49 protein-coding genes (2 of these 49 running past the window's edge) are annotated in these 57,671 nt (G+C 73.2%); 27 read left to right on the forward strand and 22 right to left on the reverse strand.

The genetic code is table 11. The features are described 5' to 3' along the window. Positions 1 to 920 carry the 3' portion of a TauD/TfdA family dioxygenase gene (locus AB0G50_RS09650; RefSeq protein ID WP_360104434.1) on the forward strand. 4 nt of this gene lie to the left of the window's left edge, so the window shows 920 of its 924 coding nt (coding positions 5-924); its start codon lies off the left edge, out of view; it ends in the stop codon at positions 918 to 920. A 550-nt stretch (positions 921 to 1,470) separates the two neighbouring features. On the opposite strand, the gene AB0G50_RS09655 is transcribed toward AB0G50_RS09650, so the two are convergent. Beyond that, entirely contained in the window at positions 1,471 to 3,210 is a 1,740-nt protein-coding gene (locus tag AB0G50_RS09655; RefSeq protein ID WP_360104437.1) for an ABC transporter ATP-binding protein, read from the reverse strand. After that, positions 3,207 to 4,895 carry an ABC transporter ATP-binding protein gene (locus AB0G50_RS09660; protein ID WP_360104440.1) on the reverse strand — a complete coding sequence of 563 codons (1,689 nt, stop codon included), beginning with the start codon at positions 4,893 to 4,895 and terminating at the stop codon, positions 3,207 to 3,209. The genes AB0G50_RS09655 and AB0G50_RS09660 overlap by 4 nt, the downstream gene beginning before the upstream one ends. Positions 4,896 to 4,987: 92 nt before the next feature. Here AB0G50_RS09660 and AB0G50_RS09665 point away from each other — a divergent pair, with 92 nt between their 5' ends. The 4 genes from AB0G50_RS09665 (at position 4,988) to AB0G50_RS09680 (ending at position 8,983) form a co-directional block, all read left to right on the forward strand. After that, positions 4,988 to 6,013, forward strand: a complete 1,026-nt coding sequence (locus AB0G50_RS09665) for an iron chelate uptake ABC transporter family permease subunit (RefSeq protein ID WP_360104443.1) — start codon at positions 4,988 to 4,990, stop codon at positions 6,011 to 6,013. After that, complete coding sequence (locus tag AB0G50_RS09670; protein ID WP_360104446.1) at positions 6,010 to 7,038, forward strand: iron chelate uptake ABC transporter family permease subunit; 1,029 nt, start codon at positions 6,010 to 6,012, stop codon at positions 7,036 to 7,038. The genes AB0G50_RS09665 and AB0G50_RS09670 overlap by 4 nt, the downstream gene beginning before the upstream one ends. A 184-nt stretch (positions 7,039 to 7,222) precedes the next feature. Continuing rightward, the gene (locus tag AB0G50_RS09675; RefSeq protein WP_360104449.1) at positions 7,223 to 8,518 is read left to right on the forward strand and encodes a trypsin-like serine protease; all 1,296 of its coding nucleotides are present in this window, start codon (positions 7,223 to 7,225) and stop codon (positions 8,516 to 8,518) included. Positions 8,519 to 8,578: 60 nt separating this feature from the next. Beyond that, positions 8,579 to 8,983, forward strand: a complete 405-nt coding sequence (locus AB0G50_RS09680) for a hypothetical protein (protein ID WP_360104451.1) — start codon at positions 8,579 to 8,581, stop codon at positions 8,981 to 8,983. Here the strand turns inward: AB0G50_RS09680 and AB0G50_RS09685 are convergent. Genes AB0G50_RS09685 through AB0G50_RS09695 form a run of 3 tightly spaced genes read right to left on the reverse strand, consistent with a single transcriptional unit; the run spans position 8,925 to position 13,806 of the window. Continuing rightward, on the reverse strand, positions 8,925 to 10,085 hold the full coding sequence (locus tag AB0G50_RS09685) for an FAD-dependent monooxygenase (protein ID WP_360104454.1): 1,161 nt from the start codon (positions 10,083 to 10,085) through the stop codon (positions 8,925 to 8,927). The two genes, AB0G50_RS09680 and AB0G50_RS09685, sit on opposite strands and share 59 nt — an antisense overlap. Before the next feature lie 39 nt (positions 10,086 to 10,124). Beyond that, positions 10,125 to 10,526, reverse strand: a complete 402-nt coding sequence (locus AB0G50_RS09690) for a hypothetical protein (protein WP_360104457.1) — start codon at positions 10,524 to 10,526, stop codon at positions 10,125 to 10,127. 10 nt (positions 10,527 to 10,536) lie between these two features. After that, positions 10,537 to 13,806: a right-handed parallel beta-helix repeat-containing protein gene (locus tag AB0G50_RS09695; protein ID WP_360104460.1), complete on the reverse strand. Its 3,270-nt coding sequence runs from the start codon at positions 13,804 to 13,806 to the stop codon at positions 10,537 to 10,539. A 150-nt stretch (positions 13,807 to 13,956) separates the two neighbouring features. On the opposite strand from AB0G50_RS09695, the gene AB0G50_RS09700 reads away from it, so the two are divergent. Beyond that, on the forward strand, positions 13,957 to 15,063 hold the full coding sequence (locus AB0G50_RS09700) for a S8 family serine peptidase (protein ID WP_360104463.1): 1,107 nt from the start codon (positions 13,957 to 13,959) through the stop codon (positions 15,061 to 15,063). Positions 15,064 to 15,086: 23 nt separating this feature from the next. Here the strand turns inward: AB0G50_RS09700 and AB0G50_RS09705 are convergent, their stop codons facing one another. Together AB0G50_RS09705 and AB0G50_RS09710 are read right to left on the reverse strand one after the other, a co-directional pair. After that, the gene (locus tag AB0G50_RS09705; RefSeq protein WP_360104466.1) at positions 15,087 to 15,302 is read right to left on the reverse strand and encodes a DUF397 domain-containing protein; all 216 of its coding nucleotides are present in this window, start codon (positions 15,300 to 15,302) and stop codon (positions 15,087 to 15,089) included. Beyond that, positions 15,299 to 16,189: a DUF5753 domain-containing protein gene (locus tag AB0G50_RS09710; RefSeq protein ID WP_360104469.1), complete on the reverse strand. Its 891-nt coding sequence runs from the start codon at positions 16,187 to 16,189 to the stop codon at positions 15,299 to 15,301. Before AB0G50_RS09710 ends, AB0G50_RS09705 begins: the two co-directional genes overlap by 4 nt. Before the next feature lie 131 nt (positions 16,190 to 16,320). Between AB0G50_RS09710 and AB0G50_RS09715 the strand changes: the two genes are divergently transcribed. Continuing rightward, positions 16,321 to 16,821 (forward strand): hypothetical protein, encoded by a 501-nt coding sequence (locus tag AB0G50_RS09715; RefSeq protein WP_360104472.1) that lies wholly within the window; start codon positions 16,321 to 16,323, stop codon positions 16,819 to 16,821. Positions 16,822 to 17,497: 676 nt separating this feature from the next. Here AB0G50_RS09715 and eccCa read toward each other — a convergent pair. Further along, positions 17,498 to 21,451: a type VII secretion protein EccCa gene (gene eccCa / locus AB0G50_RS09720; RefSeq protein WP_360104475.1), complete on the reverse strand. Its 3,954-nt coding sequence runs from the start codon at positions 21,449 to 21,451 to the stop codon at positions 17,498 to 17,500. Positions 21,452 to 21,572: 121 nt separating this feature from the next. Here eccCa and eccD point away from each other — a divergent pair, with 121 nt between their 5' ends. From eccD to AB0G50_RS09770, 10 genes are all read left to right on the forward strand, one after another. Beyond that, entirely contained in the window at positions 21,573 to 22,946 is a 1,374-nt protein-coding gene (gene eccD / locus AB0G50_RS09725; RefSeq protein ID WP_360104478.1) for a type VII secretion integral membrane protein EccD, read from the forward strand. A gap of 3 nt (positions 22,947 to 22,949) precedes the next feature. Beyond that, positions 22,950 to 24,362, forward strand: coding sequence for a type VII secretion protein EccB (gene eccB, locus AB0G50_RS09730; RefSeq protein WP_360104481.1), 1,413 nt, complete (start codon positions 22,950 to 22,952; stop codon positions 24,360 to 24,362). A gap of 125 nt (positions 24,363 to 24,487) precedes the next feature. Then, positions 24,488 to 24,835, forward strand: coding sequence for a WXG100 family type VII secretion target (locus tag AB0G50_RS09735; protein WP_360104484.1), 348 nt, complete (start codon positions 24,488 to 24,490; stop codon positions 24,833 to 24,835). Positions 24,836 to 24,892: 57 nt separating this feature from the next. After that, positions 24,893 to 25,195 carry a WXG100 family type VII secretion target gene (locus AB0G50_RS09740; protein ID WP_360104487.1) on the forward strand — a complete coding sequence of 101 codons (303 nt, stop codon included), beginning with the start codon at positions 24,893 to 24,895 and terminating at the stop codon, positions 25,193 to 25,195. A gap of 39 nt (positions 25,196 to 25,234) precedes the next feature. Beyond that, positions 25,235 to 25,684 (forward strand): hypothetical protein, encoded by a 450-nt coding sequence (locus AB0G50_RS09745; RefSeq protein WP_360104490.1) that lies wholly within the window; start codon positions 25,235 to 25,237, stop codon positions 25,682 to 25,684. Positions 25,685 to 25,689: 5 nt separating this feature from the next. After that, positions 25,690 to 27,786 (forward strand): hypothetical protein, encoded by a 2,097-nt coding sequence (locus AB0G50_RS09750; protein ID WP_360104493.1) that lies wholly within the window; start codon positions 25,690 to 25,692, stop codon positions 27,784 to 27,786. Beyond that, positions 27,725 to 28,135, forward strand: a complete 411-nt coding sequence (locus tag AB0G50_RS09755) for a YbaB/EbfC family nucleoid-associated protein (RefSeq protein ID WP_360104496.1) — start codon at positions 27,725 to 27,727, stop codon at positions 28,133 to 28,135. The genes AB0G50_RS09750 and AB0G50_RS09755 overlap by 62 nt, the downstream gene beginning before the upstream one ends. A 6-nt stretch (positions 28,136 to 28,141) precedes the next feature. Further along, positions 28,142 to 30,097: a hypothetical protein gene (locus AB0G50_RS09760; RefSeq protein WP_360104499.1), complete on the forward strand. Its 1,956-nt coding sequence runs from the start codon at positions 28,142 to 28,144 to the stop codon at positions 30,095 to 30,097. 184 nt (positions 30,098 to 30,281) lie between these two features. Continuing rightward, positions 30,282 to 31,364: a hypothetical protein gene (locus tag AB0G50_RS09765; RefSeq protein WP_360104502.1), complete on the forward strand. Its 1,083-nt coding sequence runs from the start codon at positions 30,282 to 30,284 to the stop codon at positions 31,362 to 31,364. 238 nt (positions 31,365 to 31,602) lie between these two features. Continuing rightward, entirely contained in the window at positions 31,603 to 31,845 is a 243-nt protein-coding gene (locus AB0G50_RS09770; RefSeq protein ID WP_360104505.1) for a hypothetical protein, read from the forward strand. An 18-nt stretch (positions 31,846 to 31,863) separates the two neighbouring features. On the opposite strand, the gene AB0G50_RS09775 is transcribed toward AB0G50_RS09770, so the two are convergent. Then, complete coding sequence (locus tag AB0G50_RS09775) at positions 31,864 to 32,736, reverse strand: carcinine hydrolase/isopenicillin-N N-acyltransferase family protein (protein WP_360104508.1); 873 nt, start codon at positions 32,734 to 32,736, stop codon at positions 31,864 to 31,866. Positions 32,737 to 32,809: 73 nt separating this feature from the next. Then, on the reverse strand, positions 32,810 to 33,355 hold the full coding sequence (locus AB0G50_RS09780) for a hypothetical protein (RefSeq protein WP_360104511.1): 546 nt from the start codon (positions 33,353 to 33,355) through the stop codon (positions 32,810 to 32,812). A gap of 179 nt (positions 33,356 to 33,534) precedes the next feature. Between AB0G50_RS09780 and AB0G50_RS09785 the strand changes: the two genes are divergently transcribed. Beyond that, a complete protein-coding gene (locus AB0G50_RS09785) occupies positions 33,535 to 34,116 on the forward strand; it encodes a sigma-70 family RNA polymerase sigma factor (RefSeq protein ID WP_360104514.1) in 582 nt (193 codons plus the stop codon). A 130-nt stretch (positions 34,117 to 34,246) separates the two neighbouring features. Here the strand turns inward: AB0G50_RS09785 and AB0G50_RS09790 are convergent, their stop codons facing one another. Further along, entirely contained in the window at positions 34,247 to 36,646 is a 2,400-nt protein-coding gene (locus tag AB0G50_RS09790) for a helix-turn-helix domain-containing protein (protein WP_360104517.1), read from the reverse strand. 133 nt (positions 36,647 to 36,779) lie between these two features. Continuing rightward, the gene (locus AB0G50_RS09795; RefSeq protein ID WP_360104520.1) at positions 36,780 to 37,616 is read right to left on the reverse strand and encodes a putative RNA methyltransferase; all 837 of its coding nucleotides are present in this window, start codon (positions 37,614 to 37,616) and stop codon (positions 36,780 to 36,782) included. 113 nt (positions 37,617 to 37,729) lie between these two features. On the opposite strand from AB0G50_RS09795, the gene AB0G50_RS09800 reads away from it, so the two are divergent. Then, entirely contained in the window at positions 37,730 to 38,350 is a 621-nt protein-coding gene (locus AB0G50_RS09800) for a helix-turn-helix transcriptional regulator (RefSeq protein WP_360104523.1), read from the forward strand. After that, on the forward strand, positions 38,331 to 39,929 hold the full coding sequence (locus AB0G50_RS09805) for a DHA2 family efflux MFS transporter permease subunit (RefSeq protein ID WP_360104526.1): 1,599 nt from the start codon (positions 38,331 to 38,333) through the stop codon (positions 39,927 to 39,929). Before AB0G50_RS09800 ends, AB0G50_RS09805 begins: the two co-directional genes overlap by 20 nt. Before the next feature lie 957 nt (positions 39,930 to 40,886). On the opposite strand, the gene rho is transcribed toward AB0G50_RS09805, so the two are convergent. Next, a complete protein-coding gene (rho, locus tag AB0G50_RS09810; RefSeq protein WP_360104529.1) occupies positions 40,887 to 41,981 on the reverse strand; it encodes a transcription termination factor Rho in 1,095 nt (364 codons plus the stop codon). 216 nt (positions 41,982 to 42,197) lie between these two features. Beyond that, positions 42,198 to 43,454, reverse strand: a complete 1,257-nt coding sequence (locus tag AB0G50_RS09815) for an FAD-binding oxidoreductase (RefSeq protein WP_360104532.1) — start codon at positions 43,452 to 43,454, stop codon at positions 42,198 to 42,200. A gap of 70 nt (positions 43,455 to 43,524) precedes the next feature. Between AB0G50_RS09815 and AB0G50_RS09820 the strand changes: the two genes are divergently transcribed. Further along, positions 43,525 to 44,424: a LysR family transcriptional regulator gene (locus AB0G50_RS09820; RefSeq protein ID WP_360104535.1), complete on the forward strand. Its 900-nt coding sequence runs from the start codon at positions 43,525 to 43,527 to the stop codon at positions 44,422 to 44,424. Here the strand turns inward: AB0G50_RS09820 and AB0G50_RS09825 are convergent, their stop codons facing one another. Further along, on the reverse strand, positions 44,425 to 44,571 hold the full coding sequence (locus AB0G50_RS09825; RefSeq protein ID WP_360104538.1) for a hypothetical protein: 147 nt from the start codon (positions 44,569 to 44,571) through the stop codon (positions 44,425 to 44,427). A gap of 209 nt (positions 44,572 to 44,780) precedes the next feature. On the opposite strand from AB0G50_RS09825, the gene AB0G50_RS09830 reads away from it, so the two are divergent. Further along, positions 44,781 to 46,298 carry an alpha/beta fold hydrolase gene (locus AB0G50_RS09830; RefSeq protein WP_360104541.1) on the forward strand — a complete coding sequence of 506 codons (1,518 nt, stop codon included), beginning with the start codon at positions 44,781 to 44,783 and terminating at the stop codon, positions 46,296 to 46,298. A gap of 29 nt (positions 46,299 to 46,327) precedes the next feature. On the opposite strand, the gene AB0G50_RS09835 is transcribed toward AB0G50_RS09830, so the two are convergent. Then, complete coding sequence (locus AB0G50_RS09835) at positions 46,328 to 46,729, reverse strand: helix-turn-helix domain-containing protein (protein WP_360104544.1); 402 nt, start codon at positions 46,727 to 46,729, stop codon at positions 46,328 to 46,330. Positions 46,730 to 46,825: 96 nt separating this feature from the next. Between AB0G50_RS09835 and AB0G50_RS09840 the strand changes: the two genes are divergently transcribed. The 5 genes from AB0G50_RS09840 (at position 46,826) to AB0G50_RS09860 (ending at position 51,789) form a co-directional block, all read left to right on the forward strand. Further along, positions 46,826 to 47,680, forward strand: coding sequence for an alpha/beta hydrolase (locus AB0G50_RS09840; protein ID WP_360104547.1), 855 nt, complete (start codon positions 46,826 to 46,828; stop codon positions 47,678 to 47,680). A 75-nt stretch (positions 47,681 to 47,755) separates the two neighbouring features. Further along, on the forward strand, positions 47,756 to 48,160 hold the full coding sequence (locus AB0G50_RS09845) for a hypothetical protein (protein ID WP_360104550.1): 405 nt from the start codon (positions 47,756 to 47,758) through the stop codon (positions 48,158 to 48,160). Between the two features lie 102 nt (positions 48,161 to 48,262). Further along, the gene (locus AB0G50_RS09850) at positions 48,263 to 48,604 is read left to right on the forward strand and encodes a hypothetical protein (RefSeq protein WP_360104553.1); all 342 of its coding nucleotides are present in this window, start codon (positions 48,263 to 48,265) and stop codon (positions 48,602 to 48,604) included. A 329-nt stretch (positions 48,605 to 48,933) separates the two neighbouring features. After that, positions 48,934 to 50,760 (forward strand): S8 family serine peptidase, encoded by a 1,827-nt coding sequence (locus tag AB0G50_RS09855; protein WP_360104556.1) that lies wholly within the window; start codon positions 48,934 to 48,936, stop codon positions 50,758 to 50,760. 168 nt (positions 50,761 to 50,928) lie between these two features. Continuing rightward, positions 50,929 to 51,789, forward strand: coding sequence for a polysaccharide deacetylase family protein (locus tag AB0G50_RS09860; protein WP_360104559.1), 861 nt, complete (start codon positions 50,929 to 50,931; stop codon positions 51,787 to 51,789). 21 nt (positions 51,790 to 51,810) lie between these two features. Here AB0G50_RS09860 and AB0G50_RS09865 read toward each other — a convergent pair whose 3' ends face one another. From AB0G50_RS09865 to AB0G50_RS09890, 6 genes are all read right to left on the reverse strand, one after another. Beyond that, complete coding sequence (locus tag AB0G50_RS09865) at positions 51,811 to 52,440, reverse strand: DsbA family oxidoreductase (RefSeq protein ID WP_360104561.1); 630 nt, start codon at positions 52,438 to 52,440, stop codon at positions 51,811 to 51,813. 85 nt (positions 52,441 to 52,525) lie between these two features. Further along, positions 52,526 to 53,386, reverse strand: a complete 861-nt coding sequence (locus tag AB0G50_RS09870; RefSeq protein WP_360104564.1) for a PaaX family transcriptional regulator C-terminal domain-containing protein — start codon at positions 53,384 to 53,386, stop codon at positions 52,526 to 52,528. Between the two features lie 4 nt (positions 53,387 to 53,390). Further along, positions 53,391 to 55,028, reverse strand: coding sequence for an AMP-binding protein (locus tag AB0G50_RS09875; protein ID WP_360104567.1), 1,638 nt, complete (start codon positions 55,026 to 55,028; stop codon positions 53,391 to 53,393). A gap of 50 nt (positions 55,029 to 55,078) precedes the next feature. Beyond that, entirely contained in the window at positions 55,079 to 55,849 is a 771-nt protein-coding gene (locus tag AB0G50_RS09880; protein ID WP_360104570.1) for an Asp/Glu racemase, read from the reverse strand. After that, complete coding sequence (locus tag AB0G50_RS09885) at positions 55,846 to 56,736, reverse strand: fumarylacetoacetate hydrolase family protein (RefSeq protein ID WP_360104573.1); 891 nt, start codon at positions 56,734 to 56,736, stop codon at positions 55,846 to 55,848. Before AB0G50_RS09885 ends, AB0G50_RS09880 begins: the two co-directional genes overlap by 4 nt. 22 nt (positions 56,737 to 56,758) lie before the next feature. Further along, a protein-coding gene (locus tag AB0G50_RS09890; RefSeq protein ID WP_360104575.1) for a cupin domain-containing protein crosses the window boundary here: on the reverse strand, positions 56,759 to 57,671 show its 3' portion. The gene runs 194 nt beyond the window's last position; 913 of the gene's 1,107 nt are visible here — the last part of the coding sequence; the start codon falls outside the window, past its right edge; its stop codon occupies positions 56,759 to 56,761.

The raw sequence follows: 57,671 nt of genomic DNA on the forward strand, positions 1-57,671 counted from the left end.
GCACACCGACCCTGGCCAGGACGATCGAGGGCAGCGGCCCGGTGGTCGAGCACCTGCGGCGCGACCGCGAGGCGATCCGCTCGCTGCTGCACACGTCGGGAGCGGTGCTGCTGCGCGGTTTCGACATCGGCGGCGCGGACGGTCTCGCGGAGGCGGTGCGCGCGGTGTCCGGCGAGCCGCTGACCTACACCGAGCAGTCCTCGCCCCGCAGCCGCATCAAGGGCAACGTCTACACCTCGACGGAGTACCCGCAGCAGGCGGAGATCCCGCTGCACAACGAGATGTCCTACCAGGCGGTGTGGCCGCTGACGCTGTTCTTCCACTGCGTCGAGCCGCCCCTGACCCAGGGCGCGACGCCCTTGGCGTCCGTGCGCGCGGTGTACGAGGCGATCGACCCGGCCGTGCGCGAGGAGTTCGAGCGGCGGCGGTGGATGGTCGTGCGCAACTACGGAGAGGACATCGGCCTGCGCTGGCGGACGGTCTTCGGCACCGAGGACCGCGCGGAGGTCGAACGCCAGTGCGCGGCCGGCGGCATCACCCCGGAGTGGCTGCCCGAGGACGGCCTGCGCACCCGCGCGGTCCGCGACGCCGTGCACCGCCACCCGGTGACCGGCCTGCCGGTGTGGTTCAACCACATCGTGATCTTCCACGAGAGCAGCCTGCCGGCGGAGGTCCGCGAGGGCCTGCTGGACGTGTACGGCCGGGAAGGCCTGCCGAACAACACCTACTACGGCGACGGCGGCGTGATCCCGGATGACGTGGTCGCCCACCTCCGGGCCTGCTTCCAGGCGGCCTCGACCCGTTTCGACTACCACCGCGACGACCTGCTGCTGGTCGACAACATGTCGGTCGCCCACGGCCGCGAACCCTTCACCGGCCCCCGCCGCATCGCGGTGGCCATGGGCGAGGCCTCGGCCTGACCCACCCGCCGGGACCGGCCCTTCCGGTCCCGGCGGGTGTCGCGGCGCGCTAGGCGGTTCCGTCCTCGGTTGAGCCCTCGGCCGAGGTAGTACGCGTCGGTGGAGTCGAGCAGCCCCGAGTTCACCACCGTGTCGATGAACCGCACCGCCTCATGGTCACGCGGGGAGGAGATGGGGTCCGTCGTGCGCACCGTGGTCGACGGGTTGGTCGCGGCGTGTTCCTCGACTCGTCGTTCCCACTCGGGGATGTCCGGGAAGTGTCGGTCGACCCACTGCTGCCGACTGTCGCGACCGCGAATGCGCCCCGCGCGATCGGCGAGGCGTCAGCGGCGCGGCGGCGTGCGTCGAACTCGACCCGCGTCACTTGCTCCGCCAACGCGTCGTGCCGGCCCAGCCTCTCCGGCCCGTGGAACAGCACCGGCCACGCGACCGCTTCACCGAGTTCGCCTCGCACCGCGAGACTCGATTCGACGCGATCACTCCGCGGCGCCGAAATGCACTCCGACAGGCCATTGCCCCGACCGTTCTATTGCCCCGACCGTTCGGGTGATCAACCGCGGCTCGCGGTCCACGCCGCCCAGAGGTCCGCGTAGTGCCCACCCGCCGCGACGAGGTCGGCGTGCGTGCCCTGCTCCACGATCCGACCCCGGTCCAGCACCACGATCAGGTCCGCGGCCGCGGCCTGGGTCAGCCGGTGGGCCACCACGATCGCGGTGCGGTCGGCCAGCACCCGGGCGGCGGCCTTCTCGAGGACCCGGGCCCCGCTGCTGCCCGCCTCCGCGGTCGCCTCGTCCAGGATCGCGACCAGCGGGTCCAGCAGCAGCAACCGCGCCAGGGCCAGCTGCTGCGCCTGCACCACCGTCAGGTCGTGCCCGCCGTCACCGACCACCGTCGCCAACCCGCCGGGCAGCGCGCGGGCCCACTCGGCCGCGCCCACCGCCTCCAGCGCCGCCCACAGCTCCGCCTCCGCCGCGTCCGGTCGCACCAACCGCAGGTCCTCGGCCACGGTGCCCGCGAACACGTGCACCTCCTGCGTCACCAACGCCACCGTCGCCCGCGCGGTCTCCGCGTCCAGGTCCGCCAACGGGACCCCGCCCACCCGCACCACGCCGGACGCCGGTTCGTGCACCCCGGCCACCAGCTTCGCCAGCGTCGTCTTGCCGCCGCCGCTGCCGCCCACGAGCGCCACCGTCGCGCCCGTCGGCACGTCGAGGTCCACCCCGTGCAGCACGTCCCGCCCCGGCACGTAGGCGTACCGCAGCCCGACCGCCTTCACCGACCCGTCCGCCGCCCGGTCGCCACCGGCCCGCCGCGCCGGCACCGGCAGGTCCACCACGCCCACCAACCGCGCCAGGCTCGCCGTCGCGGACTGGAGGGTGTCCAGCAGGAACAGCACCCCGTTGATCGGCGTGAACAGGTTCGCGAAGTACAGCGCCGCCGCGCTCGCCGCGCCGATCGTCGCGACCCCGCCGCGCACCAGCAGGAACCCGGTGATCAGCACCGCCGACAGGCCGACCAGCTCGGCCACGTTCAACCGGCCGAAGAACCGGGTTTGCAGCCGGGTCACCGACACCGTCAGGCCGATGCTGCGGTCCACCCGCGCCGCGACCCGGTCCACGTGCGCCGCGCCCGACCGGAACGCCCGCACGGTGTCCGCGCCGCCCAACGAGTCCAGCAACTGCTGCTGCTCCGCGCCCGCCGCCTCCCGCCGCCCCGCGTACAGCGGCGCCGAGCGGCGCAGGTACCACCGCGACGTCCACGCCTGGATCGGCACCGCCAGCAGGGCCGCCGCGCCGAACCGCCAGTCCAGCGCGGTGAGGCCGACCACGGTCAACGCGATCACCAGCGCCGACTGCGCGAACTCCGGGAACGCCTCCCGGATCGCCGTGCTCACCAACGACACGTCCTCGGTGATCCGCGACGTGAGGTCGCCGGACCCGCCCGCCTCGACCCGTTCCAGCGGCAGCGCCAGCGCGTGCTCGACGAAGTCCTCGCGCAACGACGCCAGCACCTGCTCGCCCAGCCGCGCCGTCGACCGCAGGCCCACGTAGGCCAGAACCCCTTGCGCCACCGCGATACCGGCCAGTTGCAGCACCGGCACGAGCACCCCGCCGCCGGCCACCGCCAGGTCGACCACGCGACCGAGCAGCCGGGCGGTCAGCATGCTCACCCCGGCCGCGCCCAGCAGTCCGACGGCGGCCGGCACCGCGAGTCGGGGGTGCGCGGCCAGCAGCCGGACGATCACCGTCCTGGTGCGCCGGGCCGAGGCGACGGGAAGCAGGGTGGTCACGACAGGATCAGCTCCCGGTAGCGCGGGTGGTCGCGGAGCAGCGTCGCGTGGTCGCCCGCGGCGGACACGACGCCCTCCTCCACGAACACCACCCGGTCGGCCACCGCCAGCAGCGCCGGGCTGCTGCACAGCACGATCGTGGTCCGCCCGACCCGCGCCGACCGCACCCCGGCCGCGATGGCCGCCTCGGTCGCCGCGTCCACCGCCGTGGTCGGGTCGTGCAGCACGAGCACCGGCGGGTCGGCGTGCAGCGCGCGGGCCAGCGCGACCCGCTGCCGCTGACCGCCGGACAGCGAACGCCCGCGCTCGGTCACCGCGGTGGCCATCCCGTCGGGCAGCGCGGAGGCCATCCGCTCGACCTGCGCGGCCCGGGCCGCGGCCGCGACGTCCTCGCCACCGCCCGCCCGGATGTTGTCCGCCACGGTCCCCTCGAACAGGTCCGCGTCGTGCGGCGACACGAGCACCGCGGCCCGCAGCACGTCCGGCGCCACGTCCGTCAGCGGCGTCCCGTCCAGCGCCAGTCGTCCGCCCGGCGGATCGGCCTCCCGCCCGAGGAACCGCCGCAACGCCGTCGCCTCGGCCGGGTCGGTCGTCACCACGCACACCAGCTCACCCGCCGGCACCACCAGGTCCAGCCCCGCCAGCCGGTCGCCGGTCACGCCCGCCAACTCCACCCGACCCGCGACCGGGCCGAGCACGTCCGCGCCACCGGTCACGGCGGGTTCGGCGTTCAGCACCGAGGAGATCCGGGCCGCCGACGCGCGGCCGGCCGCCAGCGCCGCGGTGATCTCGCCGAACACCGCCAGCGGGCCCAGCAGGAACTGCGCCAACCCGACCGCCGCGACCAGACCGCCCGCCGTGATGTCCCCGGACGCCGCCAACCCGCCGCCCACCAGTGCCACCACGGCCAGGAACACGCCGTTCACCGCGATCACCGCGCCGGAGTACCCGGCCTCGGCCCGCGTCGTGTGCAACGTCGCGGCGAGCGAGTCCCGGCTCACCGCGCGGTACCGCGTCACGCCGGCGCGCTCGGCGCGCAACCCCTTGACCACCCGCACCCCGCGCACCAGGTCCGTGCCGATGCCCGCGGCCCGCGCGGCCTGCTCCTGCTGCGCCGACGCCCGCCGCTCGAGCGGACCGCTCAACGCCCGCACCAGCAGCATCACCGGCGGCGTGCCGAGCAGGATCAGCAGACCCAGCGGCACCGACACCGCGAGCAGCCCGGCGCTCGCCACCGCGACACCCACGACGGCCGCGATCCCGTGCGGCAGCAGGAAGTTCACCATCGCGGTGCGGCGCGCGTCGGCCGTGGCGATGCTCACCAGCGCGCCCGGCGGCAGGGTGGTGTCCGCGCCGCCCCGGCTGTCGAGCACCCGGCCGGCCAGCGCCAGCCGCAACGCCCGGTCCGCGCGCACGCCCGCCAGCAGCCCGACCCGGGAGCCGAACCGGAAGCTCAGCGACAGCACCAGGAAGTCCACCGCGAGCACACCGAGCCAGAACGCGAGCGCGCCCGGGTCGCCGGTGGTCACCGCCCGGTCCAGGATCACCCCGATCAGCAGCGGGACCAGCGCCTCGCCGGTCTGGTGCGAGACGAACAGCGCGGCGGTCGCGGTGATCCGACCGCGGTGGGCGAGCATGGACCGCCGCAGCACACCGCCGTCGTCGGGGGAGCCGGGGCGTCCCACCGTGCCTCCCTCGGTTGTCTCGGCACACAAGTATGCCTACCCTAACCACAGTCACCGGGTCGGGTGATCGTGAACCGGTGGAGGTTGTCCGAATGCCCGTTGACGCCTCACCGCGAGCGCGGCGGGCGCCCGCCGCGCTGACGTCGGGCCTGGTGCTCGCGGCGGTGGCGGTGATCGCGTTGTCCGCGTGGTCGCTCACGGTGGGCGCCAAGGACGTCGACCTCGGCGCCGCGCTGCGGTTGCTGCGCCACGACGACGGCTCCGAACTCGCCTACGTGGTGCGGGAACTGCGGCTGCCGCGCACCCTGCTCGGCGTGGTGGTCGGCGCGGCGCTGGGTCTGGCGGGCGCGCTGATGCAGTCCGTGACCCGCAACCCGCTCGCCGATCCCGGACTGCTGGGCGTGGAGATCGGCGCGTCCACCGCCGTGGTGGTCGCGATCTCGCTGCTCGGCGTCACCGAACCCGGCGGCTACGTGTGGTTCGCGCTCGTGGGCGCCGCCGCGGTGGCCGTGCTGGTGTACCTGCTGGGCTCGACCGGTCGTGGCTCGACACCGGAGCGCATGGTGCTCGCGGGCGCGGCGGTGAGCGCGGTGCTGGTGGCGTTCATCGGGATCCTGCTGCTGCTCGACGGCCAGGCGTTCGACCGCTACCGGTTCTGGGTGATCGGCTCGCTGGCCGGGCGCGGGTTCGACGTGCTGTGGGAAACCGGGCCGCTGATCGTGGTGGGCGCGGTGCTGGCGCTGGGCCTCGGCCGCGGGCTGAACGCGCTGGCGCTGGGCGACGACACCGGTCGCGCGCTGGGCGTGCGGGTCGAGCGGATCCGGCTCGGCGCGGCGGTGGCGATCACCGTGCTGTGCGGCGCGGCGACCGCGGCGACCGGTCCCATCGGGTTCGTCGGGCTCGCGGTGCCGCACGTGGCCCGGTTGATCACCGGCCCGGACAACCGCTGGGTGCTGCCCTACTCGGCGCTGCTGGCGTCGATCCTGGTGGTGGGCGCGGACGTGGTCGGCCGGATCGTGTCCGCGCCGGGAGAGCTGGAGGTCGGGATCGTGATGGCGTTCGTCGGCGCGCCGGTGTTCATCGTGCTGGCCAGGCGACGTCGGATCGCGCAGCTGTGACCCGGGCGCTGAGGTCCCCGTCGGGCGCGTTCTCGGTGCGCGTGCGCCCCCGCGCGCTGCTGGTCGGCGTGCTGCTGCTGCTCGCGGTGCTGGTGCTCGGCGTGCTGGCGCTGACCACCGGCGACTTCCCGGCGTCGCCCGCGGACGTGGTGCGCGTGCTGTTCGGCGACGGGCCGCGCGGTCTGGAACTCGTCGTCACGCGGTTCCGGTTGCCCCGGTTGCTGGTGGCCGTCGCGGTCGGCGCGGCGCTCGGCGCGGCGGGGTCGATCTTCCAGAGCGTGTCGAAGAACCCGTTGGGCAGCCCCGACGTCATCGGTTTCACCACCGGGTCGGCGACCGGCGCGCTGGTGGTCCTGTTGGTGGCGAAGGACAGCGTGATCGGCGTGTCCGGCGGCGCGGTGCTGGGCGGCGTGGTGTCGGCGCTGGTCGTGTACGCGCTGGCGTACCGGCGGGGCGTGCAGGGTTTCCGGCTGATCCTGGTGGGCATCGGGGTGAGCGCGGTGCTGGCGGCGGTCAACGCCTACCTGCTCAGCCGGGCGTCGCTGAAGGAGGCGCAGAGCGCCCAGTTGTGGTTGGTGGGCAGCCTGAACGGCCGCGGCTGGGACCACGCGGTGCCGGTGTGGGTGGCGTTGGCCGTGCTGCTGCCCGTCGTGGTGGCGCTGGGCAGGCGGATGACCCTGCTGGAAATGGGCGACGAGACCGCGACCGCGCGCGGCGTGCCGGTCGAGCGGACGAGGGTCGTCCTCGTGATGGCGGGCGTGGCCCTGACCGCCGCGGCCACCGCCGCGGCCGGCCCGATCGCGTTCGTCGCCCTGGCCGCGCCCCAGGTCGCGAAGAGGTTGGTGCGCGGCGGCGGAGCGGGCCCGCTGGCGGCGGCGCTGACGGGCGCGGTCCTGCTGGTGGGCGCGGACCTGGCGGGCCAACGCCTGCTGCCCGTACCCCTCCCGGTCGGCCTGAGCACCGGCGCGGTGGGCGGCCTCTACCTCGTCTGGCTGCTGGGACGGGAGTGGCGCGGCGAGCGGTGAGCCCGCGTCGCGCCAGGACCACCGCTTCGGGTCCGGTGTCGGCACACCCGCGATCGCGGGTGTGACACCGGAATCCGAATCCGGTTCCCTTCCGCAGCGGAAACTACCCCGCTGTCGGTGAGGTGGATCACCTTGTCGGCGGTCGGTTTCGGTGCGAAAGTCTGTTTCGGGGGAGGTGAAATTCGTGTCTCCGGACACGAATTTCCTGTGCGTGCGCCTCCGGTTTGCCGGTGGATATGCCAAGTCAGGGGGGTTGATGATTGCGATGCGTGTGAGGAAGGCGGCCGCGGTCGTGGTGGCCGCGTTGTCGCTCGGTGTGCTCGTATTACCGGGAACGTCCGGTGCGAGTGCACAAGGGCCGGTGCGCGAGCGCGCTGCGGGCGAATCGGGGAAATTCGCCGGGACGTCTGCGGCCGGGATCGTGGCGGACGGCATCGGAGTTCGCGCCTACGCGGCGTACGTCGACACGTTCGCCGGGATCGAGGTCGACCCGACGCGCAATCGGGTGGTCGTGTACACGACCGATCCGGTGGCGGGTGCCGCACTGGTTCGCGAAGGAGTGCGAGCCACGTCCGAGGCTGTTCGCGCGGATGTGGACGTCGAGGTCCGCAGCGCCAAGTACTCGCAGAAACGGCTTCAGGAAGCCAGTGCCGGGATCTGGTCCGGGGTGAAGGAGGCCGGGTCGCAGGGCGTCGAGGTGTACTCGATCGCGCTGAAGCACGACGGGTCCGGGGTGGAGGTGCGCACCAACTCGCCGGCCAAGGCTCCGGTGCTCACCGCCCAGGGCGGCGTGATCGCCGGCGCGGACGTCCACTACGTCGCAGGCTTTCCGTCCGTGCCCACCAGCCGGGAGGACCCGGCGCCACCGTGGCAGGGTGGCATCCCGATTCGCAACGCGGTCTGGCCGGACGGTTGGGACTGCACCGCCGCGTTCGGCCTCCACTCCGGGGCCACCGACTACCTCCTTACCGCGGAACACTGCTTCCCCGGCGGCACGGACATCGAGGACTTGAACGGGGATCCGATCGGTGAGATCGCCGTGGAGAACACCGTCTACGACAGTGCGCTGATTCCGGCGGACAGCCAGGCGGGTGTGTGGGTGAACGACGAATACGCGTTCGACGTGCGTCAGTCCAAGTATTCGTGGAACGGTGAGTACGTCTGCCAGAGCGGTTACACCAGCTATCCGAACAAATGCGCGATCGAGGTCGTGAACCACTACGTGGAATACGACTTCGGTGACGGTGGTGGTGTTCGGCACGGCGTCGAGGGCCATCGTTGCGCCGGCTGTTCGGCGGTGGCGCGCGGAGACAGCGGTGGGCCGGTGTGGTCCACGCACCCGGACACCGGTTTGTACGCGCGAGGTGTGGTCAGCGGCGGTCACACGCCGGTGGGGTCGGCGAGTCGGCTGGAGTACATCTACTTCACCGAGGTCCCGTTGATCGCCGCCACCCTGGGCGTCAGCCTGATCACCAGCTGACATCCACGGTCGCGGGCACCGCACTCCGCGGTGCCCGCGGCCCGTTGCCATGGGAGTGCCATGTACCACCGTGCGGTGCAGTTGCTCGCGGTCTGCGCCACCGCCGCCGCTTTCCTGGCCCCGTGGGCGACCTACGGCGCGTACGACGTCACCGTCACCGACCTGCCGGGCTGGCCCTGGTACCCGGCCGCGGCCACGGTGATGCACGTGCTCGTGCACCGCCGGACCACGCCGTGGCGGATCGCCTCACTGGTCGCGTGCGCCGCCACGCTCGCCGCGGCACTGCTCGTGCTGTCCGGCTACACCGACGCCGCCGCGATCTTCGGCCCCGGCCCGATCCCGATGGTGTGGCCCCGTCCGAGCTACGGCGTCCTGCTCGCCGGCACGGGTGCCCTGCTCTGCGCGGTCACCCGTCGGTGCCCGCCATCAGGTGGGCGAACGACTCCGCCGCCGCCCGCGACGTGAACAACCGGTCCAACCGCGCCCGCGCCACCCGGTGCCGGAACGGGCCCGCCGTGGCCTCCGCCGAACCGTGGAACACCATCTCGGTCATCCACCGGGAGAACTCCTGGTCGGTCCACACCCGGCGCAGGCACGTGTCCGAGTACTCCCGCGACGGCCCCTCGTCCCCCTCCAGCACGGCCGCGACCAACGCCCGCGCCAGCACGCCCGCGTCCGCCACCGCGAGGTTCATCCCCTTGCCGCCCATGGGGGGCACGACGTGCGCGGCGTCGCCGACCAGGAACAACCGCCCCCGGGACATCGGCTCCAGCACGAAGCTGTGCGCGTCGATCACCGCCTTCTCCACCACCGGTCCACCGACCAGCCCGGGATCGGCCAACCGCGCCCGCAACTCCCGCCACACCCGCTCGTCGTCCCACGCCGCCAGGTCCTCACCGGGCGCGCACTCGAGGTAGAACCGACTGGCCGCCCCACCCCGCCCGAAGTGCGCCGCGAACCCGAGCCGGCTCACCGCGATCACCGGTCGGGCGGGCGGCGGCGACCCGGTCGACACGGTGATCCACCCGACCTCGTCGGCGAACCGGTGCACGGTCGCCCCGGCCGCCACCGCGGCCGCCCGCCCGACCCCGCGCGCACCGTCACACCCGGCCACGTACCGCGCGTCGACCCGGACCCCACCACCGCCGTACGTCACCCACGGCCGCTCTTCCAACCCGTGCAACGCCACGTCCGCCACCCCGAACCGCACGTCACCCCCGTCGGCGAGGAACCGGGCCAACAGCCGCCGCACCAACACCTGTTGCGGCATCAACACCCCGACGGGCCCGTACCGCGCGGCGTCGAACACCCGGGGAACCCCGTCCACCCGGAACTCGACCACCCCGGCCCGCCCGAACCCCTCGACCACCGCGCCGAGCCCGGCCTCCACGAACACCCGCTCCGCCGCGAAGTCGAGCACCCCGGCCCGCTGCCGCGCCTCGACCCGCTCCCGCGTCCGCCGCTCCACCACGACGCAGTCCACCCCGGCCCGCCGCAACAACGACGCCACGGTCAACCCGGCGACCCCGGCCCCGACCACCACGACGGCCGTCTCCTCGACGCGCATCCCGACCTCCTCGGACGTCGGCCTCCAGCGTGGCACGGGCTACCGGCGGCGGACGACCTCGCGCACCCGTTCCTCCCAGGCCGCCAGGTCGCGCGGCGCGAGGACCTCGGCCAGCACCTCGGCGGCCAGTCGGAAGGCCTCCTCGCACGAGTCGACCTCGTCGTGGGCACCGCGGTCGATCACCACCGGCCGGCCCAGGGCGGCCAGGTGGTCCCGGACCGGGCCGGCGAACTCGTCGGGGAGGCCGGGGACCAGGGGAGTGGACAGCGCGGAGTGGACCACCGCCGCGGTCGGTACGGCGGCGGGTGGGTGGCCCGGTGCGTGACCGCCCAGCAGGGCGCGGAGCCTCTTGCCGCCGGCGTCGCGGAAGACCTCGACCACCGCGGTGCGGTCGGCGGCGTCGACGGCCACGTGCCACGTGCCCTCGTGCAGGACGATCATCGGACTCCTCTCACCCCAGGTCCGCCGGCAGCAGCAGCCGGAGGTCGTTGACCGTCGGGGTCGGCGCGGTCGACAGTCTGCCCGCCTGGCGGGTCATCATGGTCTCCAGGACCTGGCGGGCGTAGCGGGCGTTGCCGAACGTCTCGTCCCGGTGCACGGACGCGAAGTGGGCGCGCAGGGCGGTGACGGTGTCCGGTGCGCATTCGTAGCCGTTGGTGGACGCCATCCGGTGCACGATGGTGACCAGGTCGTCCGCGTCGTAGTCGGCGAACTCCACGTGCCGGGTGAAGCGGGACGCCAGGCCCGTGTTGGAGGACAGGAACTTGCGCATCTCCGCCGAGTAGCCCGCGACGATCACCACCGTGTCGTCGCGGTGGTCCTCCATCAGCTTCACCAGCGTGTCCACCGCCTCCTGCCCGAAGTCGCCGCCGTTGCCGCCCGGGGTCAGGGTGTACGCCTCGTCCACGAACAGCACCCCGCCCCGCGCGCTGTCGAACGCCTCCCGCGTGAGGTGCGCCGTGTGGCCGACGAACCGACCGACCAGGTCCGCCCGCGCCACCTCCACCAGGTGCCCCTTGCGCAGCACGCCCAACGCCGCCAACAACTCGCCGTACAACCGGGCCACGGTCGTCTTGCCGGTGCCGGGCGCGCCCGCGAACACCAGGTGCTGGCTGATCGCCGGCACCGGCAGCCCGGCCTGGCGGCGCTGCCGGGCGGTCGCGATCAGGTTCACCAGGTCGTTGATCGCGTCCTTCACCTCGGTCAACCCGATCATCGTGTCGAGCTTCTGCCGCAGCACGGCCAACGTCGACTCGTCACCCGGCACCGCGGCGTCCGCACCCGGCACGTCGGCGGGCAGCAGCAGCGACAGGCTCTGGTCGTCCGCCTCCGGCTCGCCGGCCAGCCGGAACGCCTGGCGGTCCACCATCTCCTCGAACACCTTGCGCGCCGCGCGGCCGTTGCCGAAGTCCTCGCCGCGCGCCAGCTGTCCGAAGTGGACACCCAGGGACACCCGGGTCTCCTCGGGCACCTGGTACTGGTGCGCGCCGCACATCCGCTCCACGATCGTCACCAGCTCGTCGGTCGTGTAGTTCTCGAACTCGATGGTCCGGGTGAACCGCGACGCCAACCCCGGGTTCGACTGGAGGAACGCGGACATCTCCTGCGAGTACCCGGCGGCGACCACGACCAGGTCGTCGCGGTGGTCCTCCATCAGCTTCACCAGCGTGTCCACGGCCTCGCGCCCGAAGTCCGGCCCGGTTCCCTTGCCCTGCGCGGTCAACGTGTACGCCTCGTCGATGAAGAGCACGCCACCCAACGCCTTCGTGAACGTCTCCGTCGTCTTGATCGCCGTGCCACCGACGATCTGCGCGACCAGGTCCGCCCGCGCCACCTCCACCAGGTGACCCTCGCGCAGCACACCCAGTTCGGCCAGGATGCTGCCGTACAACCGGGCCACGGTCGTCTTGCCGGTGCCGGGCGGTCCGGCGAAGATCAGGTGCCGGCTGGTCGGCGGCGCGACCAGACCGGCCTCCGCCCGTCGCCGCGCCATCTTGTTCAGGTTCACCAACGTCTTCACCTGGTGCTTGACGGCGGTCAACCCGACGAGCGCCTCCAACTTCGCGAGCGGCGCCTCCTCGTTCTCCGCCACGACCTCCTCGACGGCGCCGACCTCGGCCGAGGCCGCCGCCGTCGCGCCGGACAGGTCGGGCGCCCCGTTCCCGGTGCTGGTCAGGTTCTCCACCGACGTCCGCGCCGCCGGCACGGTGATCCGCAGCCCGCTGCCGGTGTTGTCCGACGCCGTGCAGTCGACCAGCGCCACCGAGTCCTCCGAGTCGACCCGCACCCCGTCGCCGCCGTTGCCGCTCACGTCGTCCGCGGTCAGCTTCGCCCGACCCACCACCAGCACGCCGTGCCCGCGCGAGCGCCGCACCGCCGACCGCGACAGCACCAGTTCGCCGCCGTCGTCCACCCGCACGCCCTCCCGCGCGGACTCGGCGATCTCGCAGTCCCGCAACGACCCCACGCCACCGGGCCCGATCAGCACACCCGACGCGCCCGCCCGGTGCACCCGCAGCGAACTCACGTAAGGACTTCCGCCCTCGGAAACGCTCAGCCCGGACTGCCCGGCGTCGAGCACCTCGCAGTCCTCCAACCGCCCGCGCCCGTTGCCGGTCACCTCGACCCCGTGCCCGCGGCACCCGTCCACGACCGCCCGGCGCAGCAACGGGTTCGCCGCCGCCTCCACCAGCACGCCGCCACCGGCGACGTCGCGCACCTCCAGCCGGTCGAACTCGGCCGTCGCGCCGTCGGTGACCAGCAACCCGGCCGCCGACCCGCCGCGCACCGTGGTCCGCACGAACGACGGCCCGCTCGCGTCGTCCACGTGGATCCCGGTGCCGACCGCGTCCGCCACCTCGCACTCCTCGAACGACCCGCGCGACCGCCCCGTCACCCGCACCCCGACGCCACCGGTCCGCGCCGTGCGACACCGCCGCAGCACGGGATCCGCGCCGTCGGTCACGGTGATCCCGTCGCCGGTGGTGTTGGTGATCCGGCAGTCCTCGAGCACCGGCGACGAGTGCGTGCTCACGAACACGCCGCTCGCGGTGTCGCGCACGGTGGTGTCCACCACCTTGGTCGCGCTGTCGCCCTCCAGCGCGATGCCGGGCCGCCCGGTGGCGGAGATGTCGCAGTGCTGCACGGTTCCCCGGGCCTGGCCGTTCGCGCACACCCCGTTCCCCTTGGCGTGCCGCAACGTGCAGTCGCGCACCAGCGGGTTGCCGCGCTCGGCGATCACCACTGCGGAGGTGTGCACGTGCTCCACCACGCAGTCCTCGATGGTCGAGGCGGCGGGCGAGGTCACCACGATGCCGGCACCCGCGGGGTTGGTCACCCGGCACCCGCGCATCGCGAGCGAGCCGGAGTTGCGCGCCAGCACGGCGGTCCAGGCCGCGCCGACGATCTCGCAGTCCTCCACGGCCGCCTGACCGCGCGCCACGTCGAGCGCGGGGAGCTCCTCGTGCTGACCGCGCAGCACCAACCCGGTCAGCTTCACCGCCTCGGCCGCCAGTCGCACCACGCTGCCCTGCCGCGCCACGACCTCCACGCTGCCCGGCGCGTCGCTCGCCGCGATCGTGACCACCTTGGTCACCACCAGCGACTCGTCGTACCGGCCGGGCAGCACGGAGATCACCGTGCCGTTGCGCGCGTCCTGCAACGCGGCGGAAATGGTGCGGTAGCCGTTGTCCCGGTCCACTGTGAGCACGTGCCGTGACACGGGCGCTCCCCTCGGTTCGTCCTCGCGAGCGGGAGCACACGGCTCCCGCACCGGCCAACGCACCGGGCACCTCGGACGGTTCACCGCGGCCCGGTTCTGCCGGTGGTTCTTCGTGTTCGGCCGCCACCGGACCGTGCTGGACTTGGCCGCGTGAAGCGACGACTGGCCGTGGCGTGCGCGGCGTTCACCGTCCTGGCGAACGCCGGCGAGGCCACCGCGCAGGACACCGACCTGCCCCGGATCCCGCAGGTCCTGCGCGCCGGCACGCCGTGCACCGCCCCGTCCGGCAAGAAGGTCACCGAGGTGCCGTGGTCGCTGCGGCACCTCGGCGCGGACCGCCTGTGGCCGCTCACCACCGGGTCCGGCGTCACGGTCGCGGTGCTGGACACCGGGGTGGACGGCGCGGCCGTGCCGTCCGATGTGCTCGGTGACGGCGGCGCGGACTGCGTGGGCCACGGCACGGTCGTCGCGAGCCTGATCGCCGGACCGGTGCGGGAGGGCGGCGTCGCCGGACTCGCGCCGGGCGCGCGCGTGCAGGCGGTCCGCGCCACCGACCGGCTCGGCGCGGCCACCCCGGAGACCATCGCCTCCGCCATCGACCAGGCGGTCCGCGCGGGCACCCGGATCCTGTGCGTCGGCGCGGTGACGACCGACGGCGCGCCCGTGCTGAAGGCGGCGGTGGAACGCGCGACGGCCGCGGGCGCCCTGGTCGTCGCGGCCGCCGGCCCCGACCCGGCCGACCGGCCCGCCGAACCCGCCCGGTACTACCCGGCGTCCTTCCCCGGCGTGATCCCGGTGGCCTCCGCCGGCCCGGACGGCAAGTCCGACGCCGGAGCGGGATCCCTTGCCGCACCGGGAAACCTGGTCGTCGGCACCGGCCCGGGAGGCGGCCACGTGGTCGCCTCGGGCCCGGCCTTCGCCGCCGCCCAGGTGGCCGCGACCGCCGCCCTGATCCGCGCCTACCGCCCGCAGGCCACCGCGGCCGAGATCACCTGGCGTCTGTGGGACACCGCGTACCGCCAACCGGGCCTGATCCTCCTTGACCCGTTGGCGGCGGTGACGGCGAGCGGAACGACGGGCGGCGCGCCCACCGGCCGCCCGGAACCGGTGGTGGTGGCCACAACCCCGGACCTGTCCGCGACCCGTGCGTCGGCGACAGCCGTGGTGGGCGGCGCGCTGGTGGTGACGGGCCTGCTGGCGGCGCTGGCCGCGGTGTTGCCGCGGGGCCGTCGACGTGGGTGGCGCGGCGGCGTCTGACCACACCACCCACGTGGCGGTGGTCAGGCGATCAGGTCATCGAACTCGCCGTTCTTGACGCCGAGCACGAAGGCCCGGAGTTCGGCCTTGGTGTAGGTGACGACCGGACTCGCGTCGCCGAGCGTGGAATTGCGCAGGGCAACGCCGCCGTCGGTCAGCGAGGCCAATTCGACGCACTCGCCACCGGTGCCGTCGCCGGTGCTGAAGCTGCTCTTGCGCCACGTCAGGTGTTCGGTCATGGGCTCTTCTCTCCTGGCTCTGAGGTCCACTGGGCCGCCGCGTCCAGTACTAGGGCCTTGGAAGCCCGCAAGTCCAGGGCGGAGACCCTGCGGCGGTTCCAGGCAACCCGATAGGGCTCCGTCGACGCGCGGCGATCGCGGTAGAACTGCTCCGCTTGGCCGTAGACCTGGACGACGTCCGCCGTGATCCCGTCCGGAAACCCCAGGACGAAGAACGTCGTCTCCATGCAGGGGAACGCTCCGGCGGAGATCGGTTGGATCTGGATCTCGACGTTCGGCAGGTCGCAGGCCGCGGCCAGGAGCCGGAGCTGCTCGCGCATGACCGCCCGTCCGCCCACGGGCAGACGCAGCGCGGCCTCGTGGATGATCGCGCGGATCAGCGGAGCGCCGCGCTTGGTGACGACCTGCTGGCGGACCTTGCGCAGCTTCGTCAAGTCGTCGATGCGCTCGGTCGGGAGCAGTTCGCCGTTGCGCAGCCACAGTTCGCGCATGTACCGCTCCGTCTGGAAGTAGAGCGGGATCACGGTCTGCGTGGCGGCCAGGATTTCGACCGCGTCGTTGCGCTCCAGCTCGAGGAACGCGCGGCTCTTGAGCGGGACGAACATCGGGAACTCGCCGCGTTTGGTGCGGGCACGCGCTTCCCGGGCGAGTTCGACCAGCATGGCCAACTCCTCGGGCGCGACCCCGTACGCGGTGGCGAGCATCTCGATCTCGTAGCGCTTGAACTTGTACTGACCTCCTTCCTTCCGGGTGAGCGTCGGCCCGGTGATGTCGATCATCTCGGCGGCCGCGTCGCGGTCGATGTCCGCGTCCTTGCGGAAACTGCGCATCGCCGCGCCGAGTTGGCGACGTTGGCTGATCGCGCTGTCGTCGTTGCTGCTCGACATGTTCATCCATTCGTGAAAGCCGAAAGGGCACGTGTCTGTTGTAAGCTCGCACCAGACGTTGGGTGCACGCAAAGGCTCTCACATCCGTCCCGGTCGGGACGCGGAGGGCGCGACGACGAAGGAGTGGTGTCATGAGCGGGGCGAGGAACGCGGTGGTGACGAGCCTGGGGCTCCACCTGGACGACCGGGCGCCGGTGGATCTGAGGGGTGGCCTGGAGACCACGGCGGTTCTGGTGCTCGGGGGCGGCGTGGTGCTGACGATGGACGAGGGGTACCTGCGGGCGTTGCGGGACGAGGCGACGGTGGTGCTGGGCGACATGGCCCAGATCGAGGCGGCCGACCAGGTGGTGGAGGCGGCGGGTCACGCCGGTGCGCAGGCGCGTCGGATCGCGACCCTGACCCGAGGCCAGGCGGACGCGGCGAAGGCGGCGGGCGCACCGGCCGAGGCGGCGAGGGCCTACGAGGCGGCGGCGCGGGCGGCGGACGCCGCGGAAACGGCGCAGATCGCGGTGGGCGCGGCGTCCGAGGCCATGGTCCGGGCGGACGAGGCGGCGGAGTCCGCTCGGCTGGCGGGAGCCCGCGCGGCCGGCGCCGCGGGCGGGGCGGTGACGGAGGTGCTGCGCTTGGTGTGACACAACTGTCGGGAAGAGGCGGAGGTGGCGCGGCAGGAGATCGCCCGGGGAGCGCCGGGGAGGCGGAATTACTTGGCGGCCAAGGGTTTCGCGGGCTGGCCTGCGGCCAGGGTCGGTGCGTCGGTTCCGACGGACGTCGAACAGGTGGCGCGCGCCTGTTCGGCCGCGCGGCCGAGTACCCCGACAGGACGGCGGCCTGTCGACGCACCCAGCCCGGCCGACCCGCCCGGACCGCCCGCCCGACCCGCCCACCTGAATGTCCGCCCGCCCGGCCGATCCACCCGATCCACCCGCCCGGACCGCCCGGACCGCCCACCAGAATGCCCGCCCGCCCGGACCGCCCACCTGAATGCCCGCCCGCCCGGCCGATCCGCCTGGCCGCCTGGGGCACCCGATCCGCCTGGCCGGACCGCCCGGCCCACCCGCCCGACTGCCCGAGTGCCCGACTGTCCGCCCGAACCGCCCGTCCGGCCGATCCGCCTGGCCGCCCGGCCGCCCGGCCGCCTGGGGCACCCGACCCGCCTGGCCGCCTGGCCGCGTGACGCACCCGATCCGCCCGGCCGATCCGCCTGGGGCACCCGGCGCGCCCGGCCGAGGCACCGATCCGCCCGACCTGCGCGACCGCCCGGCAGGCCCGCCCGATCCGCCCAGCGCGCGCGTCTCGGCGAACGCGTGGCTACTTCGTGGTCAGGTCCGCCTCATAGGCCGACAGCGCCGTCTGCACCACCGTGTTGCCTCGACGGGTGATGTACTGCGCTCGGCCCGGGATCAGCTTGCGGGGCTTGACGTTGCCCAGGACCATGCCCTCCGACGGTGGGCAGGAGAGCAGCATCGTCGGCGTGTTCACCTCCACCAGTCGGCGCAGGAGGGGGTCGTTCGCGCCGCGGCCGAAGCCGTTGGCGCCTCGGGCGACGATCAGGTGCAGACCCAGCGCGTTGCCCTGGGCCAGGGCGTCGAAGAGTTGCTGGAACGGGTTCGTGGACGGGGTCGCCACCATGTCGTAGTCGTCCACCACCACGAACACCTGGGGGCCGGTCCACCAGTCGCGGGCGCGGAGGCGGGCCGGGGTGATGTCGGGGCCCGGGGTGCGGGTGTGGACCGCGCGATGGACGCCGTCGATCAGGTCGCGGACCGAGTCGGCGGAGACGGCGTAGCCCAGGCGGTACTCCTCGGGGACCGCGTCGTAGAGGGCACGTCGGTAGTCCACCGTGATGATGCGGGCCTCCTTCGGGCTGTACCGGCTGGTGATGCCGTCCACCACCAGCCGCAGGAGGTTCGTCTTGCCGCTCTCCACGTCGCCGACCACCAGCAGGTGCGGTGAGTCCTCGAAGTCGTGCCACAGCGGTTCCAGGCGCTGGTCGTCCCAGCCGAGCGCGATCCGCACGTCCGCCTCCGGCGCGGGCAGCGCGGCGCGGTCCAGCACGGGCGGGAGCATCCGGACCGGGGGAGCGGACGGGCCGGTCCACGCCGCGGCGACGCGGTCCACCAGCGTGGTGACGCCGGTGGCCACGTCCGCCGGCACGCCGTCGAGCGCCGGCAGCGCGGTCAGGAAGTGCAGCTCCTTCTCGGTCAGGCCGCGACCCGGGATCTTCGGCACGGTGCCCGCCGCGCGCATGTTGATCATCGAGTCCACCGGGTCGCCCAGCCGCAGCTCCAGGTGCGTGCCGACCAGGTCCCGGATCGACGCGGCGATCTCGCTCCACCGACCGGTCGCGAGCACCAGGTGGATGCCGTAGTTGAGCCCGCGCGCGGCCAGCTCGGCGAACGTCGGCGTCAGCTCCATGAAGTCCTGCCGGATCGTGGACCAGCCGTCCACCACCAGGAACACGTCGCCGTGCGGCTCGTCCGCGAACTCGCCCGCCGCGCGCCGGCGCCGGAACGTCGGCATCGAGTCGACCGCGTGGTCCAGGAAGAACCGCTCCCGGCGGGCCAGCAGCGCGGTCACCTCGCCGATGGTCCGGTTGATCCGCTCCACGTCCAACCGCCCCGTCACCCCGCCCACGTGCGGCAGGCGCGCGAGACCGGTCAGCGTGCCACCGCCGAAGTCCAGGCAGTAGAACTGGACCTCGGCCGGGGTGTGGGTCAGCGCCAGCGCGCAGATCAGCGTCCGCAACGCGGTGCTCTTGCCGCTCTGCGGACCACCCACGACCGCCATGTGCCCGCCGCTGCCCGACAGATCGACCACCAGCGGCTCGCGGGTCTGCTCGAACGGCCGGTCCACGAAACCCAGCGGCACGGTCAACGTCGCGAGCCCGGTCGCGGTCAACCCGCGCTCCGGCGTGACCCGCAGCGGCGGCAGCAGCTCGTCCAGCGACCCGGGCTCGTCCAACGGCGGCAGCCACACCCGGTGCGCCGCGGGCCCGCTGCCGTGCAGCCGCTCGACGGCCACCTCCAGCAGGCTGCGCCCCGACGGCTCGGCCACCGGCTCCGCCACCGGCGCGGGATCGCGGCGCACCGCGAAACCGGCCGTGAACGGGACGATCTGCTGCGCCACCACGGCCTGCTCCACGCCGCGCCGCGCGATCCGGTGCGGCCCGGACACGTACGCGGCCTTGAAGCGGTCCAGCGCGCCGATGCCGTTCTTGAGGAACCCGTTGCCCGGGTCGGACGGCAGCTGGTAGGCGTCCGGCACCCCCAGCACGCCCCGGCTCTCCATGGCGGAGAACGTGCGCAGGCCGATCCGGTAGGACAGGTGCGACTCGAGCTGGTGGATGCGGCTCTCGTCCAACCGCTGCGAGGCCAGCAGCAGGTGCACGCCCAACGACCGCCCGAGCCGCCCGATCATGATGAACAGGTCCATGAAGTCGCGGTGCGCGGCCAGCAGCTCGCTGAACTCGTCCACCACCACGAACAGCGTCGGCAACGGGTCGAGCGCCGCGCCGCCCGCGCGGGCCCGCTCGTAGTCCAACGCCGAGCTGTAGTTGCCCGCCTTGCGCAGCAACTCCTGACGCCGCACCAACTCGCCGTGCAACGCCTCGCGCATCCGGGACACCAGCGCGGCCTCGTCGGCCAGGTTGGTGATCACCGCCGAGGTGTGCGGCAACCCGTCCAACCCGAGGAACGTCGCGCCGCCCTTGAAGTCCACCAGCACGAAGTTGAGGATTTCCGACGAGTGGGTCAGCGCGAGCGCGAGCACCAGCGTGCGCAACAACTCCGACTTGCCCGAACCGGTCGCGCCGATCAGCATGCCGTGCGGGCCCATGCCGGCCTGGGCCGACTCCTTGAGGTCCAGCTCGACGGGCAGCCCGGTCGGCCCGATGCCCAGCGGTACCCGCAGCCGACCACCCGGGCGCGGCGCGGCCCAGCCCGCCGCGACGTCGTGGGTCTGGATGTCCTTGATCCCCAACAACGACGTCAGGTCGAAGTCGGCGGACATCGGCTCGGCCGACCGCCGGGTCGCGCCCACCCGGTAGGGCGCGAGCCGCATCGCGAGCGCCGTCGCGGTGGCCAGACCCAGCCCGTCGGGCCGGCCGAGGTCACCCGCGACCTCCTTGTTCTGCTGGTCGACGGTGACGACCTTCAGCTGCCCGTCCTCGACGCGCAGCCGCAACGTCAGCGGATCGTCCTGTTCGGACAGTGCCGAGGACAGGTCGACCACCGTCGCGCCCCGGTAGCCCTGACCCGCGAGCCGGGACGTGGGCGGCACCGGCACGCCGTCCACGAACAGCATCACGCACGGCTCGGCGGCGTCCGGCGCGAAGTCCGGGTCGAACCCGGGCCTGCTCGCGAACTCGTCGCCGAGCGCGTCGTCCAGCTCCGCCATCGTGCCGACCACCAGCCGGGACGCGCCCGCGCCGTCGGTCTCGTCGGGGTGCAGGGTGTGCGGCAGCCACTTCACCCACTCCCACCACGGCCGCCGCTCGCGCGAGGTCAGCACCACGATCCGCAGCTCGGCGGGCGAGTGGAACACCGCCAGGTGCGCGATCATCGCCCGGGCCAGCGCGCGCAGCCGGTCGGCCTCCCGGTCGTCGGCGGCCCGCAGCAGGATCCGGGAGAACGACAGCAGGAACACCGCCACCGGCTGGTCCGCGACCGTGCCGTAGGCGTGGATGAACCGGCGGAGCGCGTGCGCGGACAGCGGCTCCAGGTCGTCGACCGGCTTGGTGGACAACGGGTTCAGCCGCCAGGCCAGCCGCTGCGGGCCGACGCCCACCCGGATCTCGCCGAAGTCCTCGTCCCGCGCCTCCCGCTCCCACATCCTGGTCGTGCCGGGCAGCGACCACAGCGCGACCGGGTCCGGGTGCCGCCACGCCAGCGCCTCGCGTTGCGCCACCACGACTTCCCGCACCTTGCGCCGGGACTGGGCGAGGTAGCGCAGGTAGTCGCGCCGGGCGTCGTTGAGCTTCTGCCTGCGGTCGCCCGCGCTGCGCCCCAGCTGGCCGACCAGCATGGCCATCGAGGACACCGTCATCAACCCGGCGGCCAGGTAGCTGAACGCGCCGTTCTCGCCCGGTCGCACGAACAGCAGCACCGTCGCCGTGGACGACAGCGCCATCGGCAGGTACATCATGATCGCGCCCGCGCTGCGCTGGACCTCCGGCAGCGTGGGCGGCTCCTGGATGCTCAGCTCGCCCTCTGGCAGTTCCGGACCGGGCCGGCGCGGACCCTTGCGGAACAGGATTACACTCAACCCCGGATTCCTTCCCTGGCGGACGTGCTGTGGTGGCAGCTCCGCATGAGGTGACGAAATCCGACCACGCGACGGTTCACTCGGGTTCCGCGCGTCGGTCGCCTACGTGAAGGCGTGTGTCATGGCGACCACTTCCGGGCTGTGCAAACTGCGCGTCCGTGCCCCCTCCACCGGTTTCGAACTGGCCGTGCCGGTGGACATCCCGTTGATCGACCTGATGCCGACGATCCTCGGCTACGCGGGCCGTGACCTGGCCGAACAGGGCGTGGACCACGACGGCTGGGTCCTCCAGCGGCTCGGCGAGGCGCCGCTGGACCAGGAGGCCACCGTCGACTCGCTGAAGCTGCGCGACGGCGAGACCGTCCACCTGCGTCCGCGCCGCGACCACCTCCCGACTGTTCATTTCGACGACATCATCGACGGGTTGTCCACCGAGGCACGGGCCCGTGCGGACTCGTGGCGTCCCGACGCGACCCGGTGGACCCTGCTCGCCGCGACGGTGGCGGCGGTGTCCGTCGCGTTCGGACTGCTCGTCGGGTCGCCGAAGTCCTGGCCCACGCTGCTCGCCTCGGCCGTCGCGGCGCTGTTCCTGCTGGTGTGCGCGGCGACGGCGGCCCGCGCGCTGGGTGACGGCGTCGCGGCGCTGGCCCTCGGCGCGGCCTCGGTGCCGTTCGTCGGCCTGGCCGGGTTCCTGGTCCCGAGTGGACCGGACGGCCCCGTGCTGCTGGGCGCACGGGTGCTCGCCGGTTGCGTGGCCGGCGCGGGCGCGGCGGCGCTCGGACTGGCCGCCGTCGCGGGCGCCGCGCCGGTGTTCGTGGCGATCGCCACGTTCGGGCTGCTGTGCGCGTCCGGCGGGCTGGTGATGATGCTCGCGGGCGCGCCGCTCGCGGCGTCCGCCACGGTGGTCGCCGTGCTCGCGGTGCTGCTGGGCGCTTTCGTGCCGAGGTTGGCGTTCCGGCTGGCCGGGTTGCGACTGCCCGCGCTGCCGACCAACGCGCAGGAACTCCAGGAGGACATCCAGCCGCACGCGGGTGACGAGGTGGTGGCCAAGGGGCGGATCGCGGACGCCTACGTGACGGCGCTGTTCGCGGCCATCGGCGCGGCCTGCGCGGTGGTGCTGGGGTTCGTGGTGCGCGACGCGTCCTGGCAGGCGACCGCGTTCGCCTGGGTGCTGAGCGCGTTGCTGCTGGTGCACGGCCGCGCGCTGGGCAGCGTGTGGCAGCGGTTGTCGATCCTGGTGCCCGGCGGGTACGGCGTGCTGCGGCTGCTGCTCGCCTGGCACGAGCGCGAACCCCGGCCGCTCGGCCTGGTGGCCGGGTTGTTCGTGCTGGCGGCGGTGCTGGTGGTGGCCCGCTGGACGCTGCCCGGCCGCCGGCTGCTGCCGCAGTGGGGTCGGCTCGCGGACGTCGCGGAGAGCCTGGCGGCGCTGTCGCTGCTGCCGCTCGCGCTGTGGCTGCTCGGCGTGTTCGCGTTCGCGCGCGGGCTCGGGGGCTGACCGGTGAACTCCAAGACCGACCAGGTCCAGGCGCACCGGTTCATGATGGGCCGGCTCGCCTCGGCGCTGCTGCGTGTCGATCCGGACGCACCGGAGAGCCCGTTGCACCGGACGTACCGGGGCAGCACCATCGGCGGGCTGATCGCGACGCTCGCGTGCGTCGGGGTGTTCATCTACGGGCTGATCTCGCCCGGTGGCAACACGTCGTGGAAGGTCGACGGCGCGCTGGTCGTGGTCGACTCCTCGGGCGCGCGGTTCCTCTACGCGGACGGCAAGCTGCTGCCGGTGCTGAACTACGCCTCGGCCAAGCTCGTCGCGGGCGACCGGCTCGTGGTGCACCACGTGGCGGAGAACTCGCTGAAGGACGTGCCGCGCGGCGAGCCGCTGGGCATCGTCGGCGCGCCGGACACCCTGCCGCCGCTCGCGGCCGACCCGTGGGAGGTGTGCGCGGCCGTCGACCACGACCAGGTCGGCGCGACCTCGCTGCGCGTCGGCGTCGGCTCCGGCGGCACGGCCCTGCGCGAGGACGAGGCGGTCGTGGTGGTCGGCCCGGACGGCGCGGTCTCCGTGCTGTGGCAGGGCAAACGGCGTCGGGTGGTGGTGGACCGCGGCGCGCTCGACGCGCTCGACGGCGTGCCGCAGCCGGTCAAGGCGCCGACCGCGCTGGTCGACGCGCTGCCCGTCGGCCCGGACTTCGCGCCACCCGGTGTCGCCGACCTCGGTGCGCCCGGCCCGGCTCTCGGCGGCGGCGTGGACTCGCGGATCGGCCGGCTGTTCTCGGTGACCGGCGGCCCGGCCCAGCGGTACGTGCTGACCGGCGCGGGCCTGACCCCGTTGTCCGAGCTGGACGTCCGGCTGCTGACGGCGGACCCGCTGGTCCGGCGCGCCGCGTACGACGGGGGCGAGGTCGTGGTGACGCCGCTGCCCGGCCGGGTCGTCGGCGAGCACCTGTCCGGCGTGGAACCGCCCGCGCCGGTCGCGCCGCCCCGGGCCGTGGCGCTCCACAGTGGACAGAACCTGTGCGCGCAGGTCACGCCGGACGGCACCGCGCCGCGCACCGCCGTGATGGTGGCGGACCGGGTGGCGGCGGACGGCCACGCGCCGCTGGGCCAACCGGGCGTCACCGCGCCGTGCGAGCGGGTCGACCGGGTCGTGGCCCGGGCGGGCTCGGCCGCCCTGGTCCGGGGGGTGGCCGCGAACGGCCGGGTCGGCGACGCGCTGTACCTGGTGACCGACACCGGCGTGCGCTACCCGCTGGTCGGCGACGGCGCCAAATCCCTCGGCTACGACCCGGGTTCGGCCGTCGGCCTGCCCACGTCGCTGCTGACGCTGCTGCCCACCGGGACCTCGCTGGACCCGGTGGCGCTGCGCGCGGGTGGCGCCGTGCTGCCCGCGACGGCGACCTGCGGTTCGTGACCGGCGGAACCGCCGGTGAGTTCTGCCGGTGGTTCCGCATGGTCCGCCGGTCCCGGGATTGGTGTCCTTGTGCGTGATCACGGGCGCACGAGTCCGCGCCACCACCGGGGAAAGGGACGACCGCGATGACGACGCCCAGGTTCCAGAAGACCGACTCCGGGATGAAGGCCGGCTACCAGGCCATCCAGGAGTGCTACGACGATTGCGTCCACATCGGGCAGAAGGTCGAGCTGATCGCGGCCGAGCTGCACGGCAAGTGGGAGGGCACGGCGGCCCAGGCCTTCCGGCGCAACCTCCAGGCGTGGATGCAGGACTACGACAAGATCGTCAACACCCTGGACGAGATCGGCGAGCTGGTCGGCATCAGCGACCAGCAGATGACCCAGGTCGAGGACGAGATCACGCAGTTGGCGCAGCACGCGTTCAACGGCGGCAACGAGAGCGACCGGGTCTTCCAGGACATCATCCGCTGATCCACGTCCGCTGATCCACGCCCACCACACGGGTCCACCACCAGAGGGAGCAGGAAGATGGTCGACGGTTTTTCGGTCAGCGGCACCATTCCGCACATGGTCGAGGAGATGCGGGCGCAGACCACGGCGATCGTGGAGGCGCTGAACGACCTCCAGAACAGGATCCGGCCGATGGCCGAGACCTGGACCGGTGAGGCGAAGACCGCCTGGGAGGAGGTCGACCGCCAGTGGACGGCGGCGGTCGGCGACATGGAGGGCCGGTTCGGCAAGGCGGGTGTGACCCTGCACCACTCCTTCGAGAACTACCTGGCCACCGACAAGAAGATCTCGTACAACTTCGGCGGCGGCCGCGGCCGGTAGCGGCGCGCGGCGCGGTCGGGACGGCGCGGAGGGACGGCCGTGGCGGACAGCGGTGACATCAAGATCACGATCAGCTTCCTGCGGGAATTTCAGGAGAAGGTCCTCACGACGATGGTGAAGGAGTTGCAGACCAACCCGAGCATCGTCGAGCTGTCCCGGCTCAAGGGCGGCACGACGGACAAGAACCGCCACCTGCTCGCGGGCTCCGAGCTGTGGCCGCCGGCGAAGCTGCTGATGGACCGGTACGAGTCCGTCACCGGCACGGCGCCCACGCTCTACGCCCAGATCGAGGACATGACGAAGTTCCTCGTGACGCTGGACGGCAACATCACCCAGGCGGTGAAGATCGCGCTGGCCGGCGAGGACGAGAACATCAAGCTGTCCACCGAGTTGAGCGCGCCGCAGCTCCAGCAGATCTTCGGCACGGGCGGCACCTCCGGCGGCGGCACGGGTGGGAACACGGGCGGCAACACCGGCGGGGGGACCTGAGCCCGATGCCGAACGAGGCGCCGCTCGGACCGTCCGACGGCAAGGGCTGGACCTGGGAGCAGGCGCTCAACCTCTTCCAGGACGGCGCCACCTACCCGGTGGTGCCGCCCCGCAGCACCATCCTGAACGCCAAGTGGCTCAAGGCGGACGCCTACCGCAAGCCGCGCGGACCGGCGAACCGCTACCCGCAGAACAACTGGGTCGTGGAGTGGCAGACGGCGGGCACGTCGTTCTACGGCGTCGCGGACTCCAACGAGGCGCTGGAGAAGCCGATGGCCGACTTCTACGGCAACACCCGGAAAATCCTGGAGTCGTTGGGGCGCGGTGACAACACGGTGGCGCAGCCCCGGACGTTCGACACCGCCTACGGCGCGCTGTTCGGTGCCGGCACCGTGCTGTCCACCTACGGCAAGGACCTCAAGGCCTGGCCGGAGAAGGTCGGGCACAAGGGCGACGACTTCCAGGGCGGCGGCGCGCTCGCGTTCCGCCAGGTGCTGGACGGCCTGGTGTTCCGGTTCCAGGACACCGTGGACCAGCTGACGGTGCGCAACCACCTCGCGTGGAAGTCGTTGGAGGAGGCCAAGGGCGGGACGGACAACCCGGCCACGACCGAGAACGAGGGCAAGAACGGCCTGGTGCTGGCGATCGCCAAGCTCCAGGAGGGCTACGAGAAGTGGACCGAGCGCCGGACCGCGCCGCTGGTCGACACCGGTCGCTTCGGCCAGATCACCTGGAACAGCAAGGACCTGTCGATGCCGGCCGGCGCGTTCACCGCGCTGTGGATGTCCGACCGGTTCCAGCAGGACCTCAACTCCGGCAACCCGAACACCCGGGCGACGGCGGAGTGGAACAACTACTTCCCGCGCAGCTCCCAGCTCAACGCGGACGTCACCCAGGCCGCCTTCTGGGACCAGCTCGAGGAGATCGCCAAGAACATGTGGTCGCAGCACATGGCGGCGACCCTGGACGTGGCGGCGGCCGCGGCGGTGGAGATCCTCCAGGCGAGCTACGTCGCGGCGGCGGACCTGTTGCCCACCATCGAGAAGCGGCAGAAGCTCAACCTCACCACGCCGCCCGCGGTCGACCCGAAGAAGGACCCGACCAAGGACGACCCGACGAAGACGCCGCCCAAGTCCGACCTCGACAAGAAGCCTCCGACGGTCGACCCGCCGAAGATCGACCCCACCGAGAACGGTCCGAACGGCGACGGGATCACCCCGCCGGGCACCGACAAGGGTTCCGGTGACAAGGGTGGCAAGGACGTCCCGCCGCCGGTGCCGGTGCCGCGTCCGCCGACCACGAACCTGCCGTCGAACCCGACGACCCGGGACCCGAACAGCCTCATCAAGGTGCCCACCGGGTCGCACGTCGGCCCGGACGGCACGGTGCTGGGCCCGGACGGCAAGCCCGTGCTCGACCCGACAGGTCGGCCGATCGTGGTGCCGCCCGGGTCCCGGGTGAACCACGACGGCGAGATCGTCGGGCCCAAGGGCGAGAAGCTCACCGAGAAGGACCGGCTGTCCCGGGCCGACCCGACCACACCGGGTGTGGACCGGGAGAGCGAGCTCGACAAGTACCTCGCCTCGTTGCGCGGCCCCGGCGCGCCGAGCCTGCCGACCCTGCTGACCCCGCTGTCGCCGAGCGCCTCGACGCCGTCCGGCGGCTCGCTGAACCTCGGCTCCGGGTACACCGGCACGACCTCGCCGTCCGGCACCTCGCCGGGCGCGACCACACCGGCGCCCCCCACGCCGAAGACGGTGCCCACCGAGGGCGGCCCGTCGCTGCTCAAGGGCGGCGGCACCGGCAACGGCACGGGCAACGGGCAGGGCGGCGTGCCGTTCTACCCGCCGACGGCCGGCGGCGGTGGCACGGGCGGCGCCGACCAGAACAAGGGCGAGCGCGACCGGACCACGTGGCTCGCCGAGGACGAGGAGACCTGGGGCACCGACCCCAGGGTCGGACCCTCGGTGCTCGGCCGCCGCCGGCGTGGCCGGCCGTCCGTCACCACGACCGCCCGCAACCACGGACAGGGAGGATCCGATGGCCGACTGGCTGGAGGAGCAGCTGCGCCAGGCCATGGCCACGCTGAGGGATCAGCGTGACCGGATCGAGGGCGCGAAGGCCGAGCTGGCCGCGCGCACCGCGTCCGCGACCTCGCCGGACCGGATGGTGACCGCGACCGTGGACGTGGAGGGCGCGGTGGTGGCGCTGAAGTTCGCCACCACCCGGTACCGGAGCATGCCGCCCGAGCAGTTGGCGAGCACGCTGCTCGACGTGCTCGGCCGCGCCCGGCAGGAGATGCGGGACGCGGTGGTCGAGGTGTTCGAACCGCTCGTGGAGCAGCGCGCCGACCTGCGCGCCGCGATGGCCGGCACCACCCCGGTGGACGCGGCGTTCGCGGCGATCTGGGACGAGGCGCCACCGGGCCCGTTCGACCGCCGGAAGGGCTGACCCGAGGTGGCCACGAGCCAGAACCCGTTCGGCGGGCCCGACGCGTCCTCGTGGCGGTGGGAGCAGGCGCTGCGGATCTTCAGCGACGGCGACGGTGGCGTGTACCCGCCGATGCCGTTCCGGGAGACGATCACCGCCACGACGTGGATCAAGTCGGACGTCTTCCGCCGCCCGCGCGGGCCCGCCAACCACTTCCCGGGCAACCCGTGGACCGTCGAGGCGATGACCAGGTACACCTCCTATTACGGGGTCGGCGACGCGACCGACGAGGTCGAGAAGGCGATGCAACCCTTCTACGCCACCATGAACAAGATCCGCGGCGCCGTCGTCGAGGACATCAGCACGGTGGGGCAGGCCAAGAGCTTCACCCCGGCCGCCGCCCTGCTCGAGGGCACCGCGACGTGGCTCACCGCCCAGGTCGGGCCGCTGGAGTCGTGGCGCGGTCGGGTCGGCCACCCGGGCGACGACTTCCAGGGCACCGGCGCGGCCGCGTTCTGGCACGTGCTGGACGACCTCGCGTTCCGGTGCGGCGACCTGGTGGCGCAGACGACCAAGGTGCTCCCGGCGTGGAAGGCGCTCACCGAGGCCGGCGACACCCTGCTGGCCGCGATCCGCATCCTGGACCACGGCTACCTCATGTGGTCCGGCTCCGGCGGCAACGACGCGATGCACGCCTACGACACGGGGTTGGGCTTCTCGATCACCGCGCCCGGCTCGCAGCTGATGTGGCCGGCCGGCGCGGTGACCGCGATCTGGACCTCGCCGCAGCTGGTCGCGGACTTCCGCAGCCACGGCCCGGTGAACTACGACCACGACGACGAGACCTACCCCGAGAGCACCATCCTCGGCGGCAAGGTCACCGACGGCGCGGTGTGGAGGCGGTTGGAGGAGGCCGCGAAGCTGGTGTGGGTCGACCACCAGGTGCGGCAACTGGACACGGCGGCGGCCGGCGCGCTGAACCTGCTGATCCCGGGGTACGCCTACGCCGCCGACCGGCTGCCGACCGTGATCACGCCGAAGCGCCTCGTGCTGCCGCCCACCGCGCCACCCGCCCCCGGCCCGGGAACCGGCGACGACGTGCCCGGCCCGCCGACCGACGACCCCGCCCCGCCGGTCGTGGTGCCGCCACCGACACTGGTGAAGAAGCCGCCGGGCACGGGGCCGTTGACGCGCAACAACCCCCTGGTGAACCCCGGCGGGACGGGCGGCCCGACCCTGGCGCCGGACCTGGTGGTGCCGCAGGGTTCCCACGTCGGCCCGGACGGCACGGTGCTCGGCCCCGACGGCAAACCCGTGCTGGGCCCGGACGGCCGCCCGATCATCGTGCCGCCGGGGTCCCGGGTCGGCCCGACCGGCCTGATCCTCGGCCCGACGGGTGGTCGGCTCGACCAGAACGACCGCCTGCGCAAGGCCTACCCGGTGGAGGGCCTCGCGCCGCCCGAGGACGGCTCCGCGCTGGAACGCCACCTCCAGTCGTTGCGCCGCGCCCCGTCGGCGATCACCGCGCCCCGCCCGCCCGACGGCGTCACGTCGTTGACCACCGGCTTGCTCGACCCGGCGGGCTACCACCGCGGCCCGGGCCCGATCGGCGGCGGCCGGATCGGCTTGCCGCCCACCACGACCTCCGTCACGCCACCCGTCACGTCGCCCAGCACGCCGGTGCCGACGGTGGGCGGCCCGAAGGTCGGTCCCCAGGGGACGGGCGGCGTGCCGTTCTCCCCGCCCACGGCGGGCGGTCCGGGCTTGGGCGGCGAGCGCAAGGGCGAGCGGGACCGCGCGACGTGGCTGGCCGAGGACGAGCAGACCTGGGGCACGGATCCGGCGGTCGCGCCGGGCGTGCTCGGCCACCGCAGGCGACGGACGCGACGCTCGGGCGGGGTCACGACGGTCGTTTCGCCCACGGCCGACCACACCCGCGCCCTCGACGGCCCGACCACCGGCGTCGGCACCGCGCCGGGATAGCCGACGACACCCGCGAGGTCCGGGATCGGCGCCGTGCGACGAAATCCCGGCCGAACGGAGGCCGCCCCGCACCGCGCCCGGGGCGGCGTTCCCGGCCCCGGGCGCGGACACCCACCGCGGTTTCCCGACCGGCCGCCGTCCGGCGCCGGCGGGTCGAACCGGAGAAGGAGGAAGCGGATCACCCATGTCCACGCAGACAGGAGAGTCCACCGCGGTCGCGGTCGCGGTGGTGGAGGAGGCGCCGCCGGTCGACGCGGAGGTCGTGCCGGAGGCGGAGACCACGGCCGTGGTCTCCGCGGCCGCCGGCACGGTGCCGCCCGTCGTCGAGGGCGGCACGACGGTCGCCGCGTCGACGCCCGGGCGGGTGCCGAGGCCGATGGTCGTCGCGGCGGCCATCGCGGGCGTCGTGCTGGTCGCCCTGCCGTTCGGCTTCATCGGCCTGTCCGGTGACGACAAGCCGGGGGAGGGGCCGGCGAACGCGGGCTACTCCCAGGACTCGAACCAGGGTTCGGGCTTCGTGCCCGGAATCGCGGCGGCCGAGGTGCCGGGGCAGCAGCCGTCCGCCGAGGTCGTGCCGACGGCCGCCGAGCCGACGGGGGAGGTGAAGGGCGTGCCGGCCGACGTCGCGGGCACCACGGCCGAAGCCGGAACCCCGGCGGGCGAGGGCACGCCGGCGGTCGCGGGTCAACCGCCGGCCACCGCCACGCCCGGTCAGCCGGCCGCGCCCGGCGGTCAGATCGCCCCGCAGCAGAAGCAGGCCGCGCCGACCTACGCGGCCACCGCCGGGCCGGGCTGCGCCGGCAGCACCAAGTTCACCGGCTACGGGTCCTACAAGGACGGCAAGAAGGGCTGGGTCGACAACGGCAGCGGGTGCGGTTCCGCGTTCGTGTCGGTCCCGATGTCCGGTGACGCCAAGAAGGACGACGCGAGCGCCTACGGCCTCTGGACCTTCAACACCGGTCCGGTCACCGCGGGCACCTGCGCCGTCTCGGTGTACGTGCCCAACGGCGACGTCACCGTGTCCGGCGGCAACCCGACGTCCTACCGGGTCTACGACCGGTTCGACGTCGTCCAGGGTTCGCCGGTCGGCAGCTTCGACGTGAAGCAGGTGTCGTCGCACGGCCAGTGGGTGTCGGTGGGCACGTTCCGGATCAACGGGGCCAAGCTCGCCGTCCAGCTGCTGACCAGGGGACAGGACTGGCAGGGGTCGACCAAGACCTACGCGCACCACGCGGCGGGCGCGGTCAAGGCGTCCTGCCAGGCGTGACCCAGCCCGACGCGCGGAGTCCGGTGTGGAGGAAACCCTTCCTCCACACCGGATTTCTGCGTTCGGCCGCGGTGGCGGGCGAACGGCGGCGGTGGCGGGCGAACGGCGGCGGTCGGGGTGGAAGGAGTTGCGGCACTTCCCGGTACAGCCGGTGGTTCTGCCGGTGTTTCCTCGTGGCGACGGGAGTCCGGTTCGCGTGTACTGGAGTCCTACCGCCAAGCGACCCGAAGGAGTCACGATGGGCCTCCTCCCGTTCCGCCGCACCGACCGCACCGCGCCGCGGGAGCGCGACCTGGTCGCGGTGTACGTGTCCCGAGACGACGTCCGCACCCTCGACTCGGCCGACCTGGGCAACCGGGTGGCCGCCGCCGTGGAACGCCGCGGCGCCAAGCCCGTCACCATCCCGGAGTTCGAGCCCGTGCCCACCCACACCGTCCAGGACGTGCTGCACGGCCACATCACCTGGGACGAGCTGCGCTGACCCTCCACTGTGGACCGGTCAGCGCGCCGACGCGGTCCGGTACTCCACCGCGACCTCGGCCGCCGCGAAGTCCGCGAAACCCCACGTGCGCATCCGGTCGGGCCACAGGAACGTGACGTTGCCCGCCGTCGGCCGGTACACCGCCGTGTACAGCGTGCCGACACCCGCCGCGTAGTCCGTGCGCAGCCGGGGCGGGCGGAGCATCGCGGACACCGCCACCGCGGTCGAGTCCCAGTGGTCGGTTCGGCCGCGCCGGGTGGGCCCGTCGGGGGAAACCCGGTAGGCGGCCCGGTTCCCGGCCGCGTCCAGCACGGTGAGGTCGTGCGTGCCCGCGCTGCGCCAGCCGAAGACGGCCGCGTCCACGTCGGTCACCGTGGCGCAGTGCTCCAGCAGGTGGCGCACCAGGATCGGCCCGCTGAGCCCGCGCCCGTGCCGGAACCGGCCGCCCGAGGTCAGCGACACCGCGAGGCCGTCCTCGTTCATGCCGTCCAGCAGGCCCCACAACCCGGAGGTCGTGCCCATCACCCGGCGCGCGCCCAACCGGCTCAACCACAACGTCGCCTCGTGCCGCTCGACGGTCGCGTCCAGGTTGCGCACGAGCGCCCGCCCGGCCGTCGCCTGCCTGCCGTGCACCGCGAGCGGCGCCGGGTCGACGTGGGTGAGGAACGAGGCGAACGCGGAGTTCGCCAGGTTCGCCCGGTGCGTCAGGCCCTCCCACATCCGCGCGAGACCGGGCGAGGCGAGGTCCAGCACGGCCGCCCGCCGCGCCACGGCGCCCGGTTCCTCGACCGCGCCCTGCCGCAGGCGCGGCCAGTGCCGGCGGACGTGCTCCCGCCACCCCGAGCCGGTGTCGTCCTCGCCGAACGCCCGGAACGTCGTGCCGCGCGTCATCGCGCCCACCTCCCGAAACACCCGCGCCCGTCCCGACGCGGCCTCCACATCGGTCCACAGTGGACCAAAGACGTCAGGTGCGGTCGAGCGGGACGGCGATGTTGCGCGGCGCCCGGTCCGCGAACCCGTTCAGGATCGTCGCCGCGACCGCGGGCCACGCCTCGGGCGCGACCGCGACCTCCGAGGTGTACTTGCCGAAGTGCGACCCGATGAGCCCGGCCAGCACCCGGTCGCGCCGCCGGTGCCGCTCGGTCACCGTGATCGCGTCGCCCACCAGCCGGCCGAACCCGTGCGCGGCCATCCACTGGATCATCAACGCCGCCGAACGCGCGGCCTGCCGGTCCACCGGCACCGGGATCACCAGCCGGTCCGCCACCCGCGCGCCCCACTTCCAGCTGGAGCTGCCCGGCTCCGACCCGGTGTCCACGACCACCACGCCCTCGCGCGGCAGGATCGTGTGCAGCGGCGGCGGTGGCAGGGTGCCGGAGCAGTCCCACAGCACCACCTCGGACGCGTAGCCGCGCAACGCGTCGTGCAGCGCCCGGGCCGCCGCGGACTTGCCGGCGCCGGGCTCGACGTTCGCCACGACCACCACCCGCACACCTGCCGGCCGGGACATGGGCACACCTCCTCGCATCAACCACTCCGATCGAACCGCCGCGGCCCTCGCGCGGCCACGCGGAAGAACCGGCAGAACCGGGGTGCGCGGGCGTTCTGCCGGTGGCTCTGCGTGGTCGCGCGGTGCTCCGGGAGGTGGACTGGTGCCGACCGGACACCGCGACCCAGGGAGAGTTCACCGTGGCACCCCACCTCACCACCGGGGGCGGCGCCGTGACGGCGCTGGCCGACCGGGCGCCGTCGGCGGGCGGGGGCGCGTTCCTGGACGCGTTGCACCACGAGCACCGCCCGGCCCTGCTGAGGTTCACCCGGCGGCTGCTGCCCGGCGACCCGCACCGCGCCGAGGACGTCGTGCAGGAGTGCATGTTCCGCGCGTGGCGCAACGCCGAGCTGCTGTCCGACTCACGCACGTCGGTGCGCTCGTGGCTGTTCACCGTGGCGCGCAACGTGATCGTCGACTGGGTCCGGCGCGACAACGCCCGTCCGGTGGAGTTCGGCGACGAGGACTTCGACCTGCTGCCGGGCGGCGCCGACTTCGCCGACGAGGTCGTGGAGCGCTGCGTCGTGGAACAGGGCCTGGCCCGGCTCTCGCCCACCCAGCGCCAAGCCCTGGAACAGGTCTACCGCCTCGACCTGACCCGCCAACGCGCCGCGGCCACCATCGGCGTGCCGATCGGCACCGTCAAGTCCCGCGTCCACCACGCCCGCACCGCCATGACCCAGGCCCTGGCGTGCCACGGCGTGACGGCGGCCGGCTGGTGACCGGTCCGGCCCACCGCGCCGCGACTTGTCAGGCCGATCGCGCGACACCCAGCCCGAACCGCCTTGGCGTGCCACGGCGTGACGGCGGCCGGCTGGTGACCCGTCCGGACCACCGCGCCGTGCCGACCTGTCAGGCCGGTTCCCCGACCGCGATGCCGAGCTGCGCCGCCAACCCGACGGCCATCCTGCGCACCGCCGGCGTGTCGTACCGGTCGCACTCGGCCAGCGCGCGGACCCGGTGCTCGCGGGCCTGGGCGTGGTCGCCCGACTCGTCGGCCACGTCCGCCAGGTGCGCCAGGATCTCGATGCGCGTCTCGGTCCAGCGCGCCTCGTCCAACGCCGACACCAGCTGCTCCCGGGCCTGGCCCAACCGCCCGGCCCGGATCAGCGCCAACCCGCGCAGCAGCCGCACCCGGGCGACGCCGGTCGTCGCGCCGTGCTTGCGGAACAACTCCTCGGCCTCGTCCAGCAGCTCCAGCGCGCCCGGCAGGTCGCCGGACTTCGCCAGGCTCTCGGCCAACCGGGTCAGCACCATCGACAGCAGTTCGTCGTTGCCCGGTGCCGTCGCGGTCGCGCGGTAGTGGGCAACGCTGCGCCGCTGCACGGCCACGGCCTCGTCGAACTCGCCCACCGAGTGCAGCATCGAGCCGAGCATCGACAGCGCCAGGTAGTGGCCCGTCGGGTAGTCCGCCCGCTCGAACAGCTCCACCGCCCGCCGGCACTGCCGCACGCCCTCCTCCGCCGAACCCAGCCGGCGCTCGATGGCCGACCGGTAGTACCAGGCCCACGCCTCGGCCCTCGGGTACCGCGCCTCGACCGCCGCGGCCGCCGCCTGGTGGTGCACGGCCAGCGCCTCCCGCGGCTGACCGCTGAGCACGTACAGCGCCCACGACACGTAGTTCAGCTGCTCGGCCACCGCGCGCCCGTCGCCCAGCGCCCGCGCGGCCGTCGCGCCCGCGCCGAACACCTCGCGCCACAGCTCGCCGGTGCCGCGCAGGTCCGAGTACCAGTGCATCGCGGTCGCCACGTCCAGCACCTTCCGGTGCTCGCCGCGCGCCGCGGCCGACCGCAGCGCGCCACGCCAGTGCGCCTGCTCCTCGGCCAGCCAGCGGTGCGCGGACTCGCGGTCGGGCACCGGGTCCGGCCCGTCGATCACCACCCGCTGATCCGGCTGGTCGTGGTCGAAGTGCAGCGCCGCCTTGGTCGCGACCGCGAGCAGCCAGTCCCGCACCCGGTCGGCGGTGGTCCGCGCCCCGGCCGCGTCCTCGTCGCGCTCCAGCCGTTCCCGCGCGAACACCCGCAGCAGGTCGTGGCCCCGGTACCGGCCGGGTGTGTCGCTGATCCCGATCAGGCTGGAGTCGGCCAGCTCCTCCAGCGCGGCGGTCGCGACGCCCACCGGCTCGCCGGTGACCACGGCCGCGAGCTCGGGCGAGGTGTCCGGACCGGGCACCAGCGCGAGCAGCCGGAACATCCGCGAGGCCGCCGGGGTGAGCTGGTGGTAGGAGATCTCGAACGCGGTGCGCACCTGGAGGTCGCCCGCGGTGAGCACGGACAGCCGGTGCCGCTCGTCCTCCAGCTGGTCGGCGAGGTGCGCGATGCTCCACTGCGGCCTGCTGGCCAGCCGATTGCCCGCGATCAGCAGCGCCAGCGGCACGCCGCCGCACAACCGGGCCACCCGGCGCGCGGCCTGCGGCTCGGCCACCACCCGGTGCGCTCCGGCGACCACGCCGAGCAACTCCACCGCGCGCTCGCCGTCGAGCAGCTCCAGCGCCACCCGGTGCCGCGCGTCCAGCCCGGCCAACGTGTTCCGGCTGGTCACCAGCACCATCGAACCCGGGCTGGTGGTCAGCAGCGGTCGGACCTGCGCCTCGTTGGCCGCGTTGTCCAGCACCAGCAGCACCGCGCGGTCGCGCAGCAGCGAGCGGTAGAACGCCAGCCGGTCGTCGTGGTCGGACGGTATCTTGCGCTCGTCCACGCCGAAACCGCGCAACAGCCGGTGCACGGCGCGTTCCGCGGTCAGCGGCTCGGGGTCCATGCCGCGCAGGTCCAGGAACAGGCACCCGTTGGCGAACCGGTCGGCCAGCCGGTGCCCGGCGTCCACCGCCAGCGCCGTCTTGCCCGCTCCGGGAGGTCCGTGCACCACCGCGATCTGCAACCGGGGCGACGACTCGGCGTCCCGGGCGAACCCGTCCAGCGCCCGCTGCTCGGCCGCGCGGCCGGTCAGCTCGGTCAACACCGGCGGCAGCGCGCACGCCGTGCCCAGTCGCGGCAGGTCGGGTTTCTCCTCCACGACGGCGGTCCGCCGGCCGGCGCGCGCCAACCCGGTGAACTCGCGGGCGTCCTCCTCCGAGAGCCCGAGCCCGTCGGAGAGCAGTTCCACGGTGCGCCGCTGCGGGCTGCGTGCCCGCCCGCGCTCCATGTCGCTGATCGCCCGGACGCTGACGCCGGTCCGCTCGGCCAACTCCTCCTGGGTCATCGGCGCGCGGAGCCGGTAGAACCGCAGGAAATCACCGAAGGCAGTCGTGCCCACGCGGCCGAGCCCCTCTCCGTACCGGGTGCGGAAGTCTTCGGGTGATCGTTCGATCAGGACAATATTCCCACGCGGGGAGATCGTTCCCGACCCGCGGAACCCGTTGTCCGGCACGGAGAGGCGCCGCGCGGTCCTACGGCCTGGGCCGATAGGTCGCCACGGACACCGAGACCGTGACGACAACCACGTCGGGCAACCCGGAGACCAGGTTGTCGAGTCCACGCGAGTCGTGGTGCCACGCGTTGGGCCCCATGGCGACCACCTGCCGCACGGCGTCCCGGTCCAACCGCACCTCGGTCCGCACCCGCGTCCGGCGCAGCGGGGTGAAGTGCGGGTCGAGCTGCTCGGCGACCCGGCTGTCCTTGCGCTCGTCCACCGACAGCAGCCCCAGCGGCCCGATCAGCTCGCGCAGGTGCTCGCCGTCCGGCGTGACGACGACCAGCGCGCCCTCGGGTCGCAGCACCCGCCGCAGCTCGCCGCCGTTGCGCGGCGCGAAGACGTTCAGCACCAGGCCGGCGGCGGCGTCCGCCACCGGGAACTCCTGCCACGCGTCGGCCACCACGGCGGTGAGCCTCGGGTGCGCCTTCGCCGCCCGGCGCGCGGCGAACTTGGAGATGTCGAGCACCACGCCGGGCGCGTCCGGCCGCCGGTCGAGGACCGCCGCGCTGTAGTGGCCCGTGCCGCCGCCCACGTCGAGCACGAGGCCGGGAGCGGGCACGAGGGCGTCGACCGCCTCGACCAGACCGTCGACCACGGCCGCGTAGTGCCCGCGGCCGAGGAACTCGTCACGCGCCCGGACCATGTCGGCGGTGTCGGCGCCGCGCGGCGCCGGTCGGGTGAGCAGGTTGACGTAGCCCTGCCGGGCGATGTCGAAGACGTGGCCGTGCGCGCACACCAGCGCGCCGGCGCCGGGTTCGAACGCGGATCGGCAGTGCGGGCAGCGCAACGCGCCGAGGGCGGGGTTCGACATGGCGGCGGGAAGTCTAGGCCCGGCCGGTCCCGGGGGCACCGTCAGGATGCGCGACTCCGTAGTCCGCGTTGTATAGTCCGCCTGGAATAATCGGAGCCGGTCGGGAGAAGCGCATGGCCGCGGCCACGTTGACGCCGTTGGGTGTCGCCGTGCTGGAGTTGCTGCACGAGCGTCCGATGCACCCGTACGAGATGGCCCAGTTGATGCGCGAGCGGTACGTGGACTCGCGGGTCAAGGTGCGGGCCGGTTCGCTCTACCACACCGTGGAACGGCTCCAGGGGTGCGGTTTCATCGAGGTGGTCGACACCACGCGCGACGGTCGGCGACCCGAGCGCACCGTGTACGGCATGACGCCGGCCGGGCGGGACGCGTTCGAGCAGCGCGGCCGGGAACTGCTCGGCGACCTCGTGCCGGAGTACCCGGCGTTCCTCAGCGGGCTGGCCGTGGTGCACGAGTTGGGCCGCGACATCGCGCTGCTCGAACTGGAGCACCGGCTGCTGCGGCTGCGCGCGATGGTGGCCGCCGACCAGGCCGTGGTGCGCGGGCTCGAGCAGGACGGCACGCCCGAGGTGTTCTGGCTCGACTGGCGTTACACCACCGCGCGCCGCGCGTTCGAACTGGCCTGGACCGAGAAGCTCGTCGACGACCTGCGTGCCGGCGCCATTCCGTTCAAGGAAGCCGGACCCGCGCTCAGCCTCATCTCCAAGGACGACCATGACCGCAAAACAGGCTAATCCGTGGGCCGCGCTCGGCGCGCTGTGCCTGGGCTTCTTCATGATCCTGCTGGACACGACCATCGTGTCCATCGCGATCCCGGACATGCTGCGCGAGCTGAACGCCGGGTTGAACTCGGTCGTGTGGGTGATCAGCGTCTACCTGCTGACCTACGCGGTGCCGATGCTGTTCACCAGCAGGCTCGGCGACCGGTTCGGCCCCAAGCGGGTGTTCCTCGCGGGCCTCGTCGTGTTCACCGCGTCCTCGCTGTGGTGCGGTCTGTCCGGCGACGTCGAGATGCTGATCGTCGCGCGCGCCGTGCAGGGCCTGGGCGCGGCGCTGATGACGCCCCAGACGCTGGCGTTCATCACGCACCTGTTCCCGCCCGCGAAGCGCGGTCCGGCGATGGGGTTGTGGGGCGGTGTGGCGGGGTTGGCCACGATCACCGGTCCGCTGCTGGGCGGCGTGCTGGTGGACCACTTCGGCTGGGAGTGGATCTTCATCGTGAACGTGCCGATCGGCGTGATCGCGATCGTGCTGACCGCCGTGCTGGTGCCGGACTGGCAGCCGAGGCACTCGCACTCGTTCGACCTGGTCGGCATCGTGCTGTCGGCGGCCGGGTTGTTCCTCGTGGTGTTCGGGGTGCAGAACGGCCAGCACTACGACTGGGGCACGGTCACCGGCGGCATCACCATCTTCGAGATCATCGCGGCCGGCGTGGTGCTGGTGATCGCGTTCGTGGTGTGGCAGCGGTACAACCGGCGGGAACCCCTGGTGCCGCTGGAGGTGTTCGGGAACCGGAATTTCTCGGCCGGCACGCTCACCGCCACCACGGTCGGCTTCACGATGACCGGCATGTTCCTGCCGCTGATCATCTACGTGCAGACGGTGCTCGGGTTGAGCCCCACCATGTCCGGTCTGCTCACCGCGCCGATGTCGTTGCTGTCCGGGGTGATCGCGCCGTTCGTCGGCCGGGCGTCGGACCGGGTCAACGGCCGGTACCTGGTGATGGGCGGCTTGGCGTTGCTGGCGCTGGGCATGGGGATCATCGCCTTGCAGGCCCGTCCGGACAGCAACCCGTGGACGTTCATCCCGGCGCTGCTGCTGTGCGGCCTGGGCATCGGTTGCATCTTCTCGCCGATGAGCAACCTGACGATGAACGCGGTCGAGCCGCGCCTGGCCGGCACCGCCTCGGGCATCTTCAACACCGCCCGCCAGGTCGGCGGCGTGCTGGGCAGCGCGGCGATCGGCGTGCTGCTCCAGGCGCGGATCAGCACCTCGGTGACGCAGCACGTGACGGACGCCGCGACCCAACTGCCGGAGCAGTACCGGGCCCCGTTCATCGAGGGCGTGGCGAAGGCGGCGGCGGGGGCGGGCGAGTTCGGCACGTCGGGCAGCGAGACGGCCTTGGCGGGCCTCCCCGCCGACGTGGCCGCCCAGGCGGGCAGGTTGGCGTCGGCGGCGGTGCAGGCGGGCCTGACCGACGCGGCCAGGGTCACCCTGATCCTGCCGATCGTGGTCCTGCTGCTGGGAATCATCTCCGCCGCCATGCTCCGCCGAGTAACCCCACGCCCCACCCCGGCCCAAGTGCCCGCCTGACCATCCGACAACCGGTGCCGCCCGCCGTGGCGCGGGCGGCACCACCGCGCGCCCGAGGCAACCGCGGTCGGCTTTCGCCGCTGTCCGCTGCGCTGCACGTGGTTCGACCCGCTGTCCAACGCGCTGCGGTCGGCACCGCCCACCGCTTCGCGCACGGTGCCCCTAGGCGCTCGACGGGTCTGCGGTCGGCTCGGCGTACGCGGGGCTGCGCCGTGTGTGGTTCGGCCAGTGCCTCCACGCCGCAGCCTTGCCGCCCACCGCTTCGCGTGCGGTTCCTCGAGACACTCGACGGGGCTGCCGTCGGTCTCGGCGTACGCGGGCCGCATCGCGTGTGGTTCAGCCCGCTGGCTCCCCGCCGCAGGCGTTGCCGCCCAATGCATCCCGTGCGTTTTCACCGGGCACCTGCCGCGGCCGCGGTTGGCTTTCGCGGATGTCCTCTGCGCTGCGTGTGGTTCGGCGCGATGTCCCACGCGCGTTGCGGTCGGCTCCGCCCGCCGCTTCGCGTGCGGTTCCTCAAGACACTCGACGGGGCTGCCGTCGGCCTCGGCGTACGCGGGCCTGCGCCGTGTGTGGTTCGGCCGCTGGCTCCACGCCGCAGCCGTTGCCGCCCAACGCATCCCGTGCGTTTCACCGTGCGCCCGGCGTGGCTTCGGTTGAGTTCGGACGATGTCCGCTGCGCTGCGCGTGGTTCGGCTGGATGTCCTGCACGCGTTGTCGCCCAACGTATCGCGTGTGGTTCGACGTTGGGGATGGCGCTGCCTCAAGCGATCTGCTTCCCGTGCTGTGCTGCCACAGGTTGTTCGTCTCGGCCGTCGCGTGCCGCGTGGGTGGTGAGGCGGAGAGTGTGGGGATTGTTCAACGAGGGGATTGTTCGCGCAGTGCACGATCTTGGTGCGCAGTTGTGGCGCGCTAGAGGAAACCGGGCCGTCCGTCGAGGTACGGGGTCGGTCGGTGCGGTCAGCGGCCGAGGTTGGTGAGGAAGGTGGTGTTGTCGGGGGACTTGCGCAGGCCTTCCAGCAGGGTGTCGATCGCGTTCTCGCGGCCGTCGAGCGCGCGGCGCAGTAGCTTGGTGGCCGCGGCTTCCCGCGGCGTGAGCAGGAGGTCGTCGCGGCGGGTGCCCGAACGCTGGACGTCGATGGCCGGGAACACCCGGCGGTCGGCGGTGCGGCGGTCCAGGTGGAGTTCGGCGTTGCTGGTGCCCTTGTACTCCTCGAAGATCACCGTGTCGCCCAGCGAGCCGGTGTCCACCAGCGTGGTGGCGATGATCGTCAACGAGCCGCCGCCGTCGATGTTGCGCGCCGCGCCCAGCAACCTCTTGGGCGGCGCCAGGGCCGTCGTCGCCACACCGCCGGACAGCACCCGCCCGGACGACGGGGCGGCCAGGTTGTACGCGCGGGCCAGGCGGGTCAGGGAGTCCAGCAGCACCACCACGTCCTGGCCCAGCTCGACCAGGCGCTTCGCGCGCTCGACCGCCAACTCGGCCAACGCCGTGTGGTCGCGGTGCGGCAGGTCGAACGTGGCGGCGACGACCTCGGCCGGCACGGCCCGGGACAGGTCGGTGACCTCCTCCGGGCGTTCGCCGACCAGCACCATCATCAGGTGGCACTCGGGGTGGTTCTTGGCCACACCGTGCGCGATCGACCGCAGCACGGACGTCTTGCCCGCCTTGGGCGGCGCGACGATCAGGGCGCGCTGGCCCTTGCCGATCGGCATCACCAGGTCCGCGGCGCGGGTGGTCAGCTCGTGCGGCTCGGTTTCCAGCCGCAGGCGTTCGGAGGGGTGCACGGGCACCAGGTCGGCGAACGCGGGCCGACCGGGGGAGTGCCTGGGGTGCAGGCCGTTGACGGTGTCGACGGACGCGAGCACCTTGCCGTGCCGCCCGGTGATCGCGTCACCGCGGCGAAGTCCGTGCTGTCGCACGAGGTTCGCCGGCACGGGGACGTCGTGCGGGCTCGGCAGGTAGCCGTCGACCCGCAGGACGTGGCGGTTGTCGGCGACGTCGAGGACGCCGGCGACGAGTTTGTCGTCCACAGTGGACGTTTCGGTGGTCATGGTGTCATCTCCTACGAGACGGTGGTACGGGTGAGCGTGCTGTGGTGGGGTGACAGAACCGGGCAAGGCCGACGAAGGCCACATCCGACTGTCGGTTCGGGAGAATCCCGGGAGATCTCGTGGAACCCGGCCGTCCAGGCCTCAGGTCCACGGAATGCCACAGACGCTACACCCGCCGCGCGGGACAGCGCAACCACCTTCCTCGGGAGACGTCCGTCACCCCACGATGTTCCGGTTGGCGCGGAACAGGTTGCGCGGGTCGTGCGCGGTCTTGAGGTCGAGCAACGCGCGGTAGGTGTCCGCCGACCAGCCCGTGCGCGCCTCGAGCGGCTGCGGGCCGTAGGTGAAGTTCGGGTGCGCGCCCAGGGTCCACGGCGCCACGGCGTCCAGCGCGGGCTCGCGGTCCGGCGCGGTGATCACCCGCACCGCGTACGCGGCGTCCCGGTGGTCCACGGCGACACCGGCCGGCCCGCGCCGACGCAGCGCGCCACCCAAATGCCGCAGGTCCACCACGTTCTCCCGGTTCGCGGCCAGCAGGTCGGACGCGTCGGGCAGGTCGGAGAGCACCGCGTTCGCCGCCCGGTAGGCGTGCGGGTGGTCCGGGTCGCGGTGGATCGTCGCGCAGTCCCGGTACGGCAGCACGCGCAGGTCGTCGGCCAGGGGAGTGCCGATCGCGCGCAGCGGCTCGACCAGCCGCTCACCGTCGGAACCGCGGTGCGCCAACCGGATCGACGCCGCGTACCGACCGCGCAGGTGGTCCGGCAGCACCGGCAGGTCCGGGTACCGCAGCACGGCGAGTGACGACGTCACCGACTCCGGCGCGGTCCGGGTCCAGTCCAGCCAGGTGCGGACGGCGCGGTCCACCAGCGGCGCGTCGAACAGCAGCTGCCCGCCGAACACCTCGCGCACCGGGAACAGCGCCACGTCCAGCGACGTCACGACGCCGAAGTTGCCGCCGGTGCCCAGGATCGCGCCGAACAGCTCGTCGCCCGGCTCCAGCACGCGTACCCGCGCGTCCGCCGTGACGACCTCGAGCCGGGTCACGTGGTCGGCGGCGTAGCCGAATTCCCTTGCCAGCAAACCGATTCCGCCGCCCAACGTGTAGCCGACCACGCCGACCGACGGCGACGACCCGTTCACCGGCGCGAGCCCGAGGTCCGCCGCCGCGTCGACCAGCGCGCCCGACCGGACACCCGCCTCGACCCGCGCGGTCGTGCCGGTGATCCGCAGGCCGGTCATCCGCCGGGTGCCGATCAGCACGCCGTCGGTCGGCGCGGACAACCCGTGCCCGGTCGCCTGCACCGCCACGGGCAGGTCGTTGCGGGCGGCGAACTCCACCGCGAGCCGCACGTCCTCGGTGTCGACCGCACCGACCACGAGCGCGGGGTGGTGGGTGAACGCGGTCTGGAAGCCCTCGACCTCCTCGCGGTAGCCGGGGTCGTCGGGGCGGAACACGGGTCCGGTGAACGTCATGGCTTCAGCCTGCGCGCGACCCGATCAGAAGTCCAAGAGCTGAATCTTCTCCCGGCTAGAATGACTGCTTATGGAACTGCGCCAGCTCCGGTACTTCGTGACGGTGGTCGAGGAGGCCAACTTCACCCGCGCCGCCGAACGCCTGCACGTCGCCCAACCCGGGGTGAGCGCGCAGGTCAGGCAGCTGGAGCGGGAACTGGGCCAACCCCTGCTCGACCGCACGGGCCGCACCGTCGTGCCCACCGAGGTCGGCCGGGCCGTGCTGCCCTACGCCCGTGCCGCGCTGGCCGCCGTCGAGGGCGCGCGAGAGGTCGTGGACGAGCACACGGGCCTGTTGCGCGGCCGGGTGGTGATCGGGCTGGTGTCGGGCGCGGCGACCGACGAGTTCGACGCGGCGTCGGTGCTGGCGGACTTCCACGACGACCACCCGGGCGTGGACATCGCGCTGACCGAGGACACCTCCGACCGCATGCTCGCCGCCGTCCAGCGCGGCGAGTTGGACCTCGCGATGGTCGGGTTCGGGCCGCAGGACCCGCCGCCCGGCGTGGAGTTCGCGGTGGTGCTCGACGAGGTGCTGGTGGCCGCGGTGGCGGTGGACGACCCGCTCGGCGACACCGCGCGCTGGGTCGACCTGCGCGACCGGCCGCTGATCTGCCTGTCGGAGGGCACCGGGCTGCGCGCCGTGCTGACCGCGACCTGCGCCCGCGCCGGCGTCACGCCCAGGGTGGCGTTCGAGGGCGCGGCGCCCGGTCTGCTGATCCGGTTGGCCGCGCGCGGACTGGGTGTCGCCGTCGTGCCGGGCCTGGCGGCCGACCAGGCGCAGGCCGCCGGGCTGCGGGTCGTGCCGATCACCGAGCCGACCGCGCACGCCCGGATGGCGCTGACCTGGCGGGAGCACGGCCCGACCTCGCCCGCCGCCCGGGTGCTGCTGGACCGGTTGCGCGCGGCGTTCGGCGCGCCGGCGGGTTGATCAGCCGGCGAACGAGTTCTTGATCATGTCCCACAGCGGCGCGAGGAGGTCGGCCGCCAGGTTCCGCAGCGCGGGCACGAAGATGATCAGCGCGATCACCAGGGCCAGGTAGGGCGCGATGCCGCCCTTGCGCCGTTTGGACGCCATGTGCCACCCCGACCTCGAGTTGTGCCGACGAGTGCCGACGAGGGCAGTGTATTCCGGACACACCGGTCACCTCTTCGGCTGTGCGGGACCTGGTTGGGCCGAACGTCGGTAACCCGGAGGAGTGAGTCCGTTAGGTCGCTTGTGCCCTCTTTCGTCGTACTGAACACTGCGTTCACCCAAGCGGGTGACAGGACTTCGGGAGGACGTCTGTGGGATCGACAGCCCGGGCGCTCGGCGGCGTGGTCGCCGTGGTCGCGCTCGTCGTGGGGATGACGCCGGGAGCCGCGGCGGCGCCGGGGAACGACCGGCTCGCCGCGGTCGACTGGCGGCCGTGCGACGAGGTGCCCGAGGTCGAGTGCGGCGTGCTGCGGGTGCCGGTGGACTGGGCGAACCCCCGCGGCGGGACGCTCGACCTCGCGCTGGCCAGGCGCAAGGCGGCGGACCCGGCCAAGCGGGTCGGCAGCCTGGTGATCCACCCCGGCGGCCCGGGACCGTCCGGCGTCGAGTTCGCCTACGCGGCGCCGTACTGGTTCAGCCAGGACGTGGTGGACCGGTTCGACATCGTCGGGTTCGACCCGCGCGGGGTGGGGCGGAGCAGCCCGATCACCTGCTCGGCCGACGTGCTCGCGCGCCGACCGTCGACCTACCCCACGACGCAGGCCGGTTTCGCCGCGCTCGGGAGCTACAACCGCGAGCTGGCCGCCGACTGCCGGGCGCGCAGCGGGCCGGTGTACGACCACAGCGACTCGCTGTCGGTGGTCGAGGACGTGGACGCGATCCGCCGGGCGCTGGGCGAGCGGAAGATCAACTACTACGGGCTGTCGTACGGCACGCTGGTCGGTCAGCAGTACGCCGAGCGGCACGGGCGCAACCTGCGCGCCATGGTGCTCGACTCCAACCTGGACCACGGCGTGGACGCGTGGGGCTTCAACGAGGGCACCGCGACGGCCGCCGAGGACTCGTTCCGCGAGTTCGTGAAGTGGTGCGGCGCCACCGAGTCCTGCGCGCTGCGCGGCCGGGACGTGGGCGCGTTCTTCGACGACCTGCTCGCGCGCGCCGACCGGGGCGAGATCTCCGAGCCGGGCGACCCGACGCGCCGGGTGACCGCGAGCCAGATCGTGGACTACGCGCTGCTGTCCTTCTACGACCCCAGTTGGACGCAGCTCGCGCAGTGGTTGGTGGCCCGCGCGGAGACCGCGGGCGGCGCCAAGGCGTTCTCGACCGACGCGGTCGCCTCGCCGTTCGTCCCGATGTTCTGCCAGGACTGGCAGATCCGCCCGCGCACGCTGCGCGAGTACACCGGCCTGATCCGCCGCGCCGGTGAACTCGCGCCGCACATGTCGCGGGCGTTCCTCGGCCACCAGGTCGTGCACGGCTGCGTCGGTCTGCCCGACGCGACCAACCCGCAGCGCCGGCCGCGGTTGTCCGACTCGCCGACGATCCTGATGCTCAACAACCTGCACGACCCGTCGACCGGCTACGGCTGGGCGACCTCGCTGCACCGGCGGACGCGCGGCAAGACCGTGCTGCTGACCTACGAGGGCTGGGGGCACGGCTCGTACCTGCGCACCGACTGCGTGCGCGCGGCGGCCGACCGCTACCTGATCTCCGCGCGCGCGCCGCTCGACGGGACCCGGTGCGCGCCGGCGGAGTCACCGGAACTGCCGATCCCCACCGCGGCCGCCCGGACCACCGCGCCGGTGCGCGCCACGCCGACGGGCTGGTGAGGCCGGGCCGACGGGTGGGCAGACCTCGCTCACCCGTCGGCGGCCGCGCTCGCGTCGTGCGCGGCGTGGGCGCGGTCGATCTCGGCCATGTGGTCCTCGGCCCACGCGCGCAGCGCCGCCAGCGGCACCTCCAGCGACCGGCCGAGCGCGGTGAGCCGGTAGTGCACGCGCGGCGGCACGGTCGGCTCCACCCGGCGACCGACCAGGCCGTCGCGGACCAGCCCGCGCAGGGTCACCGACAGCATCTTCTGCGACACCCCGGGCATCCGCCGCCGCAGGTCCGCGAACCGCACCTCGCGCGGGTCGTCCTCGGCGAGCACCTTCACCACCATCGACGTCCACTTCGTGCCGACGCGGTCGAGCAGGCGGCGGGTAGGGCAGGCGGGGTCGAACAGGTCCCCCCGCGCGGGGCGTTCCGGCCCGGTGGTCACCTCGACCTCACCACCTGTCGTGACAGTGCCGTCTTGGCGGCGTCCTCGGGGTCACCTAGCGTTTCCAGGTAACCAATGGTAACCACAGGGGGACGCATGCCGACCACCGAGATCACCCCGATCCGCACCAACGGCGTCCGGTTGAACGTCGCGATCACCGGCACCGGCCCCGTCGTCCTGCTGCTGCACGGCTTCCCGCACACCTGGCGGCTCTGGCACGAGGTCGTCGGCCCGCTCGCCGCCCACCACCGCGTCGTCGCGCCGGACCTGCGCGGCGCCGGCGGGAGCACCCGCGCACCGGACGGCTACGACGCCGCCACCCTGTCCGCCGACCTCCTCGGTCTGCTCGACGCGCTCGGCGAGCCCACCGCGGCCGTGGTCGCGATCGACGCCTCCGTGCCCGCCGCGTTCCTGCTCGCCCTGCGGCACCCGGACCGGGTCCGCCGGCTGGTGCTGATGGAGTCGCTGCTGGGCGACCTGCCCGGCGCGGAGGACTTCCTGGCGCACGGCCGCCCGTGGTGGTTCGGCTTCCACGCGGTGCCCGGCCTGGCCGAGGCGGTGCTGGTGGGCAACGAGGCGCGGTACGTCGACTGGTTCCTGGACGCGGGCACCCTCGGTCGGGGCGTGCCGGAGCCCGTCCGCGCCGCGTTCGTCGCGGCCCACACCGGCGCCGAGGCGCTGCGCTGCGCGTTCGAGCCCTACCGGGCCCTGCCCGCCACGTCCGCCCACCTCGCGGCCGCCGTGGCCGGGAACCGGCTCACCACACCGACCCTGGCCGTCGGCTCGCACCCGGTGGGCCCGGCGCTGGCCCGCCAGTTGGCGCCGGTGGCCGACGACCTGACCACGTGCGACCTGCCGGACTGCGGCCACCTGATCCCGCTGGACCGGCCGCGCGAGCTGCTGGCCGTCCTGGAGCCCTTCCTGGACGGACACCGCGCCGCCCCTCGGTAGTCCACAATGGACCAGAGGTGCGGCGCGCGGGTAATGCGGTTGGCCGACAACGACTCCGGTGTCATGATCGTCGCCATGGAAACGGATCCGGCGACCTTCCTCGCGGGTGTCGCCACCCAGTGCGCGGAGTTGGTCGAGAGCCAGTACGGCAGGCGGTTGGACTTCGGCGTGGAGAGCCTGGTGGTACTCGACGCGGTGTGCGGGGAGCTGCTCGAGGACGGCGCGCTCGAGGGTCCGCGCCTCGACCTGTGGTGGAAGCTCGTCGGCGCGTACACCGGCGAGGTGCTGGTCCGCGTGTACGGCGGGACGTGGGTGGAGCACGAGAACGCGCCCGGCGCGTTCGCGGTGTCCGTCCGGGGCAACACGGCGTTCCCGTTCGGCGTCGCCGGCAAGGTGCTGACCGGCGAGCCGTACAAGAGCCTTTCCGCGTTCGTCCGGGCGCTTCCGGCCGTCGTCGCGCAGGGGGAGCGGAACGACTGACGGCGGCGGTCGGGTCGACGGGGTGTAGGCCGCATGGGCGCTTTCGCCCGTGGCGCAACGGATCTACCGTCGGGTGGCCCGTCCGTGCACACAGGGGGAACGATGAACTCTCGAGGACTGCTCGCTTTCCTGGCCGCCGGTGTGGTCGCCGCCGGGGTCGCGGTGTCGGTCGCGCCCACGGCGGGCGCGGTCACCGGGGCCACGGTGACCTGCTGGACCGGGCAGTCGCGGTACACCTGCAACGCCGACCCGACGGACTTCTTCGACGAGACGATCGGCAAGATCACCTGGCAGGTCAACGGCGCCGTGCTCCAGTTGACCCGCAACCTGCCGACGACGGGGTCGCGGCTGTGCACGCCCGGCACCACGGTCACCGCCAAGGTGACGTTCGTGGACCAGTACGGGCGCGCGACGGCGACGGACACGGTGACCTGCGCGGCCTGACGGGCCGGCAGTGCGCGGAGGGCGTCGGGGTAGTGGCCACCCCGGCGCCCTCCGCCGCGTCTCGCGGCCGTCGGCTTCACATTTTTGACGTTCACCCAACACCGTTCCACGATTACCCAGCCGGTGTAGTGGATTGATTCCACAGACGGCGCGAGCCGTCCGTGAAGAATTCCTCGTCCGGCTGTTTTGGCAGCTCAGAGGGCCTGTGTCGGGTTCGGTGGGGTATTCGGCGAGCTGTCCTGTGGATTCGGGTCTTCCCGATTTGCCCGAATGGCTCGTACGGTCGGCCGGCGAGTTCAGCCAACCCTGCCGAATGAAGGAAATCAACCATGCGCAGAGCATTGTCGCGCGCTCTGGGAGCGGTCGCCTGCACGACCGCCCTGGCCGCGCTCGGCGCACCGGTCGCCCTGTCCGCACCCGCGCCCGCCGAGCCGACGATCGTCAACGCGGGCGGCGCGGACGCCGTGGCCGGTCGCTACATCGTGGTGCTCAAGGACGGCCAGGGCGCCGCGTCGTCGTCCTCGCTCGCCGCGAAGCACGGCGGAAAGGTGCGCCACACCTACAACTCCGTGCTCAACGGCTACTCCGCCTCGATGACGGCCGCCGAGGCCGCCGCGGTGGCGAAGGACCCGGCCGTGAAGTACGTCCAGCAGGCCACCCGGATGGTCGCGCTCGACACCCAGAACAACCCGCCCAACTGGGGCGACGACCGGATCGACCAGCGCGACCTGCCGCTGAACAGCGCGTTCGACTACCCGGCGAACCCGGGTCAGGGCGCACGCGTGTACGTGCTGGACTCGGGGATCAACGCCAACCACGCCGACTTCACCGGTCGGATCGCGGCGGGCTACGACTTCGTGGACAACGACTCCACCCCGCAGGACTGCCACGGCCACGGCACGCACGTCGCGGGCACCGCGGCCGGCACCACGTACGGCATCGCCAAGAAGGCGACGATCGTGCCGGTGCGGGTGCTGGACTGCTCGGGCAGCGCGACCGACGACGACCTGCTCGCCGCGGTCAACTGGGTCAAGGACAACGCCGTCAAGCCCGCCGTGGTGAACTACAGCATCGGTTGCCGCCAGCGCTGCACCAACACCACTCTGGACAACGCGGTCAAGGCCCTGATCGCCAGCGGCGTGCAGTGGGTGCAGGCGGCCGGCAACTCCAACGACGACGCCTGCGGCTACAGCCCGCAGCTCGTCCCGGCGGCCATCACGGTCGGCAACAGCACCAAGACCGACACCCGGCGCAGCGACAGCAACTACGGCTCGTGCCTGGACATCTTCGGTCCGGGTGACAACATCGTGTCGGCGTCCTACAGCAGCAACACGGGCAGCGCCACGATGTCCGGCACCTCGATGGCCTCGCCGCACGTGGCGGGCACCGCCGCGGTGTACCTCGCGCAGAACCCGTCGGCGACGCCGGCGCAGGTGCGCGACGCGCTGGTCACCAACGGCAGCAGCGGAAAGCTCTCGGGCATCAACTCCGGTTCGCCGAACGTGCTGCTGTACAGCGGTTTCCTCAACGGCGGCACCCAGCCGGGCTCGCCCTCGGTCACCAACCCGGGCAACCGGACCGCGACCGTCGGCCAGGCGTTCTCGTTGCAGCTCAACGCCTCCGGCGGCACCACGCCCTACACCTGGTCGGCCACCGGCCTCCCGGCCGGGCTGTCGATCTCGGCGTCCACCGGCCTGATCTCCGGCACCCCGACCGCCGCCGCGACCGCGAACGTCACCGCGACGGTCAAGGACAACGCGGCCAAGACGGGCTCGGCGACGTTCACCATCACGGTGGGCACCACGACGCCCGGCTGCGCGCCGGCCACCAACGGCACCGACGTCGCGATCCGCGACCTGGCCACGGTGAACAGCCCGGTCACGGTCTCCGGCTGCACGGGCAACGCCTCGGCCACCGCGACCGTGGCGGTCGACATCGTGCACACCTACGTGGGCGACCTCGTGGTGAGCCTGGTCGCGCCGGACGGCAGCACCTACGTGCTGCACAACCGGGCCGGCGGCTCGGCGGACAACATCAACCGTTCCTACACCGTGAACCTGTCCTCGGAGCCGCGCAACGGCACCTGGCAGCTGCGCGTGCAGGACGCCTACGTCAACGACACGGGCTACATCAACAGCTGGACCCTGACGGTCTGATCCCGACCCGCCGCGGAGCGCTCCGCTCCGCGGCGGCAGGTCCGTTCGGCCCACACCACCCCGGTTTTCCCGATCCCTCGCCCGAGGGTTTTCCGCACCCCGGCCATTCCGCTCGTGTGGTCCAGACCACTAGGGTCACGTCACTCGTTCTGGTGGCGGAGGTGCGGAATGGCGTTGTCGGGCCGGATCGTGGCGGCGGTACTGGGGGTCGCGCTCGCGGCGGTGGCGGCGCCACCGGCCTCGGCGGCGACGGGGCCGACGGGTGACATCGTCTACAGCGCGCGCAGCGGCGGGCAGGTGCTCGCGCTGACGTTCGACGACGGCCCGTCGCCGACCTGGACGCCGCAGCTGCTGGACCTGCTCCGGGAGCAGAAGGTGCGGGCGACGTTCTGCCTGCTGGGCGGCCAGGTCAAGCTCTACCCCGACCTGGTGAAGCGGATCGTGGCCGACGGGCACGCGCTCTGCAACCACTCCATGTACCACGAGGACTACGGGGCCAAGACGCCCGCGGAGGTCCAGGCGGACCTCGTCGCGACCAACGACGCGATCCGGCAGGCCGCGGGCAACCCGGCGGTGCCGATCACCTACTTCCGGGCGCCGTTCGCCAGCTGGGGCGCCGCGCCGCAGATCGCGGCCGGGCTCGGGTTGTCGTCGCTGGCCTGGACGGTCGACCCGCGCGACTGGGACGGCTCGCCGTCCGACGTGCTGATCGACCGGCTGTCCGCGCAGGTCTACCCGACGGCCGTGACGCTGAGCCACGACGGTGGCGGCGACCGCGGGCCGACGCTGGCCGCGTACCGCGAACTGATCCCGCGCTGGAAGGCGGCCGGCTGGTCGTTCGACCTGCCCGCGGTCACCGGCGGCCCGTACCCGCCCGCGTGCACCGCGGCGGCGTGGGGCCGGGACACCTCCTACGTGGGCGGCAGCCGGGTGTCGTTCGGCGGCCGGGTCTACCAGGCGAACTGGTGGACCCGCGTGGAGAAGCCGTCGACCGCGCCGTGGGTGTGGAGCGACCTCGGCCCGTGCTGATCGCGGAGGTCGACCGCCGGGTCAGCTCTCCCGGCGGTCGGTCCACGCGGTGTCGAGAACGCGGGTGAACGTCTCCTGCGGCTGCGCGCCGGACACCCCGTAGCGGCCGTCCACCACGAAGAACGGCACGCCCGTCGCGCCGAGCCTCGACGCCTCGGCCTCGTCGGCGCGCACCTGGTCCAGGTGGGCGGTCGGATCGGCCAGCACCCGCCGGGTTTCGGCCTGGTCGAGCCCCGCACCGTCCGCGATCGTCGTCAACGCGTCGGCGGTGAACAGCGATGCGGCCTCGGCGAAGTGCGCCTCGAACATCCGCTTCTGGAGCCTGCCGCGCAGGCCGTGCCGCGCGGCGAGGTGCAGCAGCCGGTGGGCGTCGAGCGTGCTGCCGACCTCGCGGTCGGTGCGGTAGTCGAGCCCCTCGGACCGGGCGAGCTCCGCGACCTGGCCGTCCATGTCCGCGCCCCGCGGACCGAACTTGGCGACCAGCATGGCGGTCACCGACTCGGTCGTGTCCCGCTTCGGCTCCAGCTCGAACGACCGGTGCACGACCTCGACCTCGTCGCGGTGCGCGAACCCGGCCAGCGCCCGGTCGAAGCGGGTGGTGCCGATGTAGCACCAGGGGCAGACGAGGTCGGACCAGATGTCGACGCGCACGGTGTTCCTTCGGGACTCTGCGACGGGGCGGCGTCCATGCTAGTCGTTCTCCCGGCGGCCGCCGGTCCACAGTGGAGGAGCGGCGTCACCCGGACACGACGCGCGCGCCGTGCGCCCGCGCGTCGCCCTCGAGCCGGTCCTGGAGGCTGAAGAACAGGTCCGCCGCCCGGATGCCGATCCACTCGGGCGGCAGCAGCTCCTCGGGCAGGCCGGGGTCCAGGTAGGGCAGTCGCCGCCAGTCGGTGAGCAGCCGGACGTAGTCGGCGAACGCGAGCCGCTGGTCCACCGACCGCTTGCGCCGCCACCGCTCGAGGACCGGGCCGTGCTCGGTGAGGAACGCCGAGTACAGCGCCTCCAGCTGCTCCAGGTCCCACCACTGCCGGACCTTCCCGGCCAGGTCGCCGAAGGCCAGGTGGTCGGCCCGGAACAGGTCCGCGTAGCCGTGCAGGTCCTGGCTGCGCAGGAGTTCGGCGGTCGGCTCGTGCAGGTGCGCCGGGGCGATCCACACCCCCGGCGCGGCGGTGCCGAAACCGAGCCTGCTCAGCTGGGTGCGCAACAGGTGCCGCCGGTGCCGTTCGGACTCCGGCACCGAGAACACCGCGAGCAGCCAGCCGTCCGCGAGCGTGGCCCGCTTGCGGCGGAAGATCCGGTGGTCGCCCTCGTCCAGGATCGCGAGGCCGGACGGGGACAGCGCGTAGCCCGCCGACCCCTCCCGGCGTTGCGCCAGCAGCACGTCGCGCCGCTTGAGCCGGGAGATGGAGGACCGGACCGCCGGCTCGTCGATGTCCAGCTCGCCGAGCATCCGGACGAGGGACGCCACCGACAGCCAACCGCCCCGTGCCCGGGAGAACAGGCCGTACAGCGTCACGATGAACTGCCGGGGCTGGGCCGCCGTCGCGTAGCTCTCCGCGTCCGCGAGCCCGGCCCCGTCCGATCCGGTAGCCACCGCGTCACGGTATCAGTGCGCTACCAGGCGGGATTCCCGACGCGGCGTCGCGCACCCGGGCCCGCAGCCGGTACCGCTGCACCTTCCCGCTCGGCGTCCTCGGCAGCTCGGCCACGAACTCGACCCGCCGCGGGTACTTGTACGGCGCGATCACCGACTTCACGAACGCCTGGAGCTCCGCCGCCTTCGCCTCGTCGCCCGCCACGCCGTCCGCCAGCACCACGAAGGCGTGCGCGATCATGCCCCGGTCCGGGTCCGGTGCGGCGACCACCGCGGTCTCGGCCACGTCGGGGTGCTCCAGCAGCGCGTTCTCCACCTCGGGTCCGGCGATGTTGTACCCGGCGGAGACGATCATGTCGTCGTCCCGGGCCTGGAACCAGAAGTAGCCGTCCTCGTCCCGGACGTACCGGTCGCCGGTCAGGTTCCAGCCGTCCCGCACGTAGTCGAGCTGGCGGTCGTCGGCGAGGTAGCGGCACCCGGTGGGTCCCTTCACCGCCAGCCTGCCGGGCATGCCGTCCGGCACCGGTTCGCCGTCCTCGTCCAGCACCGCGGCGTGGAAGCCGGGCACCACGCGGCCCGTCGCGCCCGGCCGGATGTCGTCGTCGGCGGCCGAGATGAAGATGTGCAGCAGCTCCGTGCCGCCGATGCCGTTGATGATCCGCAGCCCCGTCTCGCGGCGGAAGTGCTCCCAGGTGGCCGCGGGCAGGTGCTCGCCCGCCGACACGCACCGCCGGAGCCCGGCCAGCTGCCCGGCCTTGCCGGCGGCCAGCATGGCCTTGTACGCGGTCGGCGCGGTGAACAGCACCGTCACCCCGTGCCGGGCGACGGTGTCGGCCAGCTCCTCGGGCGTGGCGCGTTCCACCAGGAACGTCGACGCGCCGAACCGCAGCGGGAACACCACCAGGCCGCCGAGGCCGAAGGTGAAGCCGATCGGCGGCGTGCCGGTGAACACGTCGTCGGCCACCGGTTTGAGCACGTGCCGGGCGAACGTGTCCGCGCACGCCAGGACGTCCCGGTGGTAGTGCATGGTCGCCTTGGGCCGCCCGGTGGTGCCGGACGTGGGCGCGAGCAGCACCACGTCGTCGGCCGCGGTGTCCACGCAGGTGAAGGAGTCCTCTTTGGACGGACAGCGGGCGACCAGGTCGTCCGGGCCCGGACCGCCGTAGGTCAGCGTCGGCAGGTGCTCGGGCAGGTCGGCGGTGAACCGGTGGTCGGTGACGACCAGGTCGGCCGCGGTGAGCGTGACGAGCTCGGCGATCTCCTTGGCGCGCAACAACGGCATCACGGTCACCGCGACGCCGCCCGCCTTCACCACGGCCAGCCAGGCGGCCACCGTCCACGGGTTGTTGGGTCCGCGCAGCAGCACGCGGTTGCCCGGTCTCAGCCCGAAGTCGTCCACCAGGACGTGTGCGATCCGGTTGCTGCGCGCGGAGAGCTCGCCGTAGGTCAAGGTCTCCTCGGGGCCGCGCAGGCACGGCCGGTCCGGGCCGAACCGCCGGATCGCGCCTTCCAGCAACTCCTCCGCGCAGTTGAGCCGCTCGGGGTAGTGCAGCTCGGGGCGGTCGAACAGGAACTCGGGTTGCCGGTCCGGCGGCGGGAGGTGGTCCCGGCAGAACGTGTCGACGTGGGCGGATCCGGGCATCGGCAGCACTCCTTTCCCGGAGTGTCGAACGCTCGTCCTGGTGTGGACGATCAGGCGCGGAACGGGGTGTCGGCGTAGTCGCCGGCCAGCAGGGTGCCCGCACCGGGTGCGAAGGCGGGCAGGTCGAGCGCGCGCATCAGCTGGTGCGCGGTCGCGATCGACGCGGAGAGCACGGGTTTGCCGAGTTCGCGCTCGACCACCTCGACGGTCTCCAGCGACGGCATCTGGACGCACGCGGACAGCACGATCGCGTCCGCGTCCCGGTGGTCGAGCGCGGCCGCGATGCCCACCAGCGCCTTCGGGTCGTGCGCGGCCACGTCGAGGTTGTCCGGTATCTCCAGCGCGGTGTAGTCGGTCACCGCCACGCCCTCGTCCCGGATGTAGCCGACCACGGTCTCGGTCAGCGGCCGCAGGTACGGGCACACCACGGTGATCGACCGCGCGCCCAGCAGGTGCAGCGCGTCCACCAGCGCGCCGGCGCTGGTGACCACGGGCGCGGGCGCGCCGTTCTCGGCGGTGACCGCGGCCAGCGCCCGCTCGGAGGTGCGGTGGTAACCCCGGCCCAGGCTCATGATCGCGACCAGGCAGGCGTAGCCGAGGACGTCCACCCGCGCGTCGGACAGCTCCGCCGCGCACCGGCCGGAGTCCGCGTCCATGGCGGCCAGTTCCTCCGCGCTCACCCGCTTCATCCGCATCCGGCTGGAGTGGAAGGTGAACCGCTCGGGCGCCACCGCCTCGCGGGCCCGGAAGATCGCCGGGATCTCGGTTTCCATGGTCACGTTGGAACTCGGCACGATCTGGCCGATCCGGAAGGTCCTCACCGGACGTCCACCACCGGGTTGCGCAGGGTGCCGATGTGCTGCACGGTCGCCTCCACCACGTCGCCTGGCCACAGCCACCGCTGCGGCGACATCCCCGCGCCGACGCCCGCCGGGGTGCCGGTGGCGATCACGTCGCCGGGTTCCAGGGTGATGCCGGCGCTGATGTCGGCGATCAGCTCCGGGATCCGGAACAGCATGTACCGGGTGCTGGACTTCTGCCGGACCTCGCCGTTGACCTTCAGCGACAGTTCCAGCGCGTGCGGCTCGGGGATCGCGTCGGCGGTGCGGACGCCCGGCCCGAACGGCGCGTAGGTGTCCTGGCCCTTGGAGTAGAGCCACAGCCCGCCCCGGCGCTGGTCGCGCGCGCTGATGTCGTTGAGCACGCTGTAGCCGAACACGTGCTCCAGCGCGCGTTCCGCCGGTACCCGCTTGGCGGTCCGGCCGATCACCACGGCCAGTTCGCACTCCCAGTCCAGCTGCTGGGTGAGGTGGCCGTTGTGCTCGATCGCCTCCTCGGGGCCGATCACCGCGGTGGCGGGCTTGGCGAACAGCACCGGTCGCTGAGGCAGTTCCTGGGCGGTGTCCAGGGCGCGGGCGGACTCGGCGACGTGCTCGGTGTAGTTGAGCCCGACCCCGATGATCTTCCCGGGTCGGTACGGGGCGTGCAGCACGACCCGGTCGGCCGGGTGCGTCACGTGCTCCGGCACCGGGTCGGCGAGCAGGGCCGCGACGGCGGCCGTCGCGTCCTGGCGCACGACCTCCAGCAGGGTGTCGGGCACCCGCGCGGACCGCTCGGCGGCCAGCGCGGCGACGTCGACCACGTCGGAGTCGCGGCGCACGCCGAGGCGGTGGCGGCCGTTGTCGGTGGAGAAGTTGACCAGCAGCATGGGATTCGTCCGTTCCGGGTGCTCAGGAGACCGGCTGGTGGCCGTCGTTGTCCGGGTAGGCCTCCTCGCGGAAGAACCCGAGGGCCCGCATGACCGGGAAGTCGTTGAAGGAGAACAGGCACGCGTCCTCGGACCGGCTGGCGTTGGCGTGCTCGTGCCAGGCCCACGTCGGGACGCAGAAGATGTCGCCCTCGGTCCAGTCGATGCGCTGCCCCGCGACGACGGACGTGCCGCTGCCCTTGGCCGCGGTGTAGATCTTGGAGCCGACCTGGCGGTGCGCGAGGGTCGCCTCGCCCGGGCGGAGCAGTTGCATGTGGGCGCTCATGGTCGGCATCACCGAGCCGCCGGTCAGCGGGTTGCTGTACTCCATGATCACGCCGTCGTAGGGCGAGCCGTCGGTGGCCTTGGCGGCGTTGAGCAGCGCCTCGTAGGTCGGCTCCCACGGGTAGGCCAGCAGCGGCGAGTGGTTCTTGTGCCACGTGTCGCCGAACGGGCGCAGCTGCCCGGCGCCGTAGACGTGCAGCGAGGAGTTCGTGATCCCCTCCTGCTTCTGGTACACGTCCGGGTGAACCTCGTAGAACCCGGCGTCCATCGCGTTGACCAACGGGATGTCCAGGCCGTCCTGCCAGATGACCGGGCCGTCCTCGCCCTCGTTGCCGTGCTCGTGCCACGTCCAGTTGGGCGTGATCGCGAAGTCCCGCGGCCCGACCTTGAGCTTCTGGCCGTCCACGATCGTCCACGCGCCGGTGCCCTCGAGCACGAACCGCAGCGCCGCGGCCTGGTGCCGGTGCGCGGTCATCGACTCGCCCGGGCCCATCACCTGGAGTCCGCTGTAGAGCAGGCCGACCGTCGCCGCGATGTCCCGGCACAGCGGGTTGTACAGCGCGACGACCCGCCGGCCCGCGTCGTCGCCGCTCACCAGGCCCAGCGCCTCC

It is taken from the genome of Actinosynnema sp. NPDC020468 (assembly GCF_040642015.1).
Classification (GTDB): domain Bacteria; phylum Actinomycetota; class Actinomycetes; order Mycobacteriales; family Pseudonocardiaceae; genus Actinosynnema.

Excerpts from the sequence above, each read along its gene's own strand:
- AB0G50_RS09855 (WP_360104556.1), top strand. The coding sequence starts at position 48,934 with ATGCGCAGAGCATTGTCGCGCGCTCTGGGAGCGGTCGCCTGCACGACC.
- AB0G50_RS09685 (WP_360104454.1), bottom strand. The coding sequence starts at position 10,085 with ATGCGCGTCGAGGAGACGGCCGTCGTGGTGGTCGGGGCCGGGGTCGCC.
- AB0G50_RS09800 (WP_360104523.1), top strand. The coding sequence starts at position 37,730 with ATGGCCGCGGCCACGTTGACGCCGTTGGGTGTCGCCGTGCTGGAGTTG.
- AB0G50_RS09815 (WP_360104532.1), bottom strand. The coding sequence starts at position 43,454 with ATGACGTTCACCGGACCCGTGTTCCGCCCCGACGACCCCGGCTACCGC.
- AB0G50_RS09845 (WP_360104550.1), top strand. The coding sequence starts at position 47,756 with ATGGAAACGGATCCGGCGACCTTCCTCGCGGGTGTCGCCACCCAGTGC.
- AB0G50_RS09735 (WP_360104484.1), top strand. The coding sequence starts at position 24,488 with ATGACGACGCCCAGGTTCCAGAAGACCGACTCCGGGATGAAGGCCGGC.
- AB0G50_RS09715 (WP_360104472.1), top strand. The coding sequence starts at position 16,321 with ATGAGCGGGGCGAGGAACGCGGTGGTGACGAGCCTGGGGCTCCACCTG.
- AB0G50_RS09780 (WP_360104511.1), bottom strand. The coding sequence starts at position 33,355 with ATGTCCCGGCCGGCAGGTGTGCGGGTGGTGGTCGTGGCGAACGTCGAG.
- rho (WP_360104529.1), bottom strand. The coding sequence starts at position 41,981 with ATGACCACCGAAACGTCCACTGTGGACGACAAACTCGTCGCCGGCGTC.
- AB0G50_RS09825 (WP_360104538.1), bottom strand. The coding sequence starts at position 44,571 with ATGGCGTCCAAACGGCGCAAGGGCGGCATCGCGCCCTACCTGGCCCTG.
- AB0G50_RS09875 (WP_360104567.1), bottom strand. The coding sequence starts at position 55,028 with ATGCCCGGATCCGCCCACGTCGACACGTTCTGCCGGGACCACCTCCCG.
- AB0G50_RS09795 (WP_360104520.1), bottom strand. The coding sequence starts at position 37,616 with ATGTCGAACCCCGCCCTCGGCGCGTTGCGCTGCCCGCACTGCCGATCC.
- AB0G50_RS09680 (WP_360104451.1), top strand. The coding sequence starts at position 8,579 with ATGTACCACCGTGCGGTGCAGTTGCTCGCGGTCTGCGCCACCGCCGCC.
- AB0G50_RS09750 (WP_360104493.1), top strand. The coding sequence starts at position 25,690 with ATGCCGAACGAGGCGCCGCTCGGACCGTCCGACGGCAAGGGCTGGACC.
- AB0G50_RS09770 (WP_360104505.1), top strand. The coding sequence starts at position 31,603 with ATGGGCCTCCTCCCGTTCCGCCGCACCGACCGCACCGCGCCGCGGGAG.
- AB0G50_RS09840 (WP_360104547.1), top strand. The coding sequence starts at position 46,826 with ATGCCGACCACCGAGATCACCCCGATCCGCACCAACGGCGTCCGGTTG.
- AB0G50_RS09665 (WP_360104443.1), top strand. The coding sequence starts at position 4,988 with ATGCCCGTTGACGCCTCACCGCGAGCGCGGCGGGCGCCCGCCGCGCTG.
- AB0G50_RS09690 (WP_360104457.1), bottom strand. The coding sequence starts at position 10,526 with ATGATCGTCCTGCACGAGGGCACGTGGCACGTGGCCGTCGACGCCGCC.
- AB0G50_RS09820 (WP_360104535.1), top strand. The coding sequence starts at position 43,525 with ATGGAACTGCGCCAGCTCCGGTACTTCGTGACGGTGGTCGAGGAGGCC.
- AB0G50_RS09755 (WP_360104496.1), top strand. The coding sequence starts at position 27,725 with ATGGCCGACTGGCTGGAGGAGCAGCTGCGCCAGGCCATGGCCACGCTG.
- eccD (WP_360104478.1), top strand. The coding sequence starts at position 21,573 with ATGGCGACCACTTCCGGGCTGTGCAAACTGCGCGTCCGTGCCCCCTCC.
- AB0G50_RS09710 (WP_360104469.1), bottom strand. The coding sequence starts at position 16,189 with ATGTCGAGCAGCAACGACGACAGCGCGATCAGCCAACGTCGCCAACTC.
- AB0G50_RS09775 (WP_360104508.1), bottom strand. The coding sequence starts at position 32,736 with ATGACGCGCGGCACGACGTTCCGGGCGTTCGGCGAGGACGACACCGGC.
- AB0G50_RS09850 (WP_360104553.1), top strand. The coding sequence starts at position 48,263 with ATGAACTCTCGAGGACTGCTCGCTTTCCTGGCCGCCGGTGTGGTCGCC.
- AB0G50_RS09740 (WP_360104487.1), top strand. The coding sequence starts at position 24,893 with ATGGTCGACGGTTTTTCGGTCAGCGGCACCATTCCGCACATGGTCGAG.
- AB0G50_RS09860 (WP_360104559.1), top strand. The coding sequence starts at position 50,929 with ATGGCGTTGTCGGGCCGGATCGTGGCGGCGGTACTGGGGGTCGCGCTC.
- AB0G50_RS09805 (WP_360104526.1), top strand. The coding sequence starts at position 38,331 with ATGACCGCAAAACAGGCTAATCCGTGGGCCGCGCTCGGCGCGCTGTGC.
- AB0G50_RS09705 (WP_360104466.1), bottom strand. The coding sequence starts at position 15,302 with ATGACCGAACACCTGACGTGGCGCAAGAGCAGCTTCAGCACCGGCGAC.
- AB0G50_RS09885 (WP_360104573.1), bottom strand. The coding sequence starts at position 56,736 with ATGCTGCTGGTCAACTTCTCCACCGACAACGGCCGCCACCGCCTCGGC.
- AB0G50_RS09765 (WP_360104502.1), top strand. The coding sequence starts at position 30,282 with ATGTCCACGCAGACAGGAGAGTCCACCGCGGTCGCGGTCGCGGTGGTG.